We start from the raw sequence: 48,807 nt of genomic DNA on the forward strand, positions 1-48,807 counted from the left end.
CGAGCGGGACCGAGGAGAAGCCCATGCGCGCGGTGTTCGTCGATGCCAGCGAGACCCTGGCGGCGGTGGCGCGGCGCCTGCTGCGGCCGGACGATCCGCCCTTCGCGATCAATCTCCAGCCCGACATCGCCCCGGAGGATCTGCCGGCTCTGCTCGCCGGGGCGGAGATCGCGGTGATCGACCACACCGCCCTCCCGGTCGCCGTGGCCCGCGCCTGCCCGAGCCTGCGGCACGCGGTGTTCCTGGGCACCGGCGCGCGCAGCTACATGGACCCGGAGGCGCTCCAGGCCGAGTGCGGCGTCACGGTCCACACGATCAAGGGCTACGGCGACACCGCGGTGGCGGAATGCGCCTTCGCGCTGCTCTGGGCCGCCGCCCGGGGCCTGCCCGAGATGGACCGGGCGATGCGGGCGGGGCGCTGGCTGCGCACCGAGGCGATCCAGCTCACCGGCAAGACCATCGGGCTGATCGGCTTCGGCGGGATCGCGGCCGAGATGGCGCGGCTCTGCCGCGGCGCCGGCCTGCGGGTGCTGGCCTGGAACCGGACCCCGAAAACGCATCCGGGGGTCGAGTTCGTCCCGCTCGAGCGGCTGCTGGCCGAGAGCGACGTGGTCTCGCTCCACCTGCTCCTGACCGAGGAGACGCGCGGCTTCCTGTCGGCCGCGCGCATCGCCGCCCTGAAGCCCGGGGCGATCCTGATCAACACCGCCCGGGGCGCGGTGATCGATGAGACCGCCCTGGTGGAGGCCCTGCGCGCCGGGCGGATCGCCGGGGCCGGGCTCGACGTGTTCACGGTGGAGCCGCTGCCCGCCGACCACCCGCTCGCGTCACTGCCGAACGTCGTCCTGTCGGCGCATTCGGCCTTCCGCACGCCCGAGGCCAGCGACAACCTGATCGGCGCCGCCCTCGACCATTGCCGGCGGATCGCCGCCGGCTGATCCCGTCAGTGCTCCGTCCCCGGCATGTTCTGACGCGGCGCCCCGCCATGGTCGCGGATCACGTTGGACCGTTCCGGGGCGCCCTTGGCGTCGGCGACCTGCTTCCGGGCCGCGGCGGCCAGGAACCAGACGACGCCCAGAGTCCCCAGGGCGAGGATCAGAAGCGGAATACCTTCGCTCATCGCGGTGCCCTCCTGGATGATGGTCCGCAGGGGCACGGATTTGCATCATCGTGCCGGACGGTCCGGCATCAGGCAGTATAACGCGCGATACCGTCCGATGTTCAGGCCGTGCGCGGGGCCGGGGACGCCGCCGCCCGCTTGGCCGCGTCCCGCCGCAGGGCGGAGAGCACGATGAACATCAGGCCGGCCCCGATCGCCAGGCAGGCGGACAGAAACAGCATCGGCACGAGGTCGCTCTGGGTCTGGTCGCGGATGAACGGGACCATGTTCTGCGCGACGAACCCACCGAGATTGCCGACCGAGTTGATCGCCGCGATCCCGGCCGCTGCCGTGGCCCCGCGCAGGAAGGTCGCGGGCATCGACCAGAAGACCGGCTGGGCCGAGAACGTCCCGGCCGCCGCCACGCACAGGCAGGCGAACTTCACCGCGTTGCCCGGCAGGATGACGCTGAGCGCGAGCCCGGTCGCCCCGACCAGGGCCGGCCCGACCACGTGCCAGGTCAGGGCGTTGCCCTGGGCGCCGGTGCGGGCGGCGTGGCGGGGGACCCACCACAGGGCGACCGCGGTGGCGGCCCACGGGATGATGTTGAGGAAGCCGTTGGTCAGGTTCGAGACCCCGAACCCCTTGACCACCGTGGGCAGCCAGTAGCCCAGCCCGTAGGCGGCGAGCGGCAGCGAGACGTAGACCCCGGCCAGCATCAGCACACGCTTGTCGAGGAGCGCCGCGAACGGATTGCCGTGATCCACGAGGCCGCCGCTCTCGCGCTCGGCCCGGAGCGTCTGGGCGAGCCAGGCGCGCTGGTCCTGGGACAGCCAGGGCGCCGTCTCGGGGCCGTTCGGCAGGATCAGGAGCACGACCGCGGTCATCAGGATCGCCGGCGCCCCCGTGGCCAGGAACACCCATTGCCAGCCGGCCAGCCCCAGGACCCCGTCGAGGCCGAGCAGGGCCCCGCCGATCGCCGCGCCGACGGCGTTGGCCACCGCGCTGGCGATCATGAACCAGCCGATCATCCGGGCCCGGTGCGCCTGCGGGAACCACAGCGTCAGCGCGAACAGCACCCCCGGGAAGAAGCCGGCCTCCGCGGCGCCGAGCAGGAAGCGCAGCACGTAGAACATCGCGGCGTTCTGGGTGAAGCCCAGCAGGATCGTGACGATGCCCCAGGTGAACATGATCCGGGCGAACCAGACCCGGGCGCCGACCCGCTCCAGGAACACGTTGGCGGGCACCTCGAACAGGAAGTAGCCGAGGAAGAACAGCGACGCGCCGAGCCCGTAGGCGGTCTCGCTGAGACCCAGGCTGCCGACCATGTCCAGCTTGGCGTAGGAGACGTTCTGCCGGTCGATATAGGCGATCAGGTAGAGCAGGCCGAGCAACGGCATCAGCCGCAGGGTCACCGTGCGGACGGTGCTCTCGGCAAACTCCTCGCTAACCAGGGGCTGCGTGGGGGGCATATGGCGTTCCTCTGGACCCGTGCGGCCCCTCGTGGCGAGGGCCGGCATTACACAGAGTAATCCCTGGCCCGGCCCTCGCCTACCGGGCAAGCGCCAGGAGTCGGTCGCAGTCGACATGGGCCGCGATGTGTCGCGCCAGGCCGTCGAGCGCCGCCTCGACCCCGGCCTCGTAGCCCGCCCCCGCCGAGACCGTGCCGAGGCGGGTGAGCCAGGCGGCGCGCTGGGCATCGTGCGCGAACAGCCCATGGACGTAGGTCCCGGCCACCAGCCCGTCCGCCGAGACCGCCCCGTCGACGCGCCCGTCGGCGAGGCGCAGCAGCGGCCGGGCCGCGTCGGGGCCGTGCGTGGCGCCGATATGCATCTCGTAGCCCGTAAACAGCACCGCATCGGGCAGGCTCGTGCCGGTGGCCGCGGCCAGCCGCTTGTCCGGTGTCATCACGGTCTCGACGTCGAGGAGCCCGAGCCCCGGCACCGTGCGGGGCGCCCCCTCGATCCCGTGCGGATCGGCGAGGCTGCGCCCCAGCATCTGGAAGCCGCCGCACAGGCCGAGCACCCGCCCGCCCCGGCGGACATGGGCGCGCAGGTCGATGTCCCAGCCCTCGGCCCGGAAGACGTCGAGATCGTCGATCGTGGTCTTGGAGCCCGGCAGCAGCACCAGGGCGGCCTCGGCGGGGATCGGCGTTCCGGGGCGCACCAGCACCACCGACACCCCGGGCTCGGCCCGGAGCGGGTCGAGATCGTCGAAATTGGCGATGCGCGGCAGCACCGGCACCGCGACCGTGACGGTCCCGGCCGGGCGCGGCCCGGAGCCCGCGAGCCCGAGCACGTCCTCGGCCGGCAGGCGCGCGGCCTCGGGGAAGTGCGGCACCAGGCCGAGCGGCGCCCAGCCGGTCCGCTCGGCGATCAGCCGCATCCCGTCGGCGAACAGGCTCGGGTCGCCCCGGAAGCGGTTGACGATGAAGCCGGCGATCATCGCGGCGTCCTCCGGGTCGATCACCGCCTTCGTGCCGACCAGGCTCGCGATCACGCCGCCCCGGTCGATGTCGCCGACCAGCACCACCGGCGTGTCGGTGGCCCGGGCAAAGCCCATATTGGCGATGTCGCCGGCCCGGAGGTTCACCTCCGAGGCCGAGCCCGCGCCCTCGACCAGGACCAGGTCGGCCTCGTCCGTCAGTCGCGAAAAGCTGTCCAGGACGGCGTGCATCAGCCGCGGCTTCCAGGCCTGGTAGTCGCGCGCCTTCACGGTGGCGACCATCCGTCCCTGCACCACCACCTGGGAGCCGACCTCGCTCTGGGGCTTGAGCAGGACCGGGTTCATGTGCACCGAGGGCGGCACCCGGGCGGCCCGGGCCTGGAGCGCCTGGGCGCGGCCGATCTCGCCGCCATCCGGCGTGACGGCGGCGTTGTTCGACATGTTCTGCGGCTTGAACGGCCGCACCCGCAGCCCCCTCTCGGTGAAGGCGCGCGCCAGCCCCGCCACGAGCAGCGACTTGCCGACATCGGAGCCGGTGCCCTGGATCATCAGGGCCCGCTTCATCGCGAGCCTTGCCGGTCAATCGGCATCGTCACATCCTGGGCGCCAGACGAATCGAGCCCGCCGTGGACCTGACCTTTCCGATCGAGTTCAATGTCACGGGCACGCCCGTCTCGCTACAGGCCAAACGCGCCCGATCCAAGGAGGCTTGGAAGGAGAAGGTCAGGGCGGCGAGCCGCGAGGTCCTTCCGGACGGTCATTTCGCGACCGAGCGGCCGGTCGCCGTGACGCTCTACTACTTCACGGCCGTTCCCCGCACGGGGGACATCGACAACATCCTCAAGCCGACGCTGGATGCGCTGATCCGGCACGTCTACCTCAATGACGGGCAGGTCGAGCGCATCGTCGCCCAGAAATTCAAGCCCGACGACGTGTTCCCGTTCACCGCGCCGAGCCCCGTCCTGGCCGAGGCGCTACAGAGCGTCCGGCCCGTCGTCTATATCAGGTTATCCGACGATCCCTTCGAGGACCTGACATGAGCGCGACGGAACGCGAACAGCGAGTGCTCGATCTCATCACGCCGCGCCTGAAGGCGGAAGGCTACGAGGTGTTCACGCACCCGTCGCGCGGCCTGTTGCCGGCTTTCATGCAGGATTACCAGCCGGATGCTATCGCGCTCGGCCGTCCGAAGAACATCGCCATCCAGATCGCCCGCGACGCGGCCACCGAACGCCCGAAGGCTGCGGCGCTGACCGAGCGTTTCGCGACGAGTCCGGACTGGGAATTGCGCATCGTGTACGCACCGGAGGGGAGCGACGACCGCCCGGTGCCCGGCGTGTCCCGCGATGCGATTCCCACCGCCATCGCGCGGGTCGAGTCCCTGCTGGCTGCGGACCAGCCCGAAGCGGCCCTGCTGCTGGGCTGGTCGGTCCTCGAAGCCGTCGGCCGCCTGCTCCTGCCCGGAGACGTGTCGCGCCCGCAACCGGCCGGCCAGCTTCTGGAGCGGATGGCAATGCAGGGGATCGTGACGCCGGACGAGGCCGACCGACTGCGACAGCTTGCAGCCCTGCGCAACCAGGTCGCCCATGGCGCCCTGCGGGTCGCGGTGCCGGGTGAGGCCGTCGCAGATCTGATCGCGATCTTGCGCGAGGTGCTCGCGGAGAGCGAGGTCGCCGCGGAGCCATAGACGGCTTCAGAACTCGATCCCCTCCTGGGCCTTCACGCCGGCGGAAAAATGGTGCTTCACGCTGCCCATCTCGGTGACGAGGTCGGCGGCCTCGATCAGGGCCGGCTTGGCGTTGCGGCCGGTGACGACCACGTGCAGGTCCGGCCGGCGGCGCGTGAGGGCGCCGACCACCGCGTCGAGGTCGAGATAATCGTAGCGCAGGGCGATGTTGAGCTCGTCGAGGACGAGCAGGCGGATCGTGGGATCGGCCATCAGGCCCTCCGCCACGGCCCAGGCGTGGCGGCAGGCGGCGATGTCCCGGGCCTTGTCCTGGGTCTCCCAGGTGAACCCCTCCCCCAGCGTGTGCCAGGCGACCCGGTCGCCGAACACCGCGACCGCGTGGCGCTCGCCGGTATCCCAGCCGCCCTTGATGAACTGCACCATGCCGACCCGCCAGCCGCGGCCGAGCGCCCGCAGCATCAGCCCGAGCGCCGCGGTGCTCTTGCCCTTGCCGGGGCCGGTATGGACCATGAGCAGGCCCTTCTCGAGGGTCTTGGCCGCCACCTCGGCGTCCTGCACGGCCTTGCGCTTCTCCATCTTCTCCCGATGACGGGTCGCGTCGTCGCTCATGCGGAGGCTCCGGGCATGGGGGCTTGAATCGGGGCTTGAAGGGGGGCTTGCGGCTTCACGACCAGCGGCAGGCCGGCCACGGTGAGCACGACCCGGTCGGCCCGGGCGGCGAGCCGCTGGTGCAGGCGTCCGGCCTCGTCGCGGAAGCGGCGGGCGAGGGCGTTGTCCGGCACGATCCCGAGCCCGACCTCGTTGCCGACCAGCACCAAAGGCCCCGGCGCCTGCGCGCAGGCGGCAAGCAGTTGCGCGACGGCCGCCGCCACATCGGCCTCCGCCAGGATCAGGTTGGTGAGCCAGAGGGTGAGGCAATCGACCAGGACGGGCCCCTCCGCCGCCGCCACCGCCTCCGGCAGGGCGAGCGGCACGTCGCGGGTCTGCCAGGATCCGGTACGCCGGGCCCGATGCTGGGCGATGCGCGCGACCATCTCGTCGTCGAAGGCCTGGGCGGTGGCGAGATAGAGCCACGGTCCGGGACAGGCCTCGATCAGCCCCTCCGCGTAGGCGCTCTTGCCGGAACGCGCCCCGCCGAGGACGAGGGTCATGCGGGGCGGGATCTGCACCATGCCCCTCCATCGCCCCAACCCGTCCCGCGGTCAAACCCGCGCTACCATGCGGATCGACGGTTGCCGGACGCGCCGCCGCCGACTATAGAACCCCGGCCTAGCCAAAGCGCCCTTCGTCTAGCGGTCCAGGACGTCGCCCTTTCACGGCGAAAACACGGGTTCGATTCCCGTAGGGCGCGCCAACAAAATCAGGCTCTTGGCGCGACTTTACAGGCGCGGTGGCCCGGCAACCCTTTGATGCTGTTTTGGCGGTCTGTATCGCGCGGCCTGCCCGCGCCGGCCTGTGAGGGAGGCCGCGCGACGTGATCCATACCTTTCGATCGGGGCTCGCAAGCGATGGCGTCGGCTTTCGGCAGTCGTTGTCGGGACGCTTACGTGCGACCCGCGATGGGCTCGGGTGGCCATACCTACGGCAACGCCATGGCTTGGAGCGTTCTCTCGATCCTCGGTTGCGTGTTCTTCGCCCGACATCACTCCCACTTTGCACGCCGACGACGGAGCGATCCCGCCCGGCACCCTCAGGCGCAATAGGCCTGCCCGTCGAGGCCGTGCGGCCGGCCGGCTGCCAGGAGGGTCTCCCAGACCGGGGCGGGCAGCGGTACGCCCTCGGCGAGGCGTTCCGCCTTCATGCGGCGCTCGGGCTCGCCCGGCAGAAGCACCGCGCCGCCCGGCGCCGGCTGGGCGGAGGCGAAGAAGTCGAGATAGCTGCGCGCCTCGGCGGCGATCGCGTCGTCCGAGCCGAAGGCCTTCGGCGTCATGTAGAGCGAGAGCATGCCGTTGCAGACCCGGCGCTGGCCGGGTCCCGCCGTGCCGGATCCGGTGAGCGCGCCGGCCAGGAGCTCGCACATCAGCGACAGGCCCGAGCCCTTGTGCTCGCCGAAGGCCCGGATCGCGCCGGCGCCCTTCTGGTTGTCGCGCTCCGGCCCGTCCAGCGGACCGAACAGGGTGGCCGGGTCGGCGCTGAGGCGGCCGTCCGGCTCGATCAGCACGCCCGCGGGCAGGGGCTTGCCGCCCTGCGAGGCCACCAGCACCTTGCCCTCCGCCACCGCCGAGGTGGCGAAGTCGAGGACGATCGGGTCGCGCCCCGGCACCGGGAAGGCGGCCGCGATGGGATTGGTGGAGAAGCGCCGGTCCACCGAGCCGAACGGCGCCACCAGCAGGCTGCCGGCGACGTTGACGAAATGCACCGAGACGAGGCCCGCGGCCGCCGCGCGCTCGGCCCATTCGCCGATCCGCCCGAGATGCCCGGCATGCCGCAGGGCGACGACCGACACGCCGTGCTCCTGGGCCTTGGCGATGCCGAGATCCGTGGCGAACGGGCCGGCGGTCTGGCCGAAGCCGTACCGGGCGTCCACCAGCGCGAAGGCGCCGCCATCGACCAGCACCGCGGGGGTCTGGTCGGCCACGAGCTCGCCCGCGCGCAGCCACGCCACGTAGCGCGGCACCCGGATGACCCCGTGGCTGTCGTGGCCGGTGAGGTTCGCGGCCACCAGGAACTGGCCGATCCGGCCCCCTTCCGCCTCCGAGCAGCCCTCCCGAACGAAGATGTCCCGCACGTAGGCGGTCAGTCCGGCGGCGTCGATCCGCATGATGGTTCATCTCCCGTCGTCGCGCCTCACCGGGCGCGTTCGGGTAACGATCCTAGGCTTTCTTAACCCGCAAGGCGACCACTTCCGGCGATGCGGGATGGACATCGAAGCGCCGCGCGTGGCCCAATACTGACAACGTCGGGCACAAGAACCGGCGACGACGGGACGGATACGCCGATGAAGACGACGCGTCGCGTTTTCTTGACGGGTGCCGCATGCGCGGCTGCCAGCGGTTTAGCCCCGGGGGTGATCCGGTCGAGTGCCGCGCAGGGCGCCGGCGCGACGATCCGGATCGGCATGGTCCTGCCGGTGACGGGCCCCGGCGCGGATGCGGGCCGCTTCGCCCTCAACGGCGCCAAGATCGCCCTGGAGGCGGTCAACAAGGCCGGCGGCGTGCTCGGCAAGCCGCTGGAGATCGTCACCGAGGACGACCAGACCACCAATCCCGGCGCGGTGCTGGCCTTCTCCAAGCTGGCCTCGCAGCCCGATCTGGTCGGCTTCCTGGGCTCGGTCCGCTCCACGCAGAACCACGCGATGGCGCCGGATATCCTCAAGACCGGCAAGCCGATGTGCTTCGGCGGCACCGACCCGGTCCTGACCCAGCTCGGCAATCCCTGGCTGTTCCGCTTCCGGCCCAACGACAGCTTCTCGGCCCGGGTGATCGCCGAGCACGGCGTCAACGGGCTCGGCAAGAAGAAATGGGCGATCATCCACTCCACCGACGCCTTCGGCACCAGCGGCGCCAAGGCGCTGACCGAGAGCCTCGGCAAGATCGGCGCCACGGTCGTGCTCGACCAGGGCTACGCCAACCAGGGCCAGGACTTCACCCCCGTGGTGCTGGCGATCCGGCAGGCGGGGGCCGACGTGATCGGCTCGTACTTCACCTTCGAGAACGACCTCGGCATCTTCGCGCGCCAGCTCCGCCAGCTCGGCGTCACCGCCCCCTGGGTCGGCTCGCCCTCGATCACCAACGTCACGGCGCTGAAGCTCGCCGGGCCCTCGCTCTACGGCACCTACGGGGTGGCCGACTACGCGGAGGAATCGAGCGACGCGGCCCGGGCCTACGGCAAGGCCTACCGCGCCGCCACCAAGATCGCCCCCGACAACCAATCCTCCTGGACCTTCGACGCGGTGACGGTGCTGGCGCTGGCGATCAACAAGGCCGGCAAGACCGACCCGCAGGCGATCCGCGAGGCGCTGCTGGCGGTGCGCGGCCACGCAGGCGCCGAGGGCACCTACAACTTCGACAAGAACGGCGACGGCCTGCACGGCTACAACGTCGTGCGCAACGACAAGGGCACGATCACCTTCGACCGGCGCATCGACTTCTATCAGGGCTGAATCCGGGGCCGCGGACGGGGAACGGACGCAGACATGGACCTGACATGGACCTGATCCTCCAGCTCCTCTTCACCGGGATCGGCATCGGGTCGGTCTACGCCCTGGTCGCCCTAGGCTTCGTGCTGATCTTCCGCGCCACCAACGTCGTGAACTTCGCGCAGGGCGAGTTCTCGATGGTCGCGGCCTTCCTGATGGTGGTGTTCGCCGTCGACCTCGAATGGCCGTACTGGCTCTCGGTGCTGCTCACCATCGGCGGGATGGCCCTGCTCGGCGCCCTGTTCAATCTCGGCGTCTACTATCCCCTGCGCCACCGCACCTACCTGCCGGTGATCATCTCGACCATCGGCGCCTCGATCTTCCTGGCCAACACCACGCTCGCCCTCTACGGGCCGCAGCCGCAGGTCCTGCCGCCGGTCTTCGAGACGCAGGGCTTCCTGCTCGGGCCGGTCTTCCTCGACAGCCAGTACCTGCTGATCATCGCGGTGACCGCGGCGCTCGTGGCGTTCCAGTACTGGTTCTTCGAGCACACCCTGGTCGGCAAGAAGCTCCAGGCGACCTCGCAGGACAAGGAGATGGCCGCGCTGCTGGGCATCCCGGTCGCCGGCATGATCATGCTGACCTTCGTCTACAGCGCCGTGCTCGGCGGCATCGCCGGCATCCTGGTGGCGCCCGTCCTGTTCGTGTCGATCCAGATGGGCGCGACCATCGCGCTCAAGGCGTTTGCCGCGACGATCATCGGCGGGTTCGGCGACGTGACCGGCGCGATCATCGGCGGGCTGGCGCTCGGCATCATCGAGACCTTCGGGGCGGCCTACGTCTCGGTGCCGTACAAGGACGCCTTCGCCTTCATCGTCCTCGTGGCCTTCCTGGTCGTACGCCCGCAGGGGCTGTTCGGCGAGCGTGTTGCGGAGAAAGCATGAGCGCCGATCCGACGACGGCCAACCCGACCCTCCCGGCCGCCCCGGCCCGGCCGCTGCCCCTCGGCAGCCTCGCCTACGCGGCGCTCGCCGCGGCCGCGGTGGCGCTCGCCGCGACGACGCCGTTCAGCGGCTACGTCCTCAACATCCTGATGCAGGCCGCGACCTACGCGATCGCGGTGATCGGGCTCACGGTCGTGCTGGGGCTGTGCGGCCAGATCAACCTGGCCCAGGCCGCCTTCTTCGGCATCGGCGCCTACGCGGTCGGCCTCGGCACGGTCGATCACGGCCTGAATTTCTGGCTGTGCCTGCCGATCGGGCTGGCGCTGGCGGTCGTGCTCGGCGCGGTGCTCGGCGCCTCGACGCTGCGGCTCGGCGGCCACTACCTCGCCATGGTCACGATCTCGTTCCAGCAGATCCTCACCCTGGTCCTGACCAACTGGATCCCGGTCACCCACGGCCCGGACGGGGTGCCCAACATCCGCCGCCCCGCTTTGTTCGCGGACGGGCAGAGCTATCTCGCGCTGTGCGTGCTGGTCCTGGCGGTGGTCGGCTGGCTGGTCTGGCACCTGCCGCGGACCCGGCTCGGGCGCGCCATGCGGGCGGTGCGCGACAACGAGCTGGCCGCGGGCGTGAGCGGCATCGACGTCTACCGCACCAAGGTCGCGGCCTTCGCCATCGGGGCGCTGCTGGCGGGGCTGGGCGGCGGGCTGTTCGCCGGCAGCTTCACCTATATCAGCCCGGACCAGTTCTCCTTCGCCGAGTCGATCGTTTTCCTGACGATGGCGCTCCTCGGCGGCGTCGGCTCGCCGGTGGGCGCGGTGATCGGCACCGGCCTCCTGATCCTCATCCCCGAATGGCTGCGCTTCCTCAAGGAGATCCCGGGCCTGTACCTGGCGATCTACGGGCTCGCGGTGATCCTGATCGTCGTGTTCATGCCCGACGGCATCTGGGGGTTTTTGGGCGATCAGGTCCGCCGGCTGCGGCCGTCCAAGCCCGCGCCGCCGCCCGCCCCGGAGCTGACGCTGACCCAGGGGCGCGATGCCTCGGAAACGCTGCTCACCGTGTCCGGCCTGTCCAAGCATTTCGGCGGCCTCAAGGCCGTGGACGCGATCGATTTCACCGTCACCCGCGGCGGCATCCACGCGCTGATCGGCCCGAACGGCTCGGGCAAGACCACCACGCTCAACGTCCTGTCCGGCCTCTACACGCCGACCGGGGGCACGATGCGCCTCCAGGACCAGGACATCACCCGGTTTCCCCCGCACCGGCGCGCCGCGGTCGGGATCGGGCGCACGTTCCAGAACATCCGCCTGTTCCGCTCCATGAGTGCCCTGGAGAACGTGGTGATCGGCGCCGAGCGCCCGAACAACCCCCTCGGCGCGCGCGACCGGCCGGCGCTGGAGGCCCGCGCGCGCGCGGCCCTGGCCTTCGTCGGGCTCGAGGCGCGGGCGCAGGAGCCGATCTCCGGCTTCTCCTACGGGCACCAGCGGCTGATCGAGATCGCCCGGGCGCTCGCCGGCAACCCGACGCTGCTGCTCCTCGACGAGCCGGCCGCCGGGCTCAATTCCAGCGAGAAGAACGCCCTGACGGTGCTGCTGCGCCGGATGGCGGCCAAGGGCCTGACCATCCTGATCATCGACCACGACATGACCCTGGTCAGCGACGTGGCGAGCCACGTCACCGTCCTGAATTTCGGCCGGCGCATCGCCGACGGGGTCACCGCCTCCGTGCTGCGCGAGCCCGCGGTGATCGAGGCCTATCTCGGGGAGGACGCCGCGACCGGGCCGGGCGCGGGGCTCCAGACCGCGCTGAAGACCGACCTCAAGACCGACCTGGCCCCGGCCTGACCAGGATGAGCACCGCCGTGTCGAACCCGGTTCTGGAGATCCGCGACCTCACCGTCCGCTACGGCGAGATCGAGGCGGTGCGCGGGCTCTCGTTCGTGGTCGGCACCGGCGAGGTCGTGACCCTGCTGGGCTCCAACGGCGCCGGCAAGTCGACCACCCTCAAGGCGATCTCCGGCCTCGTGAAGCCGGCGGGCGGCAGCATCCTGCTCGACGGAGAGCCGCTCACCGGCTTGAAGCCGGAGGCGATCGTGCGCCGCGGCGTCGCCCACGTGCCCGAGGGCCGCCGGGTCTTCCCGGGGCTCACCGTGCGCGAGAACATCATGCTCGGCGCCTCGAATCGCCCCGGCATCCCCAAGCGCGTCCTGCGCGACGAGGTCGAGGCGATGTTCGAGCTGTTCCCGGACATCCGGCGCTTCGGCGACGCCCTCGGCTGGACCCTGTCGGGCGGCCAGCTCCAGATGGTGGCGCTCGCCCGCGGCCTGATGGCCAAGCCGCGCCTCCTGCTCCTCGACGAGCCGTCGCTGGGCCTCGCCCCGGTGATCGTCCAGGCGGTGTTCGCGATCATCGCGGAGGTGCGCCGGCGCGGCACGACGGTGCTGCTGGTCGAGCAGAACGCCCGCATGGGCCTGTCGGTCGCCGACCGCGGCTACGTGCTGGAGACCGGCCGCCTCGTCCTCGAAGGCGACCCGCAGGCGCTCTGGGCCAACGACGACATCCGCGCCGCCTATCTCGGAGGCCGCACAGCCCAGGGCAGCGCCGCCTGACGCCGCCGCACCCCGGAACCGCCCCGACCGCGCCCGGTTGCCCCTTCTGATCCCCGACGGTGCGGTGAGGCCTATCGTGCGCGACCGCAAGCCAGATTCCCGGCGCCGCCTGCTGCAGGCCGGAGGCGCCGTCGCGGCGAGCGCGGTGCTCGGAATCGGAAGCGCCGCCGGCGCGGAGACCGATCCTGCTGCGCCCGCCGAGACGCCGACGGGCCGCCGCTCGAAATCCCTCGATACCGAGTACTTCAAGGGCATGTACGCCACGGAATCGGATCCGTGGCGCTTCGCCTCCAGCCCCTACGAGCGCGACAAGTACGTCGCGACGCTGGCGGCGCTGCCGCGGGCCCGCTACGCATCGGGCCTCGAGGTGGGCTGCTCGATCGGCGTCTTCACGCACGAGCTCTGCCCCCGCTGCGACGTGCTGGTCGGGCTCGACGTGGTGCCGTCGGTCCTGGACGCCGCCCGGGCGCGCTGCGCCGATTGCCCGAATGCCCGCTTCGAACTCGCCGCCGTCCCAGGCGCCTGGCCGGAGGGCCGGTTCGACCTGATCGTGATCTCCGAGGTCGCCTATTATCTCGACCGCGCCGACCTCGCCCGGCTGGTCGCGCGGGTGAGGGGCGCGGTGCTCCCTGAGGCGGACATCGTGCTGGTCCACTGGCTCGGCGTCACCCACTATCCCCTGTCCGGCGATGAGGCGGCGGAGGGCTTCATCGCGGACGCGCAGGACTTCGCGCGGGTCCTGAAGCAGTCGCGGACCGCCGAGTACCGGCTCGACGTGCTGCGGGTGACCCGAGCCGATCCGAAGCCTGCTCCTTAAGCGGCGTGATCCTCAGCGCGGAGGGGCGCGGCGCGCCGTCCTCCGCCCCCACGCCGTCGCGACGCCGTACAGCACGAGCCCCGCCAGCATCAGGGCCAGGCCCGCAAGTGACTGGAGCGGCCGGACGGCGACGAGGTGGACCAGCATGAACAGCGTGACCGCCAGGAAGATCAGCGGCGTGATCGGGTAGCCCCAGGCCCGGAACGGCCGGGGCAGGTCGGGCCGCGTGATCCGGAGCTTGATCAGCCCGATCACGGTCAGGAACGAGCACAGGATCAGGCTGAACTGGATGAAGTCGAGCACCGCCTCGAAGCTCTGCGTGAACAGCAGGATCGTGGCGATACAGGCCTGGAGGAGAAGCGCGGCATTCGGCACGCCGCGCCCCGAGCGGCCCGCGAACAGGCGCAGCAGCGGCATGTCCTCGCCCATCGCCACGGTCACGCGCGGGCCGATCCACATCATCGCGCTGATCGTCGGGATCAGCCCGGCGCAGATCAGCGCGCCGACGATGCGCCCGCCCGCCTCCCCGAAGACGTGACGGCCGGCGATCAGCGCGACCTCGACCTGGCCGGCGAGGTCCGCCACGGGGGTCGTGTAGAGGAACACCGCGTTCAGCGCGACGGAGAGCGCGACGACGAGGCCGGTCCCGGCGACCAGCGCCCGCGGCAGGCTGCGCGGCGGGTCGGCGAGCTCGCCGACGATGTAGGTCGCGGCGTTCCAGCCCGAATAGGCGTACATCACGAAGACCAGGCTGATCGCGAAGCCGGCGCTGACGACCTGCGCCGGATCGAAGGCGGCGGGGGAGAAGCCGCCCCCCTGGCCGCCGCCGCGGGCGAAGCCCACCCCGATGAAGGCCGCGATCAGCGCGAGCTTGAGCAGCGTGAACCCGATCTGGAAGGCGCTGCTGTGGTGCGTCCCGCGCAGGTGCACGAGCGAGACGATCCAGATCGCCGCCAGGCCGAGCAGCAGCGGCGGGGCGCCGGGCAGGATCGCCTTGCCGTACTGGCCGAGCGCCATGGCGGCGAGCGCCACCGGCGCCGAGAACCCGACGGTGGCCGAGAGCCAGCCGGCCATGAACCCGACGGCCGGGCCGTAGATCCGCGTGAGGAGATTGTACTCGCCGCTGGAGCGGGGAAACATCGTGGCGAGCTCGGCGTAGCAGAGCGCCCCGCACAGGGCGACCACGCCGCCGACGAGCCACAGCAGCAGCACCGTGAACCCGGACGGGATGTCCGTCACCTGGAAGCCGAGGCTCGTGAAGACCCCGATGCCGATCATGTCGGACACCACGATCGACGTCGCCGCCAGGGTGGAGACGGCCGGGGCGGCTCGCGCGGCGCTCGATCTGTCGGTCATGACTCCTGTCCGCCATGGTCCGACACCGGAACGCGGCGCTCGACGGGAGCCCGGACGGTCTCGTCAGGGCAAGACTGTCATCGCGCCGATCGATCCCGGATGACGCGCAGTAATCGATATGGGCACCCGCCGGGGTGGCCGTTTGCCGCGTGCGGGGCGGCATTCGCCATCGGGCGGCCTAGCGGATGCCGCCGTCGCTGAGCCGGTACCAGGCGATGATCGCCGAGACGTAGAGGCGGTGGAACGCGTGCATCGGCAGCGGCGCGATCGGCGTCAGCGGCAGCGGCAGGCTGTCGGCGTCGCCGGTGGCGATGTACTGGGCGATCGCTCGCCCCATGGTGGATTGCAGGCCGACGCCGCGGCCCTGGCAGCCGATGTCGATCAGGAGCCCGGGGGCGGGCTCGTGGAGATGGGGCAGGTAATCCTGCGTGATCGCCACGCGGCCGCACCAGCGGTGGTCGAACGCGGTGCCGTCGAGCTGCGGGAACAGCTTGCCGACGATGCGCTCGAGATGCGCCCAGTCCCGGGGCGTGCGCGGCTCGCGGAACGGGCCGCGGCCGCCCATCAGCAGGCGGCCGGTATGGTCCAGGCGGAAATACAGGAGCAGCTTGCGCGTGTCCGAGGAGACCTGGCCCTCCGGCAGGATCGAGCGGCGCAGGTTGTCCGAGAGCGGCTTCGTGGCGACCTGGAAGGAGTTGGCCGCGATCACGGTCTGCGCCAGCCCCGGCCACAGGCCGCCGGTATAGCCGTTGGTGCACAGGACGACCCGCTCGGTCGAGAGCCGGGCGCCCTGCCCGGTGGTGACGGTCCAGGTCGATCCGCTGCGGGACAGGCCGGTGACAGGCGTTTGCCCATGGATCACGGCACCGGCCTTCAGCGCGGCGCGGGCGAGGCCGCGGGCGTAGCTCAGCGGCTGGATCGCGCCGCCGCGGCCGTCGAGCCAGCCGCCCAGGTACCGCTCCGTCCCGAGGAGCCGCGCGGTCTCGGATCGGTCGAGGACCCGGGTCGGCGCGCCGAGGCCGGCCCATTGCTCCGCCCGGCGCGCGACCTCGGCGAGCCCGGCCTCGGTATGGGCGCCCTGGATCCAGCCGGCGCGCCGGTGCGGCACGTCCATCGCGTGGCGGGCGATCAGGTCGAAGACCGTGTCGGCAGTGCTGCCGGCAAAGCGCGCGAGCCGCTCGCCGCGCTCGGGCCCGAACTTGGCGACGAGGTCGGCGGGATCGTATTTCAGCCCCGGGATGACCTGGCCGCCGTTGCGCCCGGACCCGCCGAAGCCGACCTCGCGGGCCTCCAGCACCACCGGCCGGATCCCGCGCTCGGCCAGGTGCAAGGCGGTCGAGAGGCCGCAGAAGCCGCCGCCGACGATGACGACGTCCGCCTGCCCGGATTCGGTCAGCGGCGGCGTCTCGGGTCCGGGCGGCGCGGTGGTGGCCCAGAGCGACGGCGCGAGGGGAAACGGTTCGGCCACGGGGATCCCTAGAGCGGATGCAGCACGCGCTGCAGGAAGTCCTGGGTGCGCGGGTGCTGCGGACGGTTGAGGATCTCGGCGGCCGGGCCCTGCTCGACCAGGCGTCCGCCGTCGAGGAACAGCACCCGGTCGGCGACCTCCCGGGCGAAGCCCATCTCGTGGGTCACGACCAGCATGGTCATGCCCTCGTCGGCCAGCCCGCGCATCACCCGCAGGACGTCGCCGACGAGTTCGGGATCGAGCGCCGAGGTCGGCTCGTCGAACAGGATCGCCTCGGGGCGCATCGCCAGGGCCCGCGCGATGGCGACGCGCTGCTGCTGGCCGCCCGACAGCTCGCTGGGCCGCGCATGCTCCTTGCCGGCGAGGCCGACCCGGGCGAGCAGCGCCCGCGCCCGCTCCTCGACCTCGGCGCGGGGCTCCCGCTTCACGTGGACCGGCCCCTCGACCACGTTCTCCAGGGCGGTGCGGTTGGCGAACAGGTTGAAGCGCTGGAACACCATCGAGACGCGGGTGCGGATCGTCTGGATGCTGCGCTTGTCCCGGTCGACGCGCTGGCCGTCGACCCGGATCTCGCCGCCGTCATAGGCTTCGAGCCCGTTGATGCAGCGGAGCAGGGTCGACTTGCCGGAGCCCGACGGCCCGATGATGCAGACCACCTCGCCCTTGGCGACCTCGGCCGAGACGCCCTTGATCACCTCGAGCGAGCCGTAATGCTTGCGCACATCCTGGAGGACGATCACCGGTGGCGCCCCTTCGCTTCGAGGTGGCGCACCAGGAGGATCAGCGGCAGGCTGAGCGCCAGGTACATCAGCGCCACCATCGTGTAGACGCTGGTGTTCTTGAAGGTCGAGGAGGCGATGAGCTTGCCCTGGAGCGCCAGCTCCGCGACCGTGATGGTCGAGGCCTGGGACGAATCCTTGAGCATCATGATCATGATGTTGCCGTAGGGCGGCAGCGCGATCTTGACCGCCTGGGGCAGGATCACCCGGCGCATGGTCATCCACCAGCCCATGCCGATCGAGAGCGCCGCCTCGACCTGCCCGCGATCCACCGCCTCGATGCCGGCCCGGAAGTTCTCGGCCTGGTAGGCCGAATAGGCGATCCCGAGCCCGATGATCGCCGCCTGGACCGCGGTGAGCGACAGGCCGAAATCCGGCAGCACGAAGTAGATGTAGAACAGCTGCACGATGATCGGGATGCCGCGCAGGATGTTGATCATCACCGCGCTGAAACCGGCCAGCACGGCGATGCCGGAGACCCGCAGCACCGCCCAGAACAGGCCGAGCAGGGTCGAGACCACCAGGGAGGCCAGGGTGATCAGGACCGTGAGCTGCACGCCCTGGAACAGGATCGGCAGATAATCCTGCGCGTCGGCGAGGAACTCGCGCATGAAGCTCAGGACCGGTCGGCGGAGGGCGGCAGACCCCACTTCGTCAGGATCTTCTCCAGCGTCCCGTCGGCCTTCAGCTTGGCCAGAGCCGCGTCGATCTTGGCGAGCAGGGCGGTGTCGGCCTTGCGCACGCTGATCCCCACCGCGGCGACCACGCTCGGCTTGAGGCTCTCGACCAGCCGGACGCCGGGAAACATCCCCTGCTTGACGTAGTAGGCCAGGATCGGCGCGTCGGCGAAGCCGGCCTTGAGCCGCCCGGAATTCACGTCGCGGATGATGTCCGGGATCGCGTCGTAGATCTTCACCTCGGCGAACAGGCCGGACTTCTTCAGCGGCTCGACGAAGGCGGTGCCGACCTGGGCGCCCACGGTCTCGCCCTTGAGGTCGGCGAAGGAGGTGTAGTCCTTCGTGTCGGCCTTCGGGACGATCAGCCCCTCGCCGTAGCTGTAGACCGGCGCCGAGAAGGCCACGACCTCCTTGCGCTGGGGGGTGATGAACATCGCCGCCGAGATGATGTCGATCTTCGAGGCGGTGAGCGCCGGGATCAGCGTCGAGAATTGCAGCGGTTCCACCGCGACGGCGAAGCCGGCCTCCTTGCCAACCGCGTTCACGAGGTCGACCATGACCCCCTGGATCGTGTTGGTCTTGGTGTCGAGGAAGGTGAAGGGCAGGCCGGTGGGCGTCGCGCCGACCCGCAGGGGCGGCTCGGCCCGGGCCGGGCCGGGGATCAACAGGGCGAGGCTCAGGCACAGGCTCGGAAGCAGGCGTCTCATGGCGCGGATCCTCGACACTGGCATAGCGCGGCGTTGCGCTATCGCTCTTCTGTTTTCATATCTGTGAAGATTACCGCACGGTTCGCGGCTCGACGCAAGGTGATTTCACGTGCATGAAGATGCCCCGGAGTCTCCAGGATGACGCTGCGGTGAGCAGGCCCAAAGTCGAACCGACAGGCGCCGATCCGGTGGACCGGGCCGTGGGCCAAAGGCTGCGGGCCCTGCGCCAGGAGCGGCGCCTGTCGCTCGAGAAGGTCGCGGCCAGCACCGGGCTGTCGATCGGCTTCATCAGCCAGGTGGAGCGCGGCCTGTCCTCGCCGTCGCTGCGCGTCCTGGCCCTGCTCGCCGACACGCTCCAGACCGGGATCGGCGGCCTGTTCGAGGGGGCCCCGTCCGAGAAGGATCCCGACCCGATCGTGGTGTTCGAGCGGGACCGGGCCGAGCTCAAGCTCTGGCGCGCCGGGATCACCAAGCAGCTGCTGACGCCCGCCGGGGGGCCGCAGAGCCTCAGCCTGTTCCACATGGTGCTCGAGCCGAAGGCCAGCACCGGCGACGAGCTGTTCAGCCACGACGGCGAGGAGGCCGGCCTGGTGCTGGAGGGGCGCCTGACCCTGGTCGTCGAGGCCCGCACGCTGGAACTCGCGGCCGGCGACAGCTTCCGCTTCGCCAGCCATCGGCCGCACCGGTTCGCCAATCCCGACGGCCGGGCGCGCGCCGTCGTCCTGTGGGTCAACGCGTTGGCGGGGGAGCGACCGGCCGGTCCGTGAGCGCCGGCGGCTGAGGCCAGCCCCGGGGAGTCGCATCGCCCCTTCACGCTTCCGGTTGCACCGGCAATAACGGTTTCCCGCGTGCGGGACCTCCACGGCCCGCCCGAACCGATCCCCTCCGCCGCCTTCGGGCGGCCCTCGCCGACGGACACGACCCATGAGCGACACCCAGGACCGGACCGCGCTGGTGACGGGGGCGGCCCGCGGCATCGGGCTCGCCGCCGCGACCCGGTTCCTCGCGGAGGGATGGCGGGTCGCCCTGCTCGACATCGACGGGCCGGGCGTGGACGCCGCCGCCGCCGGGCTCGGCCGGCCCGACGCGGTGCTGGCGATCACCGCAGACGTCTCCGACCCGGAGGCGGTGGCGGGCGCGATGCGGCAGGTCGCCGACCGGTTCGGCCGCCTCGACGCGCTGGTCAACAATGCCGGGATCGCGATCTTCAAGCCGATGATGGAGACCACCTTCGCGGATTGGTCGCGGGTTCTGGCCGTGAACCTGTCGGGGCCGTTCCTGTGCACGCAGGCGGCCGTGCCGCTGCTCGCCGCGCGCGGCGGCGCGATCGTGAACATCACCTCGATCTCGGGCCTGCGCGCCTCGACGCTGCGGACGGCCTACGGCACCAGCAAGGCGGCTTTGGCGCAGCTCACCAAGCAGCAGGCCGTCGAGCTGGCGCAGTTCGGCATCCGGGTGAACGCGGTCGCCCCAGGCCCGGTGGACACCGCGATGGCCAAGGCGGTCCACAGCCCCGAGATCCGCGCCGACTACCACGACGCCGTGCCCCTCGGGCGCTACGGCCTGGAGACCGAGCTCGCGGAGGCGATCGTGTTCCTGTGCTCCGAGCGGGCCTCCTTCGTCACCGGCCAGCAGCTCGCCGTGGATGGCGGCTTCGAGGCCACCGGCATCGGCCTGAAGACCCTGCGCGGCGCGCGGCGGGACTGAGCGCCGCTCAACCCTGCGCCCCGGACGGCGCCCCCCGCCCCGCGGCGCCCGGACGCAGATCCGCGATCGTCGCCCGGGCGGTGTCGAGGGCGATGGCGACGGCCGACATCGTCGCGGCGTCCGGCGCCCGCTCGCGGGCGTAGCGGACGGCGTCGGCGGCCAGGCGGTCTACCTCGCGGGCCAGCCCGGCAAGCGCCGCCGGGTCCCGGGCGGCCCGGGCCTGCTCGGCGATCTCCAGGAGCCGCTCCACGATCTCGTCGACGTGCTCCCGGCGCAGGCCGGCCAGGCGCTGCCGGATCCAGGCCAGGACCGAGACCAGGCCGCCGGCCAGCGCGCCGAGCAGGTAGAGGGTGTCGCCGTAGCGCTCGACGAAGCCGTGCTGCTCGCGCTCGTAATAGTCGAGCGCGCCCGGATGGATCGGGATCCGGGCGCTGGTCGCCGCAACCGTGGTCTCGTAGGACGGGGCCTGGACGTAGTCGGCCGCTTCCGTGGCGTGGCCGGCTTCCGTGCGCTTCTCGAACAGCTGCTGCGTCATGTCGGCCGCCACGGCGCGGCTCAGGGAGGCGCGGGCCATCAGGCGGTACGAGGCGCCCACCGTCTTCACGTCGTCGGCCGGCAGCTTCGGCCGGCCGCCGAACAGGCCGCCCGGGATTGCCACCGCCTGGAGCTTGGGGAAGCGCTCGATCACGGCGTCGTCGTCCTCGACGGCGACGAACTCGACCTTGCCGCCGCGCGCCACCGAGCGGACCGCGGCGACGAGGTCCAGGGCCTTGGGGGCGGAAGGAGCGATGATGCTGATGAAGGCGTCGATCCGCTTCTCGCGCAGCGCCCCGGCCACCGCGTCCTCGGCCACCGGCACCAGCACGACCGCCCGGTCGCCGGGTCCGCCCCCCGCCCCCGGCTCCAGGCTCAGCCCGTAATAGCCGAGGAGGCTCTTGAGCAGCCAGATATCGGCGTCCCGGTGCGCGCCGATGCCGAGCCGCTTGCCGGCCAGGTGCGGGAAATCCTTGATGCCGGCCTGCTCGGGGGAGGCGATGATCATCGCCTGGTCGCGCAGGATCGCCAGGGTCAGCCCGTTGGTCGGCAGCAGCACGTCCGGCCGGACGACAGCCAGATCGGCGCGCCCGTCCTGCAGGGCGGCGGCGCTCTCGCGTACGTCGTCGAAGGCGAGGATCTTGAGACGCAGGCCGGTGCTGCCCGAATCCAGGGCGTCCGCGTAGGCCTTGATCAGGCCGGGCTCGGTCCCGTCCCGGGGGGCGACCGCGACGGTCAGCACGGTCGCCTGCAGCAGGTACCAGGCGGCCAGAGCCGCCGTGCCGAGGATCGCGACCGCCCCGGCCAGCAGGGTCTCGCGGCGCAGCAGCCAGGACAGGTCGGTCGGCATCGGCCCCTCGGTTGGTCGCGTCCGCGCCGCCGGCCGGCGCGGCTTGAAAGGCGCCTAAAGCGCCATCCCGGGGACCGGTTCGGGCGCGGCCTGGACCGGGGGCTCGACGGAAAAATACGCCATCGGCTCCCGTCGGCCGCGCAGGGGCTCGCGGCTGACCTCCCGCCACAGGGCTTTCGCCGAGCCGGCGGCGCGCCGGACGGCGTCCGAGGCCAGGATCGGGACGCCGTGGGCCTTGGTCGCCTGCTCCAGGCGGGCCGCGACGTTCACCGTGTCGCCCAGGACGGTGAACTCGTAGCGCGCCTCCTCGCCGATGATCCCGCTGAACACCTCGCCGCAATGGAGGCCGACGCCGATCCGCACCGCGGCTTCGTGCTCGCCCTTGAGGTTCCAGCGGGCGATGACCTCGACCAGGTCCCGGGCGAAGGCCACCGCCCGGGCGGCGTCGTCGGCGCGCGCCTCGGGCAGGCCGAACACCACCAGGGCGCCGTCGCCGATGAACTTGTCGACGACGCCGTTGTGCAGCCGGGCCATGCGCATCACCCGCCGCCGGAACGCGGACAGGAAGGCCGAGAGCTGCTGCGGGTCGAGGCGCTCGGCCAGGGCGGTGGAGCCGCGCATGTCGACGAAGGCGATGACCGCCTGCTGCCGCCGGCCCGCCCGCAGGCTGCCGTCGTCGTCGGCCAGGCGCGCGACCAGCTCCCGCGGCAGGAAACGCGACAGCCGGCGCCGCCGCCCGGCCTCGCGCATGGCCGAGACCGCGAACAGAATCAGCACCAGGACGAGCCCGGCGAGGGCCGCCCAGATCAGCAGCGCGATCCGGGACACCGCCGCCTGGCGCCGCTCCATCTGGGCCGCCTCCTGGGCCTCCATCCGGCGCACGACCGTGCGGATCTCGTCCATCAGGCGGCGCCCCCTGCCCTCGCGGACGAGGGTCCGGCTCGCCTCGGGATCGCCGCCCCGGTGCAGGTCGATCGTGGTGCCGAGCTCGCCGAGCTTCTCCCGGATCAGCAGGATCAGGCCGTCGAGCTCGGCGCGCTGGCTGTCGTCGTCCCGGAGCAGGTCGTGCAGCCGGGCGATCTCGCCGTTGACCTTGGAGCGGCCGGCCCGGAACGGCTGCAGGAAGTCTTCGTCCCCGGTCAGCAGGTAGCCGCGCTGCCCGGTCTCGGCGTCCTGGACCGCCGACAGCACGCGCCCGAGGCGGCCCTCCACCGCCAGGGCGTGGCGCACGGCCTCGCTGCCGCGCTGCTGGTAGACCGAGGCGCCCACCGCGATGCCCAGCATCGCCAGGATCACGGCGAGGCCGGCGATCATCCGGTCGACGGTCTTCGAGCGCCCGGGCAGCTGCGCGATCACCTGGAGGGCGCGCCGCGCGGTCACGCCGAAACCGCGCAGGACGGGGCCGCGCAGGACGGGGCCGTCCACGCGCCGGCGATCCCGCGGGCCGGGGCCGCTGGCCGTAGGGGCTCGCGCATGGTCGCGCTCCGCGCCGCGGGCACGGCGATCTCCTGTCTCGAGGGGGGCGGCGGACGATCCGGACCGGGCCGACGGGTGGAACCGCCAGCACAAAAGACGGCCCCGGCGATGGTTCCCGCTCCCTCGGGCCAACATCACGGCGGACGGGGGTTTTCGGCCCGTGCTGCCGCAATCGTGATCCGGGCGGGCCGCCCCCTCCCCGGCCGTTAGAGGCCGAACATGCTCTGGGTCGGGGCGTGCAGCGTGAAGGCGTGGCCCTCGTCGATCCAGCCGGTGCCGGCGTGGCCCTGCTCGATATAGGTGATCTCCGCGGCGCTCGACGCATAGTAGTGGCGGCCGCTCTCGGTGTTGACGAACCGCTCGATGTTCATCGCGGCCCATCCGGCGGCGGACGGATCCGTGTAAGCCTCGAAGGCGACGCCCTCGTAGCGGTAGCCCGAACCGGAGCCGATCAGGCCGTCCCGTTCCGCCGCGCTGGCCGTGTAGAAATGGTCGCCCGTCGCCGCGTTGGTGAAGTGGAACACGTCCGTGGTGCCGTCCGACCCGGTGGGGGCGGCCCAGCCGACCCCCTGATACGCGTAGGCCGATGGCGACGTCTTCAGCGCGTCCCGCTCCGCCGTGCTGGCGGTGTAGAGGTGCTGGCCGGTGGACGGGTCGTAGAAGTGGAAGACCGGCTCCAGGGGGGCGCTCGCGTTCGGGTTGGCCTGGTAGGCGCGCAGGTAGTCGATGTTCATCTGGGCCGGGAACGGCGTCGTCGCGTCGGCATCCCCCGGCCACGTGCCGCCGACCGCCAGGTTGGCGATCATGTACATCGGCTTGTCCAGGCCGGTCGGGGTGGGCGTGCGGAAGACCTCCCGGCTGTCGAAGTAGAAGGCCAGGCTGTCGGGCCCCCAATCGACCCCGTAGGTGTGGAAGCCGTCGCTCATGTCGGCGACCTGGGTCGAGGCCTGGGCCAGGGTGTGGTCGCCGGCGGTCTGGCCGGGTTCCAGGCTGTGCACGCTGGTGTAGAGCCTGCCGGGCTCGTGCCCGAGCATCTCCATCACGTCGATCTCGGGCGGCCAGGACCCGTCCTTGGCGAGCAGCCAGAAGGCCGGCCACATCCCCTGCCCGGCCGGCAGCTCGGCCCGCATCTCGAAGTAGCCGTAGGTCTGGCTGAAGCTGTGGGACGTGTTGATCATCCCGGACGTGTAGGGCTGGCCGCCGAGATCCGGCAGCAGCGCCGGGTCCGAGGGCGCGGCCGTGATGGTCAGGACGCCGTTCTGGACGCTGAACGGGTTCGGCAGCGCCGCGCCGCCCCCGCCGACGCCATGGTCGGCCCGGAGGTACCATTCCTGCTCCTGGTTGAACGGCCGCGTCCCGGTGGCCGTGACGTAGCTGCCCCATTGCGGCCCGCCCGCCGTGTCGAGGCCCGCGGTTCCGTTCCAGAGCTGGAACGTGTCGAACTCGGCGCTGTAGGTCAGGGTCGCGGTCTGCGCGAGGTTCTTGGGGTCGATCGGCATCGTGGCTGGCCCGTCGGTTCCGCCGAGTTCTGCAGGAACAAGCCCTGTATACAATCAGGAGTTGCAAAAGTCCTGCCGAACGGCCCCGGACGGCCCTACTTCTCGCGAAACGCCCGGCGGGCCTGATCGACCAGGGGCTTGGTGAGGTAGGACAGCACCGTCCGGTCGGCGGTCCGGATGAAGGCCTCCACGGGCATGCCGGGCATCAGCTTGGCGCCGTCGAGGCGGCCGAGCTCGTCCTTGGTCACCCCCAGGCGCACCAGGTAGTAGAAGCTGCCGGTCCGCTTGTCCTCGCTGACATCGGCCGCGATCCGGGTGACGCGGCCGTTGAGTTCCGGCGTGGTCCGCTGGTCGAAGCTCGGGAAGCGCAGGCCCGCGGCCTGGCCGGTCTGCAGCCGGTCGATGTCCTGGGGGGCGACCCGGACCTCGGCCACTAGGGAATCGGCGTTCGGCACGATCAGCATGATCGGCTCGCCCGGGGCGATCACGCCGCCGCGGGTATGGACCGCGAGCTCGTGGACGTAGCCGGTCTGCGGCGCGCGGATCTCGATCCGCTGCAGCTGGTCGAAGGCGGCGATCCGCTGCTCGGTCAGGGTCGCGGCCTTGGCGCGGTTCTCGGCCAGCTCCTTGGCGACGTCGCTGCGCAGGTTCTGCTCGAGCTGGATGATCTGCAGCTCGGTCTCCGAGACCTTGCCCTTGGCCTGGGCGATGTTGGCCACCAGGACCCCGCGCTCGCCCTTGAGCCGGGACATGTCCCGCTGCAGGCTGGTGAGCCGGGTCAGCTGGATCAGGTTCTTCCGCCAGAGATCCTCGACGCCCTCGTATTCCCGGCCGATGATCGCGGTCTCCTGCTCCTTGGCGGCAGCCTGCTCGACCAGGCCCTTGATCTCCTCGCGCAGCTGGCCGATCCGCTCGCGCAGCTGCGCCTTCTGGCCCTGGAGCGCGTCGCGGCGGAAGCGGAACAGCTTGCGCTCGCCGTCGACGATCCGGGCGACGTCGGGCCCGGCCCCGGCCAGCTCGGCCGGGAAGGCGGGCTCGTCGCGGCCGTCGCGCTCGGCCTCCAGGCGGGCGTTGCGGGCGGCGATCTCCCACAGGCTCTTGGTGACGCTGTCGTAGGTGGCCCGGGTGGTGGTGGCGTCGAGCCGGACCAGCAGGTCGCCGGCCTGGACGCGGGCGCCCTCCTGGATCGGCAGTTCGGCGACCACGCCGCCGGTCGGGTGCTGGACCTTCTTGATGTTGCTCTCGACCACCAGGGAGCCGGTGGCGATGATCGCCCCGGACAGCTCGGTGGCGGCGGTCCAGGCGCCGGTGCCGGTGGCCAGCACGATCACCGCGGCGACGCCGACGACGTGCCGCCGGAGCGAGCGCCGGGTCTCGCGGGTCGGGTCGTCGGTGGCCTGGTTCCGCGTCATGCGACCCTCGTGGGTGTCTGCCGGGTCAGGGCGCCGAGCTGCGCCAGGACCTCGTCGCGGGGCCCGTGCAGCCGCACGCGGCCCTCGCCCAGGACCAGGATGCGGTCGACCGCGGCCAGCGCGCTCGGCCGGTGGGCGATCACCACCACGATGCCGCCCCGGGCGCGCACGCCCTGCACGGCGGCCGACAGGGCGCGGTCGCCGTCGACGTCGAGGTTGGAATTGGGCTCGTCGAGCACCACCAGGAACGGGTCGCCGTAGAGCGCCCGGGCCAGCGCGATCCGCTGGCGCTGGCCGCCCGACAGGCCGAGCCCGCCGGCGCCGACCCGGGCGTCGTAGCCGCCGGGCAGGCGCAGCACGACCTCGTGGACCCCCGCCGCCTTGGCGGCCGATTGCAGGGCCTCCGGGTCGGGGGCCGGGTCGAACCGGGTGATGTTCTCCGCGATGGTGCCGTCGAACATCTCGATGTCCTGCGGCAGGTAGCCGACGGCGCGCCCGAGGGCGTCGGGATCCCACTGGTCGATCGCCGCGCCGTCGAGGCGGATCACCCCGCGGACCGGTCGGGCCAGGCCGACCAGCGCCCGGGCGAAGGTGGACTTGCCCGAGCCGCTGGCCCCGATCACCCCGAGCGCGCTGCCGGGGGCGAGGGCGACATTGACGTCGTGCAGGCTCAGGCTGTCGGTCCCGGGGGCGGCGATCGACAGGGCGGTCACCCGCACGCTCTCCCGGGGCGCCGGCAGGGGCGTCAGGGCCTCCGGCTCCCGCCCGGGCAGGAACGCCACGAGCCGGCTCCAGGCCTGCCGGGCGGCCGAGAACGACTTCCAGTTGGCGATGGCGAGATCCACCGGGGCCAGCGCCCGGGCCGACAGGATCGTGGCGGCCAGCATCACCCCGGCGGTAGCCTCCTCGCGCACCACCAGGTAGGCGCCGAGCCCCAGGATCCCGGATTGCAGCACCGTGCGCAGCAGGCGGGCCACCGCGCCGAAGCCGATGGCGAGGTCGTTGCCGGAGGTGGCGACGTCGAGGTTCTTGCGGGTCCGGACCTGCCAGAGGTCGGCTACCCGCGCGCGCATGCCCAGCGCGCAGAGCAGCGGCGCCGTCCGGTGCGCCATGTCGGTGAAGGCGCGGCGCTCGCCGGCGACCCGCACGCTCTCCCGGGTGGTCTCGGCGGAGGCCCAGTCGGTCAGGACCGTCAGCACGCACAGGAACAGGGCGCCCCCCGCGATCGCGGCCCCGAGCCAGGGATGGAACAGGAAGCAGACCGCGATGTAGAGCGGCACCCAGGGCAGGTCGAAGAAGGCGGTGAGCGCCAGGCTCGACACGAAGCCCCGCACGGTGTCGAGGTCGCGCAGCGCCTGGGGGCCGTCGTCGCCGCGGGGCGTCTCGGAGCCGCGCGCCAGCAGGGTCCGGAAGATCCGCGGGCCGAGGCGCTCGTCCACGAGGCGGCCGAACCGCGACAGGATCCGGGCGCGGAACACCTCGAACACGCTCTGGATCAGGAACAGCATCAGGGCGATGCCGGCGAGCCCGACCAGGGTGGCGATACTCCGGCTCGGCAGGACCCGGTCGTAGACCTGGAGCATGAAGATCGGGGCGGTCAGCATCAGCAGGTTGATCAAGCCGCTGACGATCATCACGGTGATCAGGGCGGTGCGCCCGGCCCGGATCGCGGCCCAGAATTCCCGCCGCTTGGCAGCACGCAACACGCGTTCGTCGGTCACAGGACTTTCCCCCGGCGGCTCGGCGCCCTCACAGAAGAACCCCCGCCGCGTGGGCGGCGGGGGCTTCGGTCGTCACAGGCCGAGCAGGTGCAGGCCGCCCGTGGCCGTATGCGGGGTCGGATCGGTGTGGTGGATGTCGGCGTGGCTGCCGAGGTCGATCGTGACGATCCCGAGATCGAGGCTCGCCCCGTGGGAGCCGCCCGCCTCCCCGCCTCCGGCCGGCGGCGCCGCGGCCAGGCTCAGGATCTGCCCGACCAGGGAATCCGCGCCGCCGCCGCTGCTCTGCGGCAGCAGGATGCTGTCGCCGGTGAGCAGGCTGGCGGTGGCGAGGCTCGGCTGGTCGGCGCCCACCGCGATGGCGCTCGCCTGGACGGTGTGGGACGGATCCGCCGCGGGGGTGAGCACCGCCGCGTTGGCCAGGGGCGTCGCGGTGGTCGGGCCCGCGGCCACGTCGATCAGCGGATGGGTCCCGGCATCGCCCGAGCCGCCGCCGGTGAGACCGCCCAGCAGGCCGCCGACCGGGTCGCCGCCCCCGCCGGATCCGGACCCGCCGAGGGCCGAGGTCACGGTCCCGAGCACGCCGTCGAGCGGGGTGCCGCCGGTGGCGGCGCCCGAGAGGGCCCCGGTCACCGACCCCAGCACGCCGCCGGCCGCATCCGCGACCTGCCCGACATCGCCCACCACCTGACCGATCGCGGGGGCCGCATTGCCGCTCAGCACGGCGCCCGGCAGGTTGACCACGTCGGTCACGAGGTTGCTCGCCTCGCCGAGCTCGCCCAGGCCCACGGTGGTGCCGAGATTGATCACGGCATGGAGCGGCTCGTTCAGAACCGGCACGTCGTGGCCCACCTGCTCCAGCACCCCGTGGATGCCGTCGATCGCGCCGTTGGCGAGGCCGGCCACGGGCTGCAGCGGCGCGTCGGTCCCGAGCAAGGCGCCGGTACCGCCCGCCTGGCCGCCGGTGAGGCCACCGAGCAATCCGTCGAGCGGGCTCCCGCCGCCCTGGCCGCCGAGCAGGCCGTCCAGCGTCGACGTGACGGGGGCGAGCAGGCCGCTGGCCGGAGTTCCTGAGCCGCCGAGCAGACCGTCGAGGGGCGTCGCGCCGTGGCCGCCCAGCAGCCCGTCGACCGTCGACGTGACCGGGGCGAGCAGGCTGCCGCCCGGCGCTCCGGCATCGCCGCTGAGCCCGCCGAGCAGGCCGGTGACGCTGCCGAGCAGGCCGCCGGCGGCGTGGGTCACGGCGCCGACATCGTTGAGGATCGGCGACAGCGCCCCGAGGCCCTGGCCGCCCAGCAGCTCGCCGGGCAGGGTCGCGACGTCGGTCAGGAGGTTGCCGCCCTGCCCCAGATAGCCGAGGCCGATCGTCTCGCCGAGATTGGTCAGGCCGTGGAGCGCGTCGTTCAGGAGCGGAACCCCGTGCCCGAGATTCTCGAGGGTCGCGTGGAGGTCGAGGATGGCGGTGTTCGCCAGGTTGGTGACCGGCGCCAGCAGCCCGTCCGAGGACAGCAGGCCCCCGGCGCTGGCGGCGCCGGTGACCGAGCCGACCAGGGTGTCGGCCGAGCCGAGGACGTGGCCGAGATCGGACAGGACGGGGCTGGCCGAGGCGAGGCCGCCGCCGGTCAGGAGCGATCCGGGCAGCGCCAGGGTGTCGGTCAGGAGGTTGCCGCTCTGCCCCAGATAGCCGAGGCCGATCGTCTCGCCGAGCGCCGTGACCGCGTGGACCGGCGCGTTGAGCACCGACACCTGATGGCCGGCATCCTCCAGCGTCGTGTGCAGGTCGAGGACGGCCTGGTTGAGGATGCCGGTCGCCGGGCTGAGGATCCCGCCGGCCCCGACCAGCCCGTTGCCGCTCGCCGGCACGGCGGTGACCGATTCCAGCAGGGTGCCGGCAGCCACGGTAACGGCGCCGGCATCGCTCAGCAGCGACGGGATCGCGCCGGCGCCGGCCGGGTCGGCGACGGCGCCGGTCAGGTCGGTGATCAGGTTGCCGGCCTCGCCGATATGGCCGAGGCCCACGGTCTCGCCGAGATTGGTCAGCCCGTGCAGCGGTCCGTTGAGCGGCGCGACCGCGTGGCCGAGCCCTTCCAGCTGCGCGTGGGTGTCGAGCACCACTTGGTTCGCCGTGGTGCTGACCGCGTCGGGCAGGGCCGATCCGCTCGCATCCGCGGAGCCGCTATCGACGGTGCCCTCGATGATCGACGCGATCGGGCCGAGGCTCGCGAGCTGGCCGGTGGAGAGGGCGGTCGTGGACAGGAGCGCTTCGGGGCCGACGAGCCACGCGAGCGAACGGGACGCCGGGCTGAGGATTGCGGTGGACGAGAGCGACATGAGCACCTCCGGGTTCACCCAGTAACCATCTTTGCAACTCTGGGTTGCAAAGATGGCTGTCGGTACTGAATACGGAGGTTTGTCTTGGTCCGGCCGACGGCGCTGTCAGCAAAGGTCGGTCTCGGCCGGGGCCGTTCCGGACGGGACCAAGACGCCGCGTCGGCTAGGCCCCGGCCCAGGCCGCGTGGACCGGCCCGGCAGCCGTGTCCGGCTTGGCGTCGCCGATGAAGATCACCACCGGGCCGTGCTCGGCGCGGCGCGGGTCGTAGAAGTCGAGCAGGTCCGGGTAGAGCTGCTGGACGAAGGCCGGGCGCAGGCCGTCCCGGCGAAGCAGGTGATCGATGACGACCTGATCGCCGTGTACCGCGTTCGGGACCGGGCCGCAGGAACCGGCCGCCATCCAGCGCTCGGGCTCGGCTGCGAAGCTCGCGTAGAGGCCGGCGAGCTCGTCCCCGTGCCAGCGCAGCAGGGCGCTGGAGAGCCGCCCGCGGTGGAAATAATCCTCCATGGCGGCGAGGCCGGGCTCGGCCAGGGCGTCGGCCGGGCCGGTGAAGACGGTGTCGAGGTCGCACAGCAGGGTCGTGCCCTCCGCCAGCCCCGGGCGGAACGCCTCCATCTTGGCCCACCAGGCCGGCCAGCCGTGCCGCAGCGGCACCCGCTCGACCCCGGCCACGGCCAGCGGCAGGTCGGTCAGGCACAGGATCCGGTCGAAGGCCGGCGCGTGGCGGGCTACGCCCCGGGCCAGGCGCTCGACCCAGGTCGCGTCGTAGCGGCCCCCGCTCCTCAGGACGGTGATCAGCGTGGTCATGGCGTGTCCGTCGCGTCGGGTGGGTGCAGGCGCAGGCGCCCGGCCGCCGCGGCCTCGGCGAACCAGGCCCGCTCGGCCGCCCAGGGATGGCCGGGCCAGCCCGCGAAGCCGAAGCCGTGGATGTCGACCGGGCCGGATTCCGCGGGGCGGTCGCGCAGGAGCGCGAGGCTGACCAGGAAGCCGGTGCTCGGGTTGGGGCATCCCTCCGTGCCGGGCGCGAGGCGGCGCCGCGCCTCCGCGTGCAGGGCCTCGGGCAGGAGATGGACCGGCTTGCCGAGGGGGCGCAGCAGCGCCAGGGCCTCGCGGGTCCAGCAGATCGGCTCGGGCGCGTTCGCCTCCGCGGGCAGCATCGGGAACGGCAGGATGAACGCCTCGGCCTGCCGGACCACCGGACGGTCCAGGAATCCCGGATCCGCCAGCCATTCCCGCATCTGCCCGCCGCGATTGACCAGGGCGAGATGCGTGACGCGCGATCCGGTGCGCCCGCCGAAGCCGGGGGCGTTGTTGAAGCGCACGACCTGCGTGGCCGCGTCGATGGCGCGCGCCGCCGGGCCGATCCCGGGCGCGTTGCCGACGATGGCGAGGGACGCGCGCGGGTCTGCGCGCGCCGCGCTTGAGGGATCGATGGCGGTGGGCATGGGCGATGGGGGCGTGAGGAACAGCCGAGGTATGGCGCCGGCTCCGCGCCACCAGGGCGCCGCGACAAACCGGAGCGCCCGGTGACGCGCCCGCGCCGCTGCTTCGTCTGCGCCGCCGACATGCTGACGCCGAGCACCCGGAACCTCGACTTCCCGGGCGGATACCGGCGCCTGTTCCCGGTCGGCTGCGGCTCCTGCGGGGTCCTGATCGGGCCGGAGGCGGACCCGGACCGATGCTGGCGGGATCTCGCCGGGCGGCTCGCCGCGCCGGTCTTCGTCCCCGACCCGGAGGCGGGTTACGGCCTCGACCTCTACACCCTGCGCAGCGCCGCGACCCGCCTCGGCCGCGGCATCCGCCCCCTCGGCCCGGCGGATCGTGCCGCCCTGCTGCAGCCCCACAGCGCGCGTGCCGCGGAAGGGGCCCTGTACGACCTCGACGGCGCCGAGCGGCGCCCGGTCTCGCTCGGGCTGATCTGCCGCCCGGCCGAGCGGGATTCCGTTCTGGCGGCCCTGCCGGCGCAGGCGGCCTGGGCCGCGGATGTCGCGATCCTGCTCGACGCGGCCCCTGCCCCGGCCCGGGCCGTGGCGGTTCCGGGCTTTTCCCCCGGCGCCGTGCGGGTGGCGGCCCGGCCGCTGGCCGGCGACTTCGCCGCCCAGCGCAACGCCCTGCAGGACCTCGCCCGCAGCCCCTGGATGCTGCAGCTCGACGCCGACGAGAGCCTCAATCCCGTGACCGGCGCGCGTCTCCCCGCGCTGGCGGCGCTCGCCGAGGCCGGCGACGTGGTCTCGGTCGGGTTGCCCCGGCGCAACCGCGTCGACGGCACCCTGTCGGATGTCTACCCGGACGTGCAGTACCGGCTGAACCGTACGGCCATCCGCTATGCCGGCCGGGTGCACGAGCGGCCGGTGCTGCCCGGCGGCTGGAAGCAGAGCTTTATCGCGCTCCACGGGGCGATCGACCACGCGCTCACCGGCGCCCATGTCCGGGCGCGCTCGCAGCGTTACGAGGCGCTGGATCCGGGGCGCGGGCGGGTCGAGGAACGGGACGCGCTGCTGCGGCCCTATCGCGCCTGAGCGATCGCCCGGCGGTAGAGGGCGAGGGTCTCGCGCCCGAGGCTCGCCCGGTCGAACCGGCCGGCGGCCTCCAGGGCCCGGGCTCGGTAGGCCGAGCGCAGGGCGGGATCGCGCAGGAGCGGGCGCAGCGCCTCGGCGAGGTCCGGGCCGGTCGCCGCCCGCGCCAGCGGCCCCGCCCCCGGGACGCCCACGAAGGCCCGGGCGCTCGCATCCTCGGCGCAGGCCACCACCGGCCGGCCATAGGCCAGGGCCTCCTGGTAGACGAGGCCGAAGCTCTCGTAGCGCGAGGGCGCCAGCACGACCTGCGCGCCCGTATAGGCCTCGGCCAGGCCCCGCGCGTCGATCCGGCCGCGGGCCCGGATGCGGCTCCGGGCGGCCTCGGACAGGTCGGCCGGCAGGTCGCCCGGGGGCACCCCGACGAGGTCGAGCGCGAAGGGGGGCAGCGCCCCCCGCGCCTGCTCCCCGGCCAGGATCGCAACGGCGTCGAGCAGGGCGTCGAACCCCTTGCGGGCCTCGGCCCGGCCGACGAAGAGCAGGCGCACCGGCCCCGCCCCGTCCGGGTAAGGCGCCGCCCGCGCGGCCGCCGCGATCTCCGGCGGCAGGCTCAGGCCGATCACCGCCTCCGGCCGGCGGCCCGCCAGCCCGTAGGTCCGGGCGATCACCTCCGCATGGGCCTGCGTGTTGGCGATCAGCCCGGCGCTGCCCCGCGCCTGCCGGCGCTCCAGGCGGTCGGCGGCGGCGCCGTCGAGGCGGTCGCGCAGGCCGGGCGTGCCGTCGCGGGTGAAGGCGGCGGGGGTCGAGCTGCGGGTCACCAGGGGCAGGTCCCGGCGTCCGGCGAGCAGCAAGGCCGGGGCGTACCAGTTCGTCGCCTCGACCACGGCGAACGGCGCCCGGGCATGCTCGGCCAGGACCGCCCGCCGGACGGCGAGCGGCGCCGCCAGATGGCCGATCGCCCCCCACAGGCGCAGCCGCGCCAGCCGGCCCGCCGGCGGCAGGGCGAGGCCGACCACAGTGACGCCGCCGACCCGCTCCCGGCCGGTCCGGTCCAGGGTGAACACCGTCACGTCCGCCCCCGCCCCGGCCAGGCTCTCGGCGATCTCGCGGGCCGCCGTCGACAACCCGCTGGGGGCCGGCGGGTAATCCCAGGCAACGAGGGCGGTGCGCATCAGCGGCCGAGCAGGCGGCGGTAGAGCGCGAGGTAGTCGCGCGCCATGCGCTCGGCGGTGAAGCGCGCTTCGAAATTCTTTCGAACGATCGCTCGGTCCAGCGTGCCGATCCTGCGCAGTGCCGCCGTCGCCTGCGCCTCGGATTCGACGATGAACCCGGTCACGCCGTCCTCGACGATCTCCGGCACCGATCCGCGGTTCCACGCCACCACCGGGGTGCCGCAGGCCATCGCCTCGATCATCACGAGGCCGAACGGCTCGGGCCAGTCGATCGGGAACAGCAGCGCCCGGGCGCTGCCCAGGAGGTCCCCCTTCTGAATGTCGTCGACCGGCCCGAGATAGGTCGCGTCGGGCCCGAGCAGCGGGCGCACCTGCCGGTCGAAATAATCCGGGTTGCCGACATCGATCGTGCCGCCCAGCCGGATCGGCATCCCGGCCGCCCGGGCGACGCGGATCGCCACGTCCGGGCGCTTCTGGTCGGTCAGGCGCCCGACGAAGGCGACATGGGCCTCCGGCGCGGCCCGGAAGGCGTAGCGGTCCCGAGCAATGCCATGATGCACGATCCCGGCCCGGTTGGCCGCCGGGATGCCGGTGGCTTGGGCCGCCGAGATCGCCGCCACCGGCAAATCGGGGAAGCCGGCGAAGAACAGCGCGCGGTCGAGCTCGTCTACCCGCCAATGCACCGTGGTCAGGCTGCGCGCTCGGGCCGCACCGAGCAGCGCCGCATGGGCGAACTCGCCGTGGCAATGCACGAGGTCGAAATCGGGCAGCCGCCGCCGCAAAGCCTCCAGCTGCAGGGCCTCGAGCGCCGCCGGAACCCCGGGCGCGACCCGGCCGTGACGCTGTTCGAGAGCCGCGAGACTCGGGTAATCGCCGACGCGCGGCAAGTCTGTCGCACTGTCCGAGGGCGCGAATAGCGTTACTTCCACGCCCAAGCTTCGTAGCGCCGTGCTGAGATCGTGCACAACCCGCTCGGTGCCGCCGTGATGGTTTGGGGGAACGGGAAAAATGTTCGGTGCGACCTGGGCAACACGGATCACGGCGCTCTCTTCACATACGTTAAGTTCACGGAAGCGGCCGACAGCGTCAGCAAACGCCTGATGTTCGTCCTGCACATCGCCCTGCAGGGCTGCCTGCGCGGCCGCGATGTCGTCTACGGCCTCACCGCCGATACCGGCGGCCATATCCGCTACCTGCTGGATCTCGTCGCCGCCTCGGCGCAGGATTTCGGCGTCGCCGAGATCGTGGTGGCCACGCGCCTGTTCCAGGGGCCGCCCGGCCCGGATTACGCCGTGCCCGAAGAGCGCATCTCCGACAAGGTCAGGCTGGTGCGGCTGCCGAGCGCGGCGCCGGGCTACCTGTCCAAGGAGGCGATGCACGAAGAGGTCGCGAGCTTCGCCGACAACCTCGTCGCCTGGATCGGCGCCCAGGCGCGCGCGCCCGACCTGATCCACGCCCACTACGCCGACGCCGCCGCGGTGGCGGCGATCGTCGAGGCCCGGCTCGGGATCCCGTTCGTGTTCACCGCGCACTCGCTCGGCCGGGTCAAGGCGGCGATGCTCGGCGGGGACGCCGCCGGCGCGCCCGACCTCGCCCGCCGGATCGCCACCGAGGAGGCCGCCCTCGCCCAGGCCACCCTGGTCATCGCCTCCTCCCGGGACGAGGCCGAGGTCCAGTATGCGGGCTACGAATCCTACAATCCCGGCCGCGTCCGCGTCGTGCCGCCGGGCAGCGACCTCGCGCGCTTCGCCGCCGCCCGGCCCCATCCCCGGGTCGACGCCCTGATCGACCGCTTCCTGCACGATCCCGCCAAGCCGCCGCTGCTGGCGATGGCCCGGCCGGTGGCGCGCAAGAACCTCGCGGCCCTGGTCCGGGCCTATGGCGAGAGCCCGGAGCTGCGGGCCCGGGCCAACCTGGTGATCGTGGCCGGCACCCGCGGCGACATCGACGCCCTCGACGGCGACATGGCCGCCACGATGCGCGACCTCCTGGTCCTGATCGACCGCTACGACCTCTACGGGTCCGTGGCCTACCCGAAGACGCACCGGCCCGACGACGCACCGGCGATCTACGCCTATGCCCGGGAGCGCGGCGGCCTCTTCGTCAATCCGGCGCTGAACGAGCCCTTCGGCCTGACCCTGCTGGAGGCCTCGGCGGCCGGCCTGCCGCTCGTCGCCACCGACAGCGGCGGCCCCAACGACATCGTCGAGACCTGCGGCAACGGGCTGCTCGTCGATCCCCGCGACCCCGCGGCGATCGCGCAGGCCTGCCTGCGCATCCTGGCCGATCCTGCCTTGCGCGCCCGCTACGTGGCGGGTGGGGCCCGGGCCGCGGCGGCCTATGACTGGGACCGGCACGCCGCGCGCTACCACGCCCTGCTGCGCGCCCTGCTCGCCCCCGAGCCGCCCCTGCGGACACCCTGGCAGCTCCTGGTCTGCGATATCGACAACACCCTGGTCGGCTGCGAGGCGGCGCTCGGCATCTTCCGGCGCTGGCGCAGCCAGCAGACGGGCCTGGCCTTCGGGGTCGCCACCGGCCGCTCGTTCCACAGCGCCATGGCGGTGCTGGAGCAGCAGATGAGCCCGCGGCCGCAGGTGATGATCACCTCGGTCGGCTCCGAGATCTACCATCTCGACGCCAACGGCGTGACCTACACGGCCGACGCCGCCTGGCGCGAGACCATCGCGGCGGGCTGGGACCGGGCGGCGGTGCGCGCGGCGCTGGCCGGCATCGACGGCCTCCTGCCCCAGGGCCCGCTCGAGCAGCGCCCGTACAAGCTGAGCTATTTCGGCGGGGCCGCCGCCGCCCGCCGGGTCGGCGCGCATCTCGCCGAGGCCGGCCTCGCCGCCCGGGTGATCCACAGCCACGACCGCTACCTCGACGTCCTGCCGGCCGAGGCCTCGAAGGGCACGGCGGTGGACCATGTCCGCGCCCTCTACGGCCTGCCGGAGCGGGCGGTGTTCGTGGCCGGGGATTCCGGCAACGACGTCGAGATGCTGCGCGCCCGGGTGCAGGCGATCATCGTGGCGAATTATTCCGACGATCTGGCCAGCAACGCGGCGCTGCAGCACTCCTACGTCGCCCGGGCCTCGCATGCCCGGGGCATCATCGAGGGCGTGGCGCATTTCCGCCGGATGCTGGCCCATGCCTCCTGACATTCAGCCTCCTGACGTTCGGCCTCCTGTCATGCGGCCGGCTGGGGCGCCCGCGACGAGCGTGCTCACCCTGGTGCGCGGCCGGGCGGCGAGCCTGCGCAACCTGATGCAGGGCCTGGCCCGCCAGAGCACGCCCCCCGGCGAGCTGGTGATCGCCTGGATGCAGCCCGAGCCGATCCCGGACCTGCCCGATCCCGGCTGCCCGGTGCGCCATCTCCACGTCCCGGGCGAGCCGATGCCGCTCGCCGCCGCGCGCAACCGCGCCGCCGAGGCCGCCGCCGGCGACCTGCTGATCTTCCTCGACGTCGATTGCATCCCGGCCTCCGGCCTGGTCGGCGCCTACGCGGCCGCGGGCGCCGAGGGCCTGCTCCTCGGCGAGGTCCTGTACCTGCCGCCGGAGGCCGGCCCGGCTCTGGACGCGTCCGATCTCGACGACGCGGCCCTCGACCGCCTCGGCCGCCCGCACCCGGCCCGGCCGAAGGTGCCGGAGACGGGCCTGCGCCGGGAGCCCGATCCCGGCCAGCTCTGGGGCCTGTCCTTCGCCCTCCCGGCCCGGGCCTGGCGCTCGGTCGGCGGCATGGACGAGGGCTTTACCGGCTATGGCGGCGAGGAGACCGACTTCGCCGCCCGCCTCGCCGCCACCGGCCTGCCGACCGACTGGGTCGCGGGCGCCCGGGCCTATCACCAGCACCACCCGGTCCACGTCCCGCCGCTCCAGCATTTCGCGCCGATCCTGGCCAACGCCGCCCGCTTCCGCGCCCGGCACGGGCGCTGGTGCATGACCTACTGGCTCGGCCAGTTCCGCGCCGCCGGGCTGATCGAGTGGGACGCCGCCGCCCCGGCGATCCGCCTGATCCGCCCGCCGACCGCCCCGGAGATCGCCGCGTCCCGGCGGCCCGACGCCCTGTTCTCGTGAAGCAGACCATGAAGAAGCCGATCGCGTTCTTCGTCCACCACCAGGGCCGGGGCCACGCCAACCGCACCATGGCGGTGGCCGCCGAGTTCGCCCGCGACCGTCCGGTCTCGGTGCTGACCGCCGGCCCGCACCTGTTCGACGGCTTCGCGCGCGACATCGAGATCGTGCCGCTGCCCGACATGATCGGCGCCGCGGTGCCGACCCCGCGCCTCTACGCCGAGCCGACCCCGCAGGTGATGCATTGCGTGCCCCTGGGGCTCGCCCCGATGCGCCGGACCATGCGGACCATCCTCGACCATCTCGACGACCGCGCGGTCGGCCTGTTCGTGGTCGACGTCTCGGCCGAGATCGCGCTGCTCGCCCGGATCGCCAGCGTGCCGGCGGTGCAGATCCGGATGCACGGCGACCGCTCCGATATCGGCCATGTCGGCGCCTACGAGGCCTGCGTCGGGATGCTGGCGCCGTTCGACGCCCGGCTGGAGCAGGCCGACTATCCCGCGTCCCTGCGCGCCAAGACCTTCTACAGCGGCGGCCTGTGCACCAGCCTCGACCGCGTCCTCGACCGGGGAGAAGCGCGGGCCAAGCTCGGCCTCGATCAGCAGCGCGAGATCATCGTGGCGGTGACCGGCGGCGGCGGCAGCGGCACCCCCTACGCCCCGCTCACCGTGGCGGCCCGCGCCGAGCCCGACGCCCTGTGGCTCACCCTCGGGCCGACCCACCGGGAGGGCCACGAGACCGATTTCGCCAACCTGCGCGAGCTGGGCTGGGTGCCCTCCGTGACCGACTACCTCGCGGCCGCCGACATCGTGATCGCCTCGGCCGGCGACAACACGGTCCACGAGGTCGCCCGGGTCGGCGGCCGCCTGATCGTCATGCCGGAATGGCGCTACTTCGCCGAGCAGACCCGCAAGGCCGAGGCCCTGGTCCGGCTGGGCGCCGCCGTCCAGGCCCCCGTCTGGCCCGGCGACCTCCAGGGCTGGCGCGACCTCCTGGCCCGCGCCCGGACGCTCGACGGCGCCGAGCTGCGCGGCCTCTACGCCCCGGACGCCGCCCGGCGCGCCGCCGGCTGGCTCGAAGGCCTGACCGACGAGCTGTGGCAGGGCGCCGAGGAGCCTGTCGCGCCTCCCTGACCGGCCACCTGCGCTCGACCGCCGAGACAGGTTCGGTGCGCAATCGCTTTTGCAGGTCTCGACGCGCCCCCTCTCCCGAGCGGGAGAGGGGACCCGCGCCCTTCCCAGGCGACGACAAAGCCCAATCGAAGATGCCCGCCCCTACCCCGTCCCCCATCAGCCGGAGCCCGACCGTCGCATGTCCACCGTTTCCGTCGTGACCCTGGCCAAGGGCCGGGCGGCGCATCTGCGCAACGTGCTGCGCGGCCTGGAGCGCCAGACGCAGGCCCCCGCCGAGTTCATCGTCGCGGTGATGCAGGACGAGCCCTACGACCTGCCCGAGACCTCGTTTCCGGTCCGCCAGATCCGGGTTCCGGGCCGCGAGCTGCCGCTGGCGGCCGCGCGCAACCGCGGCGTGGACGCGGCCAGCGGCGAGGGCATCGTCTTCCTCGACGTCGACTGCATCCCGGCCCCCGACCTCGTGGCCGATTATGCGCGCGGGCTCGCCGAGCTCGACGGCCTGCTGATGGGCGAGGTCCTGCACCTGCCCGAGCACGCCACCGCGGGCGCCTGGCGCTACGCCGACCTCGCGGCGAGCGCGGAGCGGCATTCCGACCGCCGCGGGCCTCCGGCCTCCGGCATCGAATTGTGCAACGATTACCGGTGCTTCTGGTCGCTCAACTTCGCGATCCGGCGGGACACCTTCCGGGCGCTCGGCGGCTTCGACGAGCGCTACACCGGCTATGGCGGCGAGGACACCGATTTCGGCAAGATCCTCGACCAGGGCGGCACCCCGATCGCCTGGATCAAGGGCGCGCTGGCCTATCACCAGTACCACCCGCACCACATGCCGCCGATCCACCACCTCGACAGCGTCGTGCGCAACGCCGAATTGTTCGAGGCCAAATGGGGCTACCGGACCATGGGCCACTGGCTCTACGCGTTCCGGGTCATGGGCCTGATCGACGACACGCCTGACCAGCCGATCCGGATCCTGCGCCGGCCCGACGCCGACGACCTCGCCCTGACTGGGCAGCAGAGCCACCAGCCCTACACCAACTCCGCCTCCGTCATCCGGTATCTGGAATCCCGGGTCGGCGCGGCGGCGACCGCGTGAGGATCGCGCTCCTCGCCCATATCCGCCACCCGGTCGCGCCGCCCTTCACGGGGGGCATGGAGGCCCATAGCTGGCACCTCGCCGCGGGGCTCGTGGCCCGCGGCCACGACGTCGTGCTGTTCGCCGCCGGCGACAGCGACCCGCTTTTCGCGATCGACGCCGTGGTGCCGGAGCATCACGAGCGCCGCTTCCCGGGCCTGGAGCATCGCGGCGATCCGGGGCTGCGGGCCTATGTCGATGACGGCTACGCCGCCGCCTGCGACCGGATCGCGGCGGGCGGGTTCGACGTGCTGCACAACAACAGCCTGAGCCGGCTGCCCCTGGAGCGCCGACGGATTGCGCGGGTTCCCACCGTCACCTCCCTGCACGTGCCGCCCTACGACGCCCTGCGCGGCTTCGTGCACGACAGTCCCGCGCCCGGTCACCGGATCACCGTGACCTCCCGGGCGCAGCTGCGGGCCTGGTGGCCGGAGGGCGCACCGCCGGAGGCGTCGGTGCTCCACAACGGCGTCGATCCCGCGGCCTGGCCGTTCCGGGACCGCGGCGACGGCAGCGCCGCCTGGTCCGGGCGGCTGGCGGCGATCAAGGGCGCGCATTGCGCCATCGCGGCGGCGAAACGCGCCGGCATCCCGCTGACCCTGTACGGCCCGATCGAGGAGCCGGATTACTGGGCGGCGCGGATCGCCCCGGAGCTCGGCGGCCCGATCCGCTACGGTGGCCATCTCGACGGCCGGGCGCTCGCCGCCGAGATCGGCCGCGCCTCGGTGTTCCTGTTCACCCCGTGCTGGGACGAGCCGTTCGGGCTGGTGGCGATCGAGGCGATGGCCTGCGGCCTGCCGGTGGCGGGCCTCGCCAACGGTGCCGCCCGGGAGGTGGTCGGCGAGGCCGGATGCCTCGTGGAGCCCGGGGACGCGGCCGCCCTGGCCGGGGCGATCGGCACGGCGCTCGCGATCCCGCGCCCGGTGCCGCGGGATCGGGTCCGGCGCCTGTTCAGCTGCGACCGCTGGCTCGATGCCTGCGAGGCTCTGTACCGGCAGGCCCGGGCCGGGCGCTAGGGCCGACCCTGCGCGTCGGCCGGGCGCCAGCGGTCGAGCTCCCGGTCGATCGCGCCCTCGGTGCCGCGCAGGAACTCCGCCGCCGGCAGGCCGGGGGCGAGGGCCGCGAGGTAGCTCACCACGATGGTGCCGGCCCGGGTGGCCGCGCCGCGGGGCCAGAACAGGCCCGAATTCACCGCCACCGGCACCACCGGCAGGCGCAGCCGGCCGTAGAGCAGCTCGACGCCGCGCTTGAATTGCAGCGGATCCCCGGCCCGGCCCCGTGTGCCCTCCGGGAAGATCAGCACCGAGCGCCCCGCCGCCACCGCCGCCTGGCTGCCCTCGATGATCGCCCGGAGGGCCTGGGTGCCGTTGGCACGGTCGATCACGATCATCGGCGAGCGCCGCAGGAACCAGCCGACCACCGGGATCGCGAGCAATTCGCGCTTGGCCACGATCGCCACGTCGGGGACCAGCACCAGGAAGGCCAGCGTCTCCCAGGTCGATTGGTGGTTGGCCACGAGCAGGCAGGGCTCGTTCGGGATGTGCTCGCGCCCCTCCTCGACGTAGCGCAGCCCGACGATGCGGTGCAGGCCGGCCAGGACCCCGCGTGCCCAGAGCCGTGCCGCCGTGCGGACCGGCCGGGCCGGCGCCCCGGCGAGCGCCAGGACGACGAGCGGCGCCAGGAACAGGGCCGTCCAGGCGGTCCAGTAGGCGACGAACAGGAGGGAGCGGGTCTGCGCCAAGATCGGGATTCACGTCGGGCCCCGGAACGGGGCGGATCCCCGGCATAGCGCCTCGCGGATCGGGGTGCACGGCAATTCAGGACGGCGCGAAAGCCGCAGCCGCCGTCCGCGGCTTTCGTTTATGCGGGTCGGCGCGCGCGGGTGACACCGGCCGGGCCCCGTAACCGCCTGCGCCGACCTTGAGAACGGCCGCCGCCCTGCTGCGTTATCGGAAGGTCCGGCGAGCGGGCGCTGGCGCGAAGGAGACCGGGTTGGACAGGGTGACGGGGCGTGCGGATGACGGAGGCGCTCTGTCGGACCAGCGGGCGACCGGACCGGTTTCCATCGTGGGCGGCGGCGCGACCGGCGCGCTCATGCGGGCGTTCGACTGGTCGTCCTCGCCCCTCGGCCCGCCCGAGGGCTGGCCGCAATGGCTGCGCGCAGCCGTCAGCCTGATGCAGGGCTCCGGCTTCCCGATGTTCGTGGCCGCCGGGCCGGAACTGGGGTTCCTCTACAACGACGCCTACACGGACGTGCTCGGCAGCAAGCACCCGGCCGCGATGGGCGCGCGCTTCCCGGAGGTCTGGGCGGAGATCTGGCCGGACATCGCGCCCCTGGTCGAGGCCGCGATGTCCGGCGCGGCGAGCTGGATCGAGAACCTGCCGCTGGTCATGAACCGCCACGGCTATCCCGAGGAGGCCTGGTTCACCTTCTCCTACGCGCCGCTCCGGGACGAGGCCGGCGCGGTCGTCGGCCTGTTCTGCACCTGCACGGAGACGACCGCCCGGATGCGGGCCGAGACCGCGCTCCGGGAGAGCGAGGCGCGGTTCCGCAACATGGCCGACCACGCCCCGGTGATGATGTGGGTGACCGGCGCCGACGGGGCCTGCACCTATCTCAACCGCCGCTGGTACGCGTATACCGGCCAGACCGAGACGGAGAGCCTCGGCCTCGGCTGGCTCGACGCGGTCCACCCGGACGACCGGGATCCGTCGGCCCAGGCGTTCCTGGATGCCAATGCCCGGCACGGGCCGTTCCAGGTCGAGTACCGCCTGCGCGGCGCCGACGGCCGCTATCGCTGGTTCATCGACGCGGCCCAGCCCCGCCGCGGCGAGGATGGCGGCTTCCGCGGCTATATCGGCTCGGTCACCGACATCCACGACCGCAAGGCCGCCGAGGAGCGCCTGGTCGAGACCACGCGCCGGCTCGACGCGATCCTCAACAACACCTCGCAGGCGATCTTCCTGATGGATGAACGCCAGCACTGCAGCTACATGAACCGCGCCGCCGAGACCCTCACCGGCTTCGCCCTGGAGGAGACCGAGGGCCGCGCCCTGCACGACGTCGTCCACCACACGCGGCCGGACGGATCGCCCTACCCGCTCTGCGAATGCCCGATCGACCAGGCCTTCCCGGAGAACGAGCGCGAGCAGGGCGAGGAGGTCTTCGTCCACAAGGACGGCTCCTTCTACCCGGTCGGCTTCACCGCCAGCCCGATCCGGAACGAGCGCGGCGAGCCGATCGGCACCGTCATCGAGGCCCGCAACATCGAGGAGGAGCTGCGCGCCAAGGCTGCCCTGGAGGCGTTCAACGCCACCCTGGAGCGGCGCGTCGAGGAGGAGGCCGCCCGGCGCGAGAAGGTCGAGGAGGCCCTGCGGCAATCGCAGAAGATGGAGGCGGTCGGGCAATTGACCGGCGGCATCGCCCACGACTTCAACAACCTGCTCACCGGCATCTCGGGCAGCCTGGAGCTCCTGCAGACGCGCATGAGCCAGGGCCGGATGACCGACCTCGACCGCTACATGACCGCCGCCCAGGGCGCGGCCAAGAGGGCAGCGGCGCTGACCCACCGCCTGCTCGCCTTCTCGCGCCGCCAGACCCTCGACCCCAAGCCCACCGACGTGAACGCCCTGGTCCACGGCATGGAGGAGCTGGTCCGCCGGACCGTCGGCCCGTCGATCCATATCGAGGTGGTCGGCTCGGTCGGCCTCTGGCCGGCGCTGGTCGATCCCGGCCAGCTCGAGAACGGGCTCCTGAACCTGTGCATCAACGCCCGCGACGCCATGCCGGAGGGCGGGCGCATCACCATCGAGACCGCCAATCGCTGGCTCGACGACCGCGCCGCCCGGGAGCGCGACCTGCCGCACGGCCAGTACCTGTCGCTGTGCGTGAGCGATACCGGCACCGGCATGCCCCCGGAGGTGATCGCCAAGGCCTTCGATCCGTTCTTCACCACCAAGCCGATCGGCCAGGGCACCGGGCTCGGCCTGTCGATGATCTACGGCTTCGCCCGCCAATCCGGCGGGCAGGTGCGGATCTATTCCGAGGTCGGCCGGGGGACGACCGTGTGCCTCTACCTGCCCCGCTTCCACGGCGACATCTCCGCCGCGGTGGCGCTGCCGGACCCCGCGGCGGCGCCCCGGGCCGAGCAGGGCGAGACGGTGCTGGTGATCGACGACGAGCCGTCCGTGCGCATGCTGGTGACCGAGATCCTGGAGGATCTCGGCTACACGGCGATCGAGGCCGCCGACGGCCCGTCCGGGCTGAAGGTCCTGCAATCGGACGTGCGGATCGACCTGCTGATCACCGATGTCGGCCTGCCCGGCGGGATGAACGGCCGGCAGGTGGCCGATGCCGCCCGCGAAACCCGTCCGGGGCTCAAGGTGTTGTTCATCACCGGCTATGCCGAGAACGCCGCGGTGGGCAACGGCTACCTGGATGACGGCATGCAGGTGCTCACCAAGCCCTTCGTGATCGAGGCCCTGGCCGCGCGCATCCGGGACATGATCGAGGGATGAGGCCCGCGCGCCGTCCTGCGGCGCACGGGCGCCTCATGGCTGCGGCGCCGGCGGCACTGACAAGGCGGGGCACGGTCGCTACCGTGCGCGCCGCACCGGGGACGCGTGGGACCGCGGGGGAGCGTAGGGCAAGCCGATGACCGATACCGACACGGCCCCGGCGCCGCGGCTCTCGACGGGTGTTCCCGGCCTGGACGACATCCTGTGCGGCGGGCTGACGCCGAGCCGGCTCTACCTGCTGGAGGGCACGCCCGGCACCGGCAAGACCACCCTGGCGCTCCAGTTCCTGCGCGACGGCGCGGCAAGGGGCGAGGCGACGCTCTACGTCACCCTGTCCGAGACGAGCCAGGAGCTCCGGTCGTCCGCCGCGACCCATGGCTGGTCGCTCGACGACATCGAGGTCTACGAGCTCGTCAACGAGATGGGGCTCGATCCCGACAGCGAGCAATCGATCCTCCACCCGTCCGAGATCGAGCTCGGCGAGACCGTCCGCGAGGTGATCGCCCGGGTCGAGGCGCTGAAGCCCGAGCGGGTCGTGTTCGATTCGCTCTCGGAGCTGCGCCTGCTCGCCCAGAACCCGCTGCGCTACCGCCGGCAGATCCTGGCGCTCAAGCAGTTCTTCGCCAAGCGCGCCTGCACCGTGCTGATGCTCGACGACCGCACCTCGGAGACCGGCGACCTGCAGCTCCACAGCATCGCCCACGGGGTGATCTCGCTGGAGCAGGCGCCGCGCGAGTTCGGCTCGGAGCGGCGCCGGCTGCGCATCGTCAAGATGCGCGGCATCAAGTACCGGGGCGGCTACCACGATTTCTCGCTGGAGACCGGGGGCATCCGGGTCTTCCCGCGCCTGATCGCCGCCGAGCATCACACGGCCTTCGACCCGCAGGCGCGCTCCACCGGCACGGATACGCTCGACCTGCTGCTCGGCGGCGGATTGGTGCCCGGCACCAACACCCTGCTGCTGGGCCCGTCGGGCGTCGGCAAGACGACGATGGCGATCCGCTGCATGCTGGCCGCCCTGGAGCGCGGCGAGACGGCGACCTACTACCTGTTCGACGAGGGCCTCGCGACCCTGCTCAGCCGGGCCGCCATCCTGGGCATGGACCTGTCCCCGCATCTCGAGAGCGGGCGCCTGACGATCACGCAGATCGACCCGGCCGAACTCTCGCCCGGGGAATTCTCCAGCATGCTCCGGCAGGCCGTGCAGGAGCGCGGCTGCAGCTTCGTCGGGCTCGACAGCCTGAACGCCTACCTGCACGCGATGCCGGGCGAGGAGTTCCTCATCCTGCAGATGCACGAGATGCTGAGCTACCTGAACCAGCAGGGCGTCACGACGCTGCTGGTCCTGGGGCAGCACGGGGTGATCGGCGAGGTCCGCACCGATATCGACCTCAGCTATCTCAGCGACGCGATCCTGCTGTTCCGGTTCTTCGAGGCCAAGGGCGAGGTCCGCACCGCGTTGTCCGTGGTGAAGAGCCGGGTCAACGCGCATGAGCGCACCATCCGCGAGATGAAGCTGTCGGCCCAGGGGATCCAGGTCGGCGAAGCCCTGACCGATTTCGAGGGCGTGCTGACCGGCCTGCCCTCCTACCGCGGCGCGGTGGCGATGCTGACCGGCGACGTCGCCGGCGGCGAGCGGTGACGGTTTCAGCGCCGGAGGAGGCGCGCGTCCTGATCCTGGCGCCGCGGGGGCGCGACGCCGCGGTGGCCGAGCAGGTGCTGGCCCGTGCCGGCACGCAGGCCGTCATCTGCCCCGACCTGGACGGCTGGCTGGACGCCCTCCGGGCCGGGGCCGCGGCCGCCCTGGTCACCGAGGAGGCGCTCGGGGACGGGGAGCCCACGGCCCTGTTCGCCTGGCTCGAGGCGCAGCCCGCCTGGTCGGACTTCCCCTTCATCGTGCTGGCGACCCGTCAGCACGGGCACCGGTCCCGGCAGGCGTCGCAGCTGCTGGCCAAGCTCGGCAACGTCGTCCTGCTGGAGCGCCCGATCAACGCCGAGACGCTGGTCAGCGCCACGGCCGCCGCCCTGCGGGCGCGCCGCCGCCAGTACCAAGCGCGCGAGCGCCTGCAGGAGCGTGAGCGCGACCGGGAGCAGCTCCGCCTCGCCAACGAGGGGCTGGAGCGGCGCGTCTCCGAGCGGACCCAGGAGGTCGAGACCGCTCGCGAGACCCTCGCCTTCGCCCTCGACGCCGCCGGGATGGGATCCTGGGACATCGATTACGGCACCGGCGCGTCCCGGCGCTCGCCCCGCTTCGACGCGGTGTTCGGCTACGACGCGCCGCAAACGTTCTGGACCCGGGAGACCTTCCTGGCCCATGTCGTCGACGAGGATCGCGCGGGCGTCGACCGGGCCTTCGCGAGCGTCGTCCAGACCGGCCGGCTCGACCTCGAATGCCGCATCCGCCGGGCCGACGGGGCGGTGCGCTGGATCGCCCTGCGGGGGCAGGTCAAGTACGACGAGGCCGGCACCCCGACCCGGATGGCCGGCATCCTGATGGATCGCACCGACCAGCACGTCACCGAGGAGGCCCTGCGCCAGGCCCAGAAGATGGAGGCGATCGGGCAGCTCACCGGCGGCGTCGCCCACGACTTCAACAACCTGCTCACCGTCATCGTCGGCGGCCTCGACATGGTGCTGCGGCGGCCGGAGCAGGTCGACCGGGTGAAGCGTCTCGCGGAGGCCGCCATGGGCGCGGCCCGGCGCGGCGAGCAGCTGACCCAGCAGCTCCTCGCCTTCTCGCGCCGCCAGATGCTGCGGCCCCAGACGCTCAATCCCAACCGCCTGCTCCTTGACTTCAAGCCCCTGGCGGAGCGCGCCGCCGGCGGCGCGGTCGAGCTCGCCTTCGACCTCGACCCGGCCCTCGATCCGATCCGGATCGACCCGGCCCAGTTCGAGGCCGCGGTGCTGAACCTGATCGTCAATGCCCGCGACGCCATGGAGGGCCGGCCGGGCCATACCCGGATCGCGGTGACGAGCCGCAACGTCCATCTCGGCACCGGCGCGGTGGCCGAGAAGGGCGTGGCGCCCGGTCCCTACGTGCTGGTCTCGGTGACCGATACCGGCGCCGGCATCCCGCCCGACAAGCTCCAGCGGGTGTTCGAGCCGTTCTTCACCACCAAGGAGGTCGGCAAGGGGACCGGGCTCGGGCTGAGCCAGGTCTACGGCTTCACCCGCAGCGCCAACGGCTTCGTCGACATCGCCTCCGAGGTCGGGGCCGGCACCACCGTGAACCTCTACTTCCCCCGCTCCACCGACCCGGCCGACGAGGAGACCGGGGCCGGCGCCCTGCGCACCATCCCGCTGCGCCGCGCCGGCGAGGGCGAGACCGTGCTGCTGGTCGAGGATGACGAGCAGGTTCTCGGCATGGCCGTGGAGAGCCTGGAGGAGCTGCGCTACCGGGTGATCGTCGCCCGCAACGCCGCCGAGGCGCTGGCGCATCTCCGGGACGTGGAGCGGATCGACATCCTGTTCTCGGACGTGGTCATGCCCGGCGGCATGAACGGCTCGCAGCTCGCCGCCGAGGCCCAGCGGGTGCGCCCCGGGATCAAGGTGCTGCTCACCTCGGGCTACGTCGCCAATCTCGACGAGGGCCAAATGATCGGCCACGGCGAATTGCCGGTCCTGAACAAGCCCTACCGCCGGGACGAGCTCGCCCGCTCCCTGCGCCTCGTGCTCGGCGGCGAGAGCCGCTGAGCCCCAAACGCAGAAAACCCGGCTCGCGCTAGCGAACCGGGTTCTTTTAAAGGTCGAGTTGTCGAAAGAGATTTGGTTGCGGGGACAGGATTTGAACCTGTGACCTTCAGGTTATGAGCCTGACGAGCTACCGGGCTGCTCCACCCCGCGCCAAGGTTGTGCGGCTGGTCCGGGCTGGCTGATCGCCTGTGGGGCGGGCTCCGGGGCCGATCGCGCTGATCGTGCTGAGGGAAGGGTGTGATTGCGTTGTGCGGGTCTGGCGGCGACCGACTCTCCCGTGCCTTGAGACACAGTACCATGGGCGCTGGCGTGTTTAACGGCCGAGTTCGAGATGGGATCGGGTTCTGGGCACGCCGCTCAAGCCACCAGACCGGCGCAA

41 protein-coding genes, 2 tRNA genes and 1 rRNA gene are annotated in these 48,807 nt (G+C 72.5%); 20 read left to right on the forward strand and 24 right to left on the reverse strand.

Annotated features, from left to right (window positions below):
• Window positions 1–23 precede the first annotated feature (23 nt).
• Complete coding sequence (locus BMZ47_RS23510; protein ID WP_091864441.1) at window positions 24–938, forward strand: NAD(P)-dependent oxidoreductase; 915 nt, start codon at window positions 24–26, stop codon at window positions 936–938.
• A 5-nt stretch (window positions 939–943) separates the two neighbouring features.
• On the opposite strand, the gene BMZ47_RS28700 is transcribed toward BMZ47_RS23510, so the two are convergent.
• The 3 genes from BMZ47_RS28700 to BMZ47_RS23525 form a co-directional block, all read right to left on the reverse strand.
• The gene (locus BMZ47_RS28700) at window positions 944–1,120 is read right to left on the reverse strand and encodes a hypothetical protein (RefSeq protein WP_007562744.1); all 177 of its coding nucleotides are present in this window, start codon (window positions 1,118–1,120) and stop codon (window positions 944–946) included.
• Window positions 1,121–1,221: 101 nt separating this feature from the next.
• Window positions 1,222–2,571, reverse strand: coding sequence for an MFS transporter (locus tag BMZ47_RS23520; protein ID WP_091864442.1), 1,350 nt, complete (start codon window positions 2,569–2,571; stop codon window positions 1,222–1,224).
• Window positions 2,572–2,650: 79 nt separating this feature from the next.
• Window positions 2,651–4,108, reverse strand: coding sequence for a cobyric acid synthase (locus tag BMZ47_RS23525; RefSeq protein WP_208601097.1), 1,458 nt, complete (start codon window positions 4,106–4,108; stop codon window positions 2,651–2,653).
• Between the two features lie 62 nt (window positions 4,109–4,170).
• Between BMZ47_RS23525 and BMZ47_RS23530 the strand changes: the two genes are divergently transcribed.
• Together BMZ47_RS23530 and BMZ47_RS23535 are read left to right on the forward strand one after the other, a co-directional pair.
• Entirely contained in the window at window positions 4,171–4,584 is a 414-nt protein-coding gene (locus tag BMZ47_RS23530) for a RusA family crossover junction endodeoxyribonuclease (RefSeq protein ID WP_091864443.1), read from the forward strand.
• Window positions 4,581–5,231: a hypothetical protein gene (locus BMZ47_RS23535; protein WP_139221054.1), complete on the forward strand. Its 651-nt coding sequence runs from the start codon at window positions 4,581–4,583 to the stop codon at window positions 5,229–5,231. The genes BMZ47_RS23530 and BMZ47_RS23535 overlap by 4 nt, the downstream gene beginning before the upstream one ends.
• Before the next feature lie 6 nt (window positions 5,232–5,237).
• On the opposite strand, the gene cobO is transcribed toward BMZ47_RS23535, so the two are convergent.
• Window positions 5,238–5,840: a cob(I)yrinic acid a,c-diamide adenosyltransferase gene (gene cobO / locus BMZ47_RS23540; RefSeq protein WP_091864445.1), complete on the reverse strand. Its 603-nt coding sequence runs from the start codon at window positions 5,838–5,840 to the stop codon at window positions 5,238–5,240.
• Window positions 5,837–6,382 (reverse strand): bifunctional adenosylcobinamide kinase/adenosylcobinamide-phosphate guanylyltransferase, encoded by a 546-nt coding sequence (cobU, locus tag BMZ47_RS23545; protein ID WP_091864468.1) that lies wholly within the window; start codon window positions 6,380–6,382, stop codon window positions 5,837–5,839. The genes cobO and cobU overlap by 4 nt, the downstream gene beginning before the upstream one ends.
• Window positions 6,383–6,509: 127 nt before the next feature.
• Here cobU and BMZ47_RS23550 point away from each other — a divergent pair.
• Window positions 6,510–6,585, forward strand: a tRNA-Glu gene (locus BMZ47_RS23550).
• Between the two features lie 336 nt (window positions 6,586–6,921).
• Here BMZ47_RS23550 and BMZ47_RS23555 read toward each other — a convergent pair.
• Window positions 6,922–7,992: a malate/lactate/ureidoglycolate dehydrogenase gene (locus tag BMZ47_RS23555; protein ID WP_091864446.1), complete on the reverse strand. Its 1,071-nt coding sequence runs from the start codon at window positions 7,990–7,992 to the stop codon at window positions 6,922–6,924.
• A gap of 177 nt (window positions 7,993–8,169) precedes the next feature.
• Between BMZ47_RS23555 and BMZ47_RS23560 the strand changes: the two genes are divergently transcribed.
• The 5 genes from BMZ47_RS23560 to BMZ47_RS23580 all read left to right on the forward strand — a co-directional run bounded on the left by BMZ47_RS23560 (window position 8,170) and on the right by BMZ47_RS23580 (window position 13,681).
• Window positions 8,170–9,333, forward strand: a complete 1,164-nt coding sequence (locus BMZ47_RS23560; protein WP_007562635.1) for an ABC transporter substrate-binding protein — start codon at window positions 8,170–8,172, stop codon at window positions 9,331–9,333.
• Window positions 9,334–9,377: 44 nt separating this feature from the next.
• Window positions 9,378–10,253: a branched-chain amino acid ABC transporter permease gene (locus tag BMZ47_RS23565; protein ID WP_007562633.1), complete on the forward strand. Its 876-nt coding sequence runs from the start codon at window positions 9,378–9,380 to the stop codon at window positions 10,251–10,253.
• A complete protein-coding gene (locus tag BMZ47_RS23570) occupies window positions 10,250–12,100 on the forward strand; it encodes a branched-chain amino acid ABC transporter ATP-binding protein/permease (RefSeq protein WP_091864447.1) in 1,851 nt (616 codons plus the stop codon). Before BMZ47_RS23565 ends, BMZ47_RS23570 begins: the two co-directional genes overlap by 4 nt.
• 5 nt (window positions 12,101–12,105) lie before the next feature.
• Window positions 12,106–12,864 (forward strand): ABC transporter ATP-binding protein, encoded by a 759-nt coding sequence (locus BMZ47_RS23575; RefSeq protein WP_091864448.1) that lies wholly within the window; start codon window positions 12,106–12,108, stop codon window positions 12,862–12,864.
• A gap of 76 nt (window positions 12,865–12,940) precedes the next feature.
• Window positions 12,941–13,681 (forward strand): SAM-dependent methyltransferase, encoded by a 741-nt coding sequence (locus tag BMZ47_RS23580; protein WP_244536920.1) that lies wholly within the window; start codon window positions 12,941–12,943, stop codon window positions 13,679–13,681.
• Between the two features lie 12 nt (window positions 13,682–13,693).
• Here the strand turns inward: BMZ47_RS23580 and BMZ47_RS23585 are convergent, their stop codons facing one another.
• From BMZ47_RS23585 to BMZ47_RS23605, 5 genes are all read right to left on the reverse strand, one after another.
• Window positions 13,694–15,037, reverse strand: coding sequence for an APC family permease (locus BMZ47_RS23585; protein ID WP_091864449.1), 1,344 nt, complete (start codon window positions 15,035–15,037; stop codon window positions 13,694–13,696).
• 178 nt (window positions 15,038–15,215) lie between these two features.
• Window positions 15,216–16,505: an NAD(P)/FAD-dependent oxidoreductase gene (locus BMZ47_RS23590; RefSeq protein WP_091864450.1), complete on the reverse strand. Its 1,290-nt coding sequence runs from the start codon at window positions 16,503–16,505 to the stop codon at window positions 15,216–15,218.
• A gap of 8 nt (window positions 16,506–16,513) precedes the next feature.
• Window positions 16,514–17,245: an amino acid ABC transporter ATP-binding protein gene (locus BMZ47_RS23595; RefSeq protein WP_007562627.1), complete on the reverse strand. Its 732-nt coding sequence runs from the start codon at window positions 17,243–17,245 to the stop codon at window positions 16,514–16,516.
• Complete coding sequence (locus BMZ47_RS23600) at window positions 17,242–17,895, reverse strand: amino acid ABC transporter permease (protein ID WP_007562626.1); 654 nt, start codon at window positions 17,893–17,895, stop codon at window positions 17,242–17,244. The genes BMZ47_RS23595 and BMZ47_RS23600 overlap by 4 nt, the downstream gene beginning before the upstream one ends.
• Window positions 17,896–17,900: 5 nt before the next feature.
• On the reverse strand, window positions 17,901–18,668 hold the full coding sequence (locus BMZ47_RS23605) for an ABC transporter substrate-binding protein (RefSeq protein ID WP_007562625.1): 768 nt from the start codon (window positions 18,666–18,668) through the stop codon (window positions 17,901–17,903).
• Between the two features lie 188 nt (window positions 18,669–18,856).
• Here BMZ47_RS23605 and BMZ47_RS23610 point away from each other — a divergent pair, with 188 nt between their 5' ends.
• Together BMZ47_RS23610 and BMZ47_RS23615 are read left to right on the forward strand one after the other, a co-directional pair.
• Complete coding sequence (locus tag BMZ47_RS23610) at window positions 18,857–19,435, forward strand: cupin domain-containing protein (RefSeq protein ID WP_091864451.1); 579 nt, start codon at window positions 18,857–18,859, stop codon at window positions 19,433–19,435.
• Window positions 19,436–19,592: 157 nt separating this feature from the next.
• Window positions 19,593–20,375 carry an SDR family NAD(P)-dependent oxidoreductase gene (locus tag BMZ47_RS23615; RefSeq protein WP_007562623.1) on the forward strand — a complete coding sequence of 261 codons (783 nt, stop codon included), beginning with the start codon at window positions 19,593–19,595 and terminating at the stop codon, window positions 20,373–20,375.
• Window positions 20,376–20,382: 7 nt separating this feature from the next.
• Here the strand turns inward: BMZ47_RS23615 and BMZ47_RS23620 are convergent, their stop codons facing one another.
• The 8 genes from BMZ47_RS23620 to BMZ47_RS23655 form a co-directional block, all read right to left on the reverse strand.
• Window positions 20,383–21,759, reverse strand: coding sequence for a TAXI family TRAP transporter solute-binding subunit (locus BMZ47_RS23620; protein ID WP_091864452.1), 1,377 nt, complete (start codon window positions 21,757–21,759; stop codon window positions 20,383–20,385).
• 54 nt (window positions 21,760–21,813) lie between these two features.
• Window positions 21,814–23,184, reverse strand: coding sequence for a CHASE3 domain-containing protein (locus BMZ47_RS23625; protein WP_244536922.1), 1,371 nt, complete (start codon window positions 23,182–23,184; stop codon window positions 21,814–21,816).
• A 257-nt stretch (window positions 23,185–23,441) separates the two neighbouring features.
• The gene (locus BMZ47_RS23630; protein WP_091864453.1) at window positions 23,442–24,734 is read right to left on the reverse strand and encodes a family 16 glycosylhydrolase; all 1,293 of its coding nucleotides are present in this window, start codon (window positions 24,732–24,734) and stop codon (window positions 23,442–23,444) included.
• A 95-nt stretch (window positions 24,735–24,829) separates the two neighbouring features.
• On the reverse strand, window positions 24,830–26,146 hold the full coding sequence (locus BMZ47_RS23635; protein WP_007562619.1) for an HlyD family type I secretion periplasmic adaptor subunit: 1,317 nt from the start codon (window positions 26,144–26,146) through the stop codon (window positions 24,830–24,832).
• The gene (locus tag BMZ47_RS23640) at window positions 26,143–27,867 is read right to left on the reverse strand and encodes a type I secretion system permease/ATPase (RefSeq protein ID WP_091864454.1); all 1,725 of its coding nucleotides are present in this window, start codon (window positions 27,865–27,867) and stop codon (window positions 26,143–26,145) included. Before BMZ47_RS23640 ends, BMZ47_RS23635 begins: the two co-directional genes overlap by 4 nt.
• Window positions 27,868–27,939: 72 nt before the next feature.
• Complete coding sequence (locus BMZ47_RS29220; RefSeq protein WP_091864471.1) at window positions 27,940–30,195, reverse strand: hypothetical protein; 2,256 nt, start codon at window positions 30,193–30,195, stop codon at window positions 27,940–27,942.
• A 163-nt stretch (window positions 30,196–30,358) separates the two neighbouring features.
• Window positions 30,359–31,003 (reverse strand): hypothetical protein, encoded by a 645-nt coding sequence (locus tag BMZ47_RS23650; protein ID WP_091864455.1) that lies wholly within the window; start codon window positions 31,001–31,003, stop codon window positions 30,359–30,361.
• The gene (locus BMZ47_RS23655; protein ID WP_091864456.1) at window positions 31,000–31,641 is read right to left on the reverse strand and encodes a glycosyltransferase family 29 protein; all 642 of its coding nucleotides are present in this window, start codon (window positions 31,639–31,641) and stop codon (window positions 31,000–31,002) included. The genes BMZ47_RS23650 and BMZ47_RS23655 overlap by 4 nt, the downstream gene beginning before the upstream one ends.
• Before the next feature lie 120 nt (window positions 31,642–31,761).
• Between BMZ47_RS23655 and BMZ47_RS23660 the strand changes: the two genes are divergently transcribed.
• Window positions 31,762–32,715 (forward strand): glycosyltransferase family protein, encoded by a 954-nt coding sequence (locus BMZ47_RS23660; protein WP_091864472.1) that lies wholly within the window; start codon window positions 31,762–31,764, stop codon window positions 32,713–32,715.
• Here the strand turns inward: BMZ47_RS23660 and BMZ47_RS23665 are convergent.
• Window positions 32,703–33,881: a glycosyltransferase family 4 protein gene (locus BMZ47_RS23665; protein WP_091864457.1), complete on the reverse strand. Its 1,179-nt coding sequence runs from the start codon at window positions 33,879–33,881 to the stop codon at window positions 32,703–32,705. The genes BMZ47_RS23660 and BMZ47_RS23665 overlap by 13 nt on opposite strands.
• Window positions 33,881–34,921 carry a glycosyltransferase family 4 protein gene (locus BMZ47_RS23670; protein ID WP_091864458.1) on the reverse strand — a complete coding sequence of 347 codons (1,041 nt, stop codon included), beginning with the start codon at window positions 34,919–34,921 and terminating at the stop codon, window positions 33,881–33,883. The genes BMZ47_RS23665 and BMZ47_RS23670 overlap by 1 nt, the downstream gene beginning before the upstream one ends.
• 60 nt (window positions 34,922–34,981) lie before the next feature.
• Between BMZ47_RS23670 and BMZ47_RS23675 the strand changes: the two genes are divergently transcribed.
• The 5 genes from BMZ47_RS23675 (at window position 34,982) to BMZ47_RS23695 (ending at window position 41,233) form a co-directional block, all read left to right on the forward strand.
• A complete protein-coding gene (locus BMZ47_RS23675; RefSeq protein ID WP_091864459.1) occupies window positions 34,982–37,036 on the forward strand; it encodes an HAD-IIB family hydrolase in 2,055 nt (684 codons plus the stop codon).
• Between the two features lie 31 nt (window positions 37,037–37,067).
• Window positions 37,068–37,952: a glycosyltransferase family 2 protein gene (locus BMZ47_RS23680; RefSeq protein WP_208601098.1), complete on the forward strand. Its 885-nt coding sequence runs from the start codon at window positions 37,068–37,070 to the stop codon at window positions 37,950–37,952.
• A gap of 8 nt (window positions 37,953–37,960) precedes the next feature.
• The gene (locus tag BMZ47_RS23685) at window positions 37,961–39,082 is read left to right on the forward strand and encodes a glycosyltransferase (RefSeq protein WP_091864474.1); all 1,122 of its coding nucleotides are present in this window, start codon (window positions 37,961–37,963) and stop codon (window positions 39,080–39,082) included.
• A 178-nt stretch (window positions 39,083–39,260) separates the two neighbouring features.
• The gene (locus tag BMZ47_RS23690; RefSeq protein WP_091864460.1) at window positions 39,261–40,178 is read left to right on the forward strand and encodes a glycosyltransferase family 2 protein; all 918 of its coding nucleotides are present in this window, start codon (window positions 39,261–39,263) and stop codon (window positions 40,176–40,178) included.
• Window positions 40,175–41,233 (forward strand): glycosyltransferase, encoded by a 1,059-nt coding sequence (locus BMZ47_RS23695; protein WP_091864461.1) that lies wholly within the window; start codon window positions 40,175–40,177, stop codon window positions 41,231–41,233. The genes BMZ47_RS23690 and BMZ47_RS23695 overlap by 4 nt, the downstream gene beginning before the upstream one ends.
• Here BMZ47_RS23695 and BMZ47_RS23700 read toward each other — a convergent pair.
• Complete coding sequence (locus BMZ47_RS23700) at window positions 41,230–41,958, reverse strand: lysophospholipid acyltransferase family protein (RefSeq protein WP_007562602.1); 729 nt, start codon at window positions 41,956–41,958, stop codon at window positions 41,230–41,232. The genes BMZ47_RS23695 and BMZ47_RS23700 overlap by 4 nt on opposite strands.
• 353 nt (window positions 41,959–42,311) lie before the next feature.
• Here BMZ47_RS23700 and BMZ47_RS23705 point away from each other — a divergent pair, with 353 nt between their 5' ends.
• The 3 genes from BMZ47_RS23705 (at window position 42,312) to BMZ47_RS23715 (ending at window position 48,428) form a co-directional block, all read left to right on the forward strand.
• Complete coding sequence (locus BMZ47_RS23705; RefSeq protein ID WP_091864475.1) at window positions 42,312–44,735, forward strand: PAS domain-containing hybrid sensor histidine kinase/response regulator family protein; 2,424 nt, start codon at window positions 42,312–42,314, stop codon at window positions 44,733–44,735.
• A gap of 136 nt (window positions 44,736–44,871) precedes the next feature.
• Window positions 44,872–46,377 (forward strand): ATPase domain-containing protein, encoded by a 1,506-nt coding sequence (locus tag BMZ47_RS23710; RefSeq protein ID WP_091864462.1) that lies wholly within the window; start codon window positions 44,872–44,874, stop codon window positions 46,375–46,377.
• Complete coding sequence (locus BMZ47_RS23715) at window positions 46,374–48,428, forward strand: ATP-binding protein (protein WP_091864463.1); 2,055 nt, start codon at window positions 46,374–46,376, stop codon at window positions 48,426–48,428. Before BMZ47_RS23710 ends, BMZ47_RS23715 begins: the two co-directional genes overlap by 4 nt.
• Window positions 48,429–48,501: 73 nt before the next feature.
• On the opposite strand, the gene BMZ47_RS23720 is transcribed toward BMZ47_RS23715, so the two are convergent.
• Window positions 48,502–48,578 (reverse strand) — tRNA-Met (locus BMZ47_RS23720).
• 104 nt (window positions 48,579–48,682) lie between these two features.
• A 5S ribosomal RNA gene (rrf, locus tag BMZ47_RS23725) occupies window positions 48,683–48,798 on the reverse strand.
• Window positions 48,799–48,807 lie beyond the last annotated feature (9 nt).

This window comes from Methylobacterium brachiatum (genome assembly GCF_900113845.1).
GTDB classification, from domain to species: domain Bacteria; phylum Pseudomonadota; class Alphaproteobacteria; order Rhizobiales; family Beijerinckiaceae; genus Methylobacterium; species Methylobacterium brachiatum.

Excerpts from the sequence above, each read along its gene's own strand:
- BMZ47_RS23510 (WP_091864441.1), top strand. The coding sequence starts at position 24 with ATGCGCGCGGTGTTCGTCGATGCCAGCGAGACCCTGGCGGCGGTGGCG.
- BMZ47_RS28700 (WP_007562744.1), bottom strand. The coding sequence starts at position 1,120 with ATGAGCGAAGGTATTCCGCTTCTGATCCTCGCCCTGGGGACTCTGGGC.
- BMZ47_RS23520 (WP_091864442.1), bottom strand. The coding sequence starts at position 2,571 with ATGCCCCCCACGCAGCCCCTGGTTAGCGAGGAGTTTGCCGAGAGCACC.
- BMZ47_RS23525 (WP_208601097.1), bottom strand. The coding sequence starts at position 4,108 with ATGAAGCGGGCCCTGATGATCCAGGGCACCGGCTCCGATGTCGGCAAG.
- BMZ47_RS23535 (WP_139221054.1), top strand. The coding sequence starts at position 4,581 with ATGAGCGCGACGGAACGCGAACAGCGAGTGCTCGATCTCATCACGCCG.
- cobO (WP_091864445.1), bottom strand. The coding sequence starts at position 5,840 with ATGAGCGACGACGCGACCCGTCATCGGGAGAAGATGGAGAAGCGCAAG.
- cobU (WP_091864468.1), bottom strand. The coding sequence starts at position 6,382 with ATGACCCTCGTCCTCGGCGGGGCGCGTTCCGGCAAGAGCGCCTACGCG.
- BMZ47_RS23555 (WP_091864446.1), bottom strand. The coding sequence starts at position 7,992 with ATGCGGATCGACGCCGCCGGACTGACCGCCTACGTGCGGGACATCTTC.
- BMZ47_RS23560 (WP_007562635.1), top strand. The coding sequence starts at position 8,170 with ATGAAGACGACGCGTCGCGTTTTCTTGACGGGTGCCGCATGCGCGGCT.
- BMZ47_RS23565 (WP_007562633.1), top strand. The coding sequence starts at position 9,378 with ATGGACCTGATCCTCCAGCTCCTCTTCACCGGGATCGGCATCGGGTCG.
- BMZ47_RS23570 (WP_091864447.1), top strand. The coding sequence starts at position 10,250 with ATGAGCGCCGATCCGACGACGGCCAACCCGACCCTCCCGGCCGCCCCG.
- BMZ47_RS23575 (WP_091864448.1), top strand. The coding sequence starts at position 12,106 with ATGAGCACCGCCGTGTCGAACCCGGTTCTGGAGATCCGCGACCTCACC.
- BMZ47_RS23585 (WP_091864449.1), bottom strand. The coding sequence starts at position 15,037 with ATGACCGACAGATCGAGCGCCGCGCGAGCCGCCCCGGCCGTCTCCACC.
- BMZ47_RS23600 (WP_007562626.1), bottom strand. The coding sequence starts at position 17,895 with ATGCGCGAGTTCCTCGCCGACGCGCAGGATTATCTGCCGATCCTGTTC.
- BMZ47_RS23605 (WP_007562625.1), bottom strand. The coding sequence starts at position 18,668 with ATGAGACGCCTGCTTCCGAGCCTGTGCCTGAGCCTCGCCCTGTTGATC.
- BMZ47_RS23615 (WP_007562623.1), top strand. The coding sequence starts at position 19,593 with ATGAGCGACACCCAGGACCGGACCGCGCTGGTGACGGGGGCGGCCCGC.
- BMZ47_RS23620 (WP_091864452.1), bottom strand. The coding sequence starts at position 21,759 with ATGCCGACCGACCTGTCCTGGCTGCTGCGCCGCGAGACCCTGCTGGCC.
- BMZ47_RS23630 (WP_091864453.1), bottom strand. The coding sequence starts at position 24,734 with ATGCCGATCGACCCCAAGAACCTCGCGCAGACCGCGACCCTGACCTAC.
- BMZ47_RS23635 (WP_007562619.1), bottom strand. The coding sequence starts at position 26,146 with ATGACGCGGAACCAGGCCACCGACGACCCGACCCGCGAGACCCGGCGC.
- BMZ47_RS29220 (WP_091864471.1), bottom strand. The coding sequence starts at position 30,195 with ATGTCGCTCTCGTCCACCGCAATCCTCAGCCCGGCGTCCCGTTCGCTC.
- BMZ47_RS23650 (WP_091864455.1), bottom strand. The coding sequence starts at position 31,003 with ATGACCACGCTGATCACCGTCCTGAGGAGCGGGGGCCGCTACGACGCG.
- BMZ47_RS23655 (WP_091864456.1), bottom strand. The coding sequence starts at position 31,641 with ATGCCCACCGCCATCGATCCCTCAAGCGCGGCGCGCGCAGACCCGCGC.
- BMZ47_RS23660 (WP_091864472.1), top strand. The coding sequence starts at position 31,762 with ATGCTGACGCCGAGCACCCGGAACCTCGACTTCCCGGGCGGATACCGG.
- BMZ47_RS23665 (WP_091864457.1), bottom strand. The coding sequence starts at position 33,881 with ATGCGCACCGCCCTCGTTGCCTGGGATTACCCGCCGGCCCCCAGCGGG.
- BMZ47_RS23675 (WP_091864459.1), top strand. The coding sequence starts at position 34,982 with ATGTTCGTCCTGCACATCGCCCTGCAGGGCTGCCTGCGCGGCCGCGAT.
- BMZ47_RS23680 (WP_208601098.1), top strand. The coding sequence starts at position 37,068 with ATGCGGCCGGCTGGGGCGCCCGCGACGAGCGTGCTCACCCTGGTGCGC.
- BMZ47_RS23685 (WP_091864474.1), top strand. The coding sequence starts at position 37,961 with ATGAAGAAGCCGATCGCGTTCTTCGTCCACCACCAGGGCCGGGGCCAC.
- BMZ47_RS23690 (WP_091864460.1), top strand. The coding sequence starts at position 39,261 with ATGTCCACCGTTTCCGTCGTGACCCTGGCCAAGGGCCGGGCGGCGCAT.
- BMZ47_RS23705 (WP_091864475.1), top strand. The coding sequence starts at position 42,312 with ATGCGGGCGTTCGACTGGTCGTCCTCGCCCCTCGGCCCGCCCGAGGGC.
- BMZ47_RS23710 (WP_091864462.1), top strand. The coding sequence starts at position 44,872 with ATGACCGATACCGACACGGCCCCGGCGCCGCGGCTCTCGACGGGTGTT.